Raw genomic sequence first — 57,671 nt, forward strand, 5'->3', positions numbered from 1 at the left:
GCGAAGCTGAACACCCCATTGAAGAAGTCGGTAAGGACTTACGGGCAATGTTTAGCTGGTTGAAGAAAGTCTGAACCCTGCCTTGGATAGAGCTGTTGCTAGTTCTGCTAGGACAATACGGCGAGCCATCTAGCTATGACTAAGCCCCCGAATGCTGTTTAGTGCATAAGCTCAGATGGCTAAAGCTATATTCCTTTTAGTCGCTAAGCGTGATCACAGCTGCTGAATTTCGATCACGCTAACAAAAGTTGTTGAAATCTATCGTAGGACGGTGGTTATGACTACCCTACAGCATCATATGGTGAGACGTTGACTTGAAAATCGACGCATTATGGCTTCTAAGACCGCCCACGTTTTTGTTGTGGATGATTCTGCTGATAACCGCTTTTTGTTAGAAGCGCTATTGGAAGACGAGGGTTACATCATCACCACGCTAGCTGGTGGGCAAGAGATGCTAGACATTGTTGCTGAGGTTTTGCCTGACCTGATTTTGCTGGACATCATGATGCCGGGCATGAGCGGTTATGAAGCGACTCGCAAGCTGCGCAGCATGAATACACTGCCCTTCATTCCGATCTTGCTGGTGACGGCCCACGAGCGGTCCAATGTTGTCGAGGGACTGGACACCGGAGCGGATGATTTCATTCGCAAACCGTTCAATGCTGATGAACTGTTAGCAAGAGTTCGAGCGCTACTGCGGCTGAAGCAGAGTGTTGATGCTGAGCGTGAAATCACGCAGCAACGAGATGACTTTGTCTCTCGTCTGACTCATGATTTGCGAACGCCGTTGGTGGCCGCCAACCGCATGCTGTCTTTGGTCACTGAGGACACATTTGGCACGATTCCAACAGATGCCAAGACTGCCATCAGTCAAACCATTTTGAACAATGACAATTTGTTGGCAATGGTGAATACCTTGCTAGAGGTCTATCGTCACGAAGCTGGACGTAAAGAAATGGTGATGGCACCTTTCAACCTCAAACGGCTGCTGGAGGAGGTTGTGGCTGAGCTTTTGCCCTTAGCCCAAGAAAAACAGCTGACGTTGAAGTTAGACGATTGGGTAGACTCTCAGTCGGACGATCGCCAATACACCCTTAAGGGCGATCGCTTGGAGTTTCGCCGAGTTTTGGTGAACCTGATTGGCAATGCGCTCAAGTTTACTGACGTAGGCGAGGTTCTAGTCCGCTTTGAGAAAGTGATGGCAGAGACACCTTATTGGCAGATCACAGTCAAAGATACCGGACCAGGAATTACTGTTGAGGATCAAGCCGAACTATTTGCTTGGTTTCGAACGGGGAAACATCGCCGTTCCGGTAGCGGGCTTGGACTGCATCTAGCACAGCGTATTGTCCATGCTCATGGAGGACGCCTGTCGGTTAGCTCGGAGGTCGGTAAAGGCAGCAGTTTTACTATTCAGATACCGCTTTAGACGTTTGGAGTACTGCCAATACCTCATTACTGTGTTCAGCTTTTTAGGCTGAACACAACGGGTTTAATGCTGCCTACAGAAAGAGTGAGAGTGCAATCGCGGGTGCAATAACCCAGAAAAAAATTGCTTGCAAAATCAGCCGTTCTCGATTCTGAAATGGACCCATTGGGATCTTTCTCCTACTTAAGAAAGAGCACTCAAACGAAACAGAGATCTCGTAAAGTTTTAATTTCACTTTGGCAATGCATCAGCATGAGAAAAGGTTGCCCATGCTGTGATTGCTTGTTGTCACTGTACTGACAAAAAATCGTAAAGACTTGTATAAGCCTTGAACCCTTAAATGACTTAATTGGATAAATGTCTCACAGTTTCGGAACTGTCGGAGACTAAAGACTGGAGCTTTATTGCCTTAATACAATCATTAGCACCTGATTAACCGTAAAAATCACCCTAGAAATACCCAAAGTAAGGTGTTCGGTTGTTAGTTCAGATTTAGCCTCTCAGAAACGTTCAACAGTCGAAAATTTCGAAACTGTTCGGTATTGTCATCCAGCAAATAACAATTCTGGAAAAATATTAGATTTCCTTTAGAATTGCGTCACACGAAACTGAACCATTGGCCTTTATGACAGAGAGACATTGATAATTATGAATTTGCTCAATTGATTTCTGCTGCATTGCGACCCTCCGTCGTGTTGCCAAAACGCCACAGCATGGCGGCGGCTTCGGCGCGAGTAACAGCTTTATCTGGACGGAAGAGGGTTGTGTAGCCAAAAGCGCGACGAAAATTGGAAAAGTCCCCCAGCTGAAAATCTGCCGCGATCGCCCTCAACGCCAGAGCGTCAATGCTGGCCGTGTCTTGGAAGCTCCAAGCAGCGGTAACAGCTTCAGGGGTTGTTGTAGGAAGAGCCGTTCGCGTATCTAGCGGAACTTTCCACAGGATGGCTGATTCCCGAACAAGGGGAGCATCGGGGCGAAAATTGACGGCAGTACTATTGCCGGTAAACGCGCTGGGAATGATCCCCGCCTCCGCTAATCCTTGAATAACGGCAAAATCGGGATCAGACGTGGGTACATCCTGAAATGCAGGTTCATCACTGGAACTACCCGACCGCAGGCGATCGCCCGGTTCATCTTCATAGAATCTGTTGTAGCTATTAAATAGCCAGCGGGCATACTCTCGACGTGAAATTGGTTGCGCAAAGGGAGACTGATCCGCAGAGGCGGGATTATCAGTGCTGTTGGCTGGTTCAGACAGTGCCAAGAGTTCAAGGGCCTGTAAATCTCGAATGTAGGCTTGTAAATCCGCAGGAACCCCAGTTAATGCTTGGGCTGTGTTCGAAGCATCGACTGCTTCCTGATCCGAGGACGTTAATTCAGCATCAGAATCACTCCAGACGGGGCCGATAAAGTCTTGGTCGCCCGGTTCAGGAGTACGCGCCACAGTGTCAGCTGGCTCATCCGTTCGATCAGCTGCAGCTGAGTTGTCCGCTTCAACGGCATCCCCCTCTGTTTGAGTCTCTGCCTCAGCGCTATCAGCTTGAGCGCTATTAGTCTGGTTGTCAGCGATCCCCGATGTCTCATCAGCTTGATCTGTAGCCTCTGTCCCCGCTTCAGAGGATGACGAATCCAGTGGCGACGTATCTTCCAATTGGGGATCAGCTTCTAGAGACTGTTGAACCTGATCGCCCAGAGGGCTGCCTGCACATCCCACTGACAGACCGAAAGTCAGTAGACTCATGATGACGTACATCTCACGTTTGTTCGTCACGGTTCCCAATAGTCTTTGTCTATCCAATAGTGCTCTCAATCTAAACTCCCCAAACGATCCCGCATCATCGCTTTATCATTACGCTAGCGCAGTATTCTACCGTTCTGAGGCTAAGGTTGTGTCTGCGAAAAAGATCATTATCGATTGCGATCCGGGTGTCGATGACGCGATCGCCCTAATGCTTGCATTGAAGTCTTCTGAACTTGCCGTACAGGCTATTACTGTCGTCGCTGGAAACGTTCCTCTGGAGCTCACTCAGCGCAATGCTCGCCAAATTTGTGAGCTTTTAGACCGAACAGATGTGCCGATTTATGCAGGCTGCCCTAGGCCGTTAGTGCGATCACTGATCACAGCGGAAGACATTCACGGCAAAAGTGGCTTGGAAGGCGTTACTTTACCTGAACCGGCTGTCCCGTTGCAGCCCATGCACGCGGTTCATTACTTGATTGAACTATTGCGAACTGCCGTTGAACCCCTAACCATCGCAGCGTTAGGTCCATTGACCAACATCGCGGTTGCGTTGATTCAGGCGCCTGACATTGTCGACAAAATTGAGCGCTTAGTCATCATGGGAGGTGGCATCACCCATGGCAATATCACGCCTGTTGCTGAATTCAATATGTATGTTGATCCCCATGCGGCTCAAGTGGTATTCGAAGCAGCTATCCCTACGACTCTAATCAGCTTAGATGTGACCCATCAGGTGCTGACAACACCTGCCCGTTTAGATGCTATTCAAGCTGTGGGTAATCCAGTCAGTGAGGTAGCAACGGCTGTTTTAAGTCACTACGGCAAGGCAGATAAGGAGAAGTTGGGTACTTTAGGAGCACCCCTCCATGATCCCTGTGTGATTGCTTATTTGCTGGAACCGCATTTGTTCACAACCTATCCCGGCAGTATTCAAGTGGAAACCAACAGTCCACTGACTTTGGGACAAACCGTCATCGGACTAGCCGAGTCCAGCAGTCCGATGATTGACATTGCTCAGGATGTGAATGCATCTGGAATCTATGACTTACTGATAGAGCGCTTGGAAAATCCATAATGTTCTCAAAGTCTAGTTATGGAGGGATTGATAAGATTGAGTTAATTATCTTTCCTCAGTGTCTATGAGCTATACCACTGAAGAACTTCTAGACTTTCTGGATCAAGAATTACGAGCAGCATGGCGGGGAGAGCGGGTTCTCTTGTCCTCAGACAAGCGCCTTAACCCTGTTGTTGCTAAGGCGATCGGCACTGAAAAATTAAGCAAAGTCTTTGCGGTTCAAGACTTTCGGGACCAAATCCACCAATATCAGCGGGAATACAGTGTTTCTGGCTTGGTCTGGCACACCTGTCGCTTTCAAGGGCGATCGCACCAGTTTCCTGAGCTTCACCAGCAACTCGTCCCCATTCCTGAAGACAAGCTGACGTTAACTGCGGCTAAAGCAGGCGTGATTGACTTCTGGCGCTCTTCGATTGCTGGATTGCGGCTATGGCGATCTGGTGCACCGCCCTTGCCGTTAGAGCTTTCGACTGTGAATCGATGGATTGAAGAGGCGGAATGGGCGGAAGTTGATGCTACCCGCTCTGAGCTCTATCTGCGCCTCTGCTGGGGCGATCCCAAGGTGTGTCACTACGATTGGGCGAGACCTGATTCAGGATGTGAACGAATCATTGCGGCGATCGCGGAACCCAGCTCAATCAAGGTATGATTTTTCTTTGGGGGAGTTTAGACGAGGCGACACTTCTGCTTGTCGTTTAGCTTTCCTAGCCACGTTTACCCACATTAGAAGCTATGCCGTTTGCTGTTGGGGTTATTGAAACTCAAGGATTTCCTGCTGTTTTGGCTGTTGCAGATGCCATGGTCAAAGCGGGTCGCGTAACCCTTGTGAAGTATGAGCGAGCTGAGAGTGGTAGGCAGTTTGTTGCGGTTCGTGGAGCTGTTTCGGAAGTGAAGCGAGCGGTTGAGGCCGGTCTGATTGCTGGCAATGACATGCCGAATGAGGGCACAGTAACAACTCACTACATTGTGCCGAACCCTCCTGAAAACCTGGAGGCGGTTCTGCCGATTTATTTCAGTGAAGAGTCTGAGGACTTTTGGCTAGAGGAAATGCGTGGTATTTTGCCAGGTCTATGATTCTGTAACTAAACATTGATTAACGTGAAGAATCTGTGGCTACGCAACAAAGCGTCCAAAGTAACCACTTCAGGGGTCTCTCGGCCTTACAATAAATTTGAATTCCTAATTCTATCTGAGGAGAACAGTAATGCCCCAGGCAGTTGGCTCACTTGAGACGAAAGGCTTTCCGCCTGTTTTAGCGGCAGCAGATGCAATGGTGAAGGCAGGTCGAGTGACTTTGGTCAACTATATTCGGGCTGGAAGTGCCCGTTTTGTCGTCAACATTCGCGGTGATGTGTCTGAGGTCAAGGCGGCGATGGAGGCAGGCGTTGCCGCAGCAGAAAATGCTCCGGGCGGTGTCTTGGAAACGTGGGTCATTATTCCTCGTCCCCACGAGAACGTAGTTTCAGTTCTACCTATCGAATATACTGACGATGTTTCTGCTTTCCGGCAGGCGGTTGAGCAGCCTGTTCTACCCGGATCTAACGGCGGTTCTAATCGATAGGTTACGACGGATCAATTGCTTCAAGCTTCCTGCCGCCGAGTGATGCCATCCACTCGGCGGTTATTCGATGGCGTTATATCCTAGAGTTTATTAGTTCTCATTTTCAATAGCAGCTTCACCGCTAGCCAGCTTACTCTATGAACTCATCGGCTATCCTCGAACTGATTTCGCTGACCAAGCAATTTGAAAATCAGCCTCTTCCTGCTGTGAATCAGGTCAGTCTGACGTTACGACAGGGTGAACTGCTAGGACTTTTAGGTCCTTCCGGCTGCGGCAAGACAACTTTGTTGCGGCTTATTGCCGGGTTTGAACGCCCCCAATCCGGAAGCATTGAGCTAGCGGGGAGAACTGTTTGCGGAACTGGGACGTGGATACCCCCTGAGCGGCGAGATGTGGGCGTTGTGTTTCAGGACTATGCGCTATTTCCCCATCTTTGCGTATTGGATAACGTTGCTTTTGGTCTGAAAAGTTTGGCTCGCCGTGGCAAGTTAGCCAATCCTCAAATTCGGGAAGAAGCTGAACGGGCGATCGCCCTTGTTGGCCTATCTGGCTTTGAAAAACGCTTTCCTCATCAGCTGTCGGGTGGGCAGCAGCAGCGGGTAGCCCTTGCCCGCGCGATCGCCCCTCGACCATCTCTGATTTTGCTGGATGAACCGTTCAGCAATCTGGATGTCCAGGTACGGCTCTACCTGCGTCAGGAGGTCCGTGACATTCTTAAAAGCGTTGGGGCCTCTGGAGTCTTTGTGACTCACGATCAGGAAGAGGCGCTCTCTATTTCAGATTGTCTGGCAGTGATGCGACAAGGAACGGTAGAGCAGTTTGGAACACCGGAAGCGATTTATCGCCAGCCAGCATCTCGCTTTGTGGCTGGGTTTGTCACTCAGGCCAATTTTCTGCAAGCCCAGCGGGAGGGTAGCGTTTGGAAAACCCTTCTCGGTGCTTTTCCTGCCAACAATCACGCTTCGAATAGCAACCTTGGGGAACTGATGATTCGGCAAGAGGAGCTCATGCTGCACCCTGATGCGGCGGGTGAGTTAGTCGTGCGCGATCGCCAGTTTTTGGGTCGGGAGTACCGCTATACTCTCACCACTGCAACCGGAGAACTCCTCCACGCCCGTACCAACACCTGCGATCGTCTAGACATTGGGCAAACCGTTCATGGCAAAGTCGCTACCCAACACCCTCCCATCTTTCTAAAGGATTCATAGAGCAAAATTCACTGTGGGCTGTCTAGGGAAACAGGGTATACAATTGTACTGTTAATGGGGATGAGCTGTCATGGTTTCGCAACTCCGAACGTCCGACCCGCAACCGGATAACCATTCCATTGTTTATCCGGATAGCGATGGTCAGCCAATGTCGGACAACACTAAACAGTTTCGCTGGATTGTGCTGATTCAGCAGAACTTGGAAGCTTGGTTTGCCGATGTAGCAGACGTGTTTGTCGCTGGAGATTTACTGTGGTATCCCGTTGAAGGCGAACCCAAAATTCGGCAGGCCCCTGATGCAATGGTTGTTTTTGGCAGATCCAAAGGCGATCGCGGCTCATACAAACAGTGGCTCGAAGACGATATTGCCCCGCAAGTGGTCTTTGAAGTGCGATCGCCCGGCAATACCCAAACTGAGCTAGACAAAAAACTTGTGTTTTATGATCGCTACGGCGTCGAAGAATACTATCTCTACGACCCTGATCGGAATGATTTGAGCGGATGGTTAAGGGAAGAGCGTCTAACCCCTATTGACTCGATGACTAACTGGGTAAGCCCCCGCCTTGAGATTCGATTTGATTGGCAGGATAATGACCTGACGCTCTATCTGCCGAACGGTGTGGCTTTCACCACCCTAGAACAGGAACGACAGCGGGCAGAAGCAGCCGAACTGCGAGCTGCTCAATTAGCTGAGCGACTGCGAGCAATGGGAATCGATCCCGATCAATTGCAATAACAGCCTATGCTTAAGTTGGGACACCGATAACCGACGATCGCTTTTCACTCAATACATTAGTTGCCGTTAATTTCCTCCTACTCACTATCATTGAGAACAGTTGTTTGCGTCTTGCCCTGGCCTAGCCCCTGATGAACGCCGTCGAGATCGAAGAAGCCGTTTCCCAGCTCGCCACAGCGCCCTTTGACCCAGAGGAGTTTCCCTTTGCTTTCCTCGAAGCTTTTGGCAATAAGAAAACGACCATTAAGCGGCTGAGGAGCAAGAAAAGTAGCTCCAATCAGTCAGACTTGGGCGGGGTGCTTCAGCGCAGCAACATTCATATCAAGGTATGTGCGGAGGGAGAGGTGGCGGACACGCTGACGGCATTACAGGAGAGTCCGGCGACCACGAAACAGAAGGCGAAATTCATTCTAGCGACGGACGGCCACGACCTCCAGGCGGAGAACCTGATCGATGGCGAAACTATTGCCTGCGACTACCCCGACTTCCATGACCACTTCGGCTTTTTCCTGCCGCTGGCGGGCATCACGACGGTTAAGCAGATTCGGGAAAATGCCTTTGACATCAAGGCGACAGGTCGCCTCAATCGCTTGTATGTGGAGCTGCTGAAGCAGAATCCCGACTGGGACACGGCAGAGCGCCGCCCGGAGATGAACCACTTCATGGCGCGGCTGATCTTCTGCTTTTTTGCGGAAGACACGAATATCTTCCACAGCGATGGTCTATTTACCCAGACCGTGCAGCAGATGAGTGCCAGCGATTCCTCGAATACCCATGAGGTGCTAGCGGAAATCTTTCGGGCGATGGCGACGCTGTTGGCAGAGCGAGAGGCGGCAGGCATTCGCAACTGGGCCAATCAGTTTCCCTATGCCAATGGGGGGCTGTTTTCCGCCAATGAGAGCGGACAGATAGAGGTACCGTGCTTTAGCCGCATTGCGCGATCGTACTTACTGCATGTGGGCAATCTGGACTGGACGAAGATCAACCCCGACATCTTCGGCTCGATGATTCAGGCGGTGGCGGATGACGAGGAGCGGGGAGCGCTGGGGATGCATTACACCAGCGTGCCGAACATCCTGAAGGTGCTGAATCCGCTGTTTTTGGATGACCTACGCGACCAGCTAGAGGCAGCAGGTGACAACCCCCGCAAGCTGCTGAACCTGCGGAAACGGATGGCGCGGATTCGGGTGTTTGACCCAGCCTGTGGGTCGGGAAATTTTTTGGTAATTGCCTATAAGGAGATGCGGGCGATCGAAGCGGAAATCAACCAGCGCCGGGGAGAACCGGATCTCAAGTCAGAGATACCGCTGACGAATTTTCGGGGCATCGAAATCCGACACTTTTCCTGTGAGGTGGCGCGGCTGGCGCTGATTATTGCGGAGTATCAGTGTGATGTGCTGTACCGGGGGCAACGGCTAGCGCTGGCGGAGTTTTTGCCGCTGAAGGATGATAACTGGATTACCTGTGGGAATGCGTTGCGGTTGGACTGGTTAAGTATTTGCCCGCCGACAGGGACGGGGGTGAAGGTTCAGGGCGAGGATTTGTTTAGCACCGTGAATGATCAAGCTGAAATTGAGTTTGAGAATGAAGAGGGAGAGACATTCATATGTGGAAATCCGCCATACTTGGGAGGTAAAGGTCAGTCAGCGGCTCAAAAGCAGGAATTATCAGATGCATTTAAATCCAAGAAGAAGATTGGAGAACTCGATTATGTGACTGGATGGTTACGAAAAGGAGCAGAATATGCGGTCATAGGCGGTGCTCGCGTTGCTTTTGTAGCAACAAATTCGGTAAACCAGAGAGCACAAGTACATCAGCTATGGCCTCGGATTTTCGAGCTGGGTGTCGAAATATGTTTTGCTCATCGAGACTTCAAATGGAGTAATAATGCCGCCAGGAATGCCGCTGTAATTTCCTCTATAATTGGACTTCAAAAAAGAGGGAGCCAAACCAAGCAACTCTTTGCCGAAAATCTTGTTCAAGAAGTTGGATGCATCGGCCCATATTTGATTCCAGGAACTGAAAGTATTGTAAATCAGTCACTTTCACCAATTTCAGCACTCAAACCAATGATCACTGGCAATAGTCCCTATGATGGAGGAAATTTAATACTTTCCAATCAAGAAAGATTAGACATAATACAACGATATCCCAATTCAAAAGACGTTGTGAAAAAGCTGTACGGCGCTAGAGATTATCTTAGTGGAGAGCAGCGATATTGTCTTTGGATTGATGATGAAAAATTACCTGTCGCAGAAGAAATACCAGAAATTCGCCAAAAAATAGAAAAGGTCTTGGAATTTAGGTCTTCCGGTGGAGAAGTTGCAAGAGGATTAACCAACTGCCCGTATAAATTTCGTTATACACATCAAGCTAAAAAGCATTTGATTATTGCTCCAAGAGTTTCATCAGAACGTAGAGCATATATTCCTTTTGGACTGCTTTCTGAAGAGTGTATTGTAAGCGACTCAGCCCAAGCCATATACGATGCTGAACTCTGGCATTTAGCACTTTTACTGAGTCTTATACACATGGCTTGGGTGCGTGTCGTGGCGGGTAAGTTAAAGACGGATTTACGATACTCATCGGCTCTTTGCTACAACACCTTCCCCGTCCCCAAACTCACCGATCGCAACAAAGCCGACCTCACCCGCTGCGCTGAGGAGATCCTGCTGGCGCGGGAACACTACTTCCCAGCGACCATTGCTGATATGTACGACCCGACCCGCATGGATACCGAGTTCCCCCGCGTCCGCGCCGCCCACGATCGCAACGACGAAGTGCTAGAGCGCATCTACATCGGTCGCCGCTTCAAAAACGACACGGAGCGGTTGGAGAAGCTGTTTGATTTGTATACCAAAATGACCAGTAAAGGAGATTAAGGTGAGGAGAATGTCGCGAATGTCGCATTAATCAGTAGGAGTCTGAGTTATGGCTGAAACAACCGTAGAACGGCAAAATCTGGTTGAGGCTATCAACGCCCTGCCAGACGATGCTCTCGTCGAACTCGCCAGTTTCCTCGATTACTTACATTACAAAACCATCCAGCGCCAGGTCACCGAACCAACTCAGCAAAACTTTCTTTTGACGGTTGCAGGCCTAGGCAACTCTGGACAAGCCAATGTATCAGACACTGATGAGGAGATTCTACGCAATGAAATAGATCCAATTTATGGCTGGGGCAGCCAATCAAAAGGTCAGCCATGACGGCAATCCTCGACACCAGCTTTTTGTTTGCGCTCACCGATCAGAGTGATCGTAACCATCAGCGTGTTCTCGCGATCGCCCAAAACACCGACGAACGGCTTGTGCTTCCCATCGTCGTCCTACCCGAAATTTGTTACCTCATCGCTTCCAGGCTGGGACATGCTGCCATGCGTCGCTTTGTAGCCAGCATGCCCCCCAACGCCTTGCAAATAGAATCGTTGCTGCCAGAAGATTGGAGCCGAATAGACCAAATTCTGGCAGCTTATGCGGATAATCAACTTGATTTTACCGACGCGGCGATCGTCACAATCGCAGAGCGATTGATGATCACCCGTGTTTACACCCTTGATCGTCGAGACTTTTCAGTGATCCGTCCTAAACACTGTGACTACTTCGATATATTCCCTTGAATGCGATCGCAACGACGAAGTGCTAGAGCGCATTGACAGCGATCGCCGGTTCAAAAACGACACGGAGCGGTTGGAAAAGCTGTTTGAGCTGTATACGAAGATGACTGCGTCATAATTTATCCAGTAATGTCCCCGCTCATCACAGAGATCCGCCAGAAAATAAATTGCCAATGATGAATTTGAGTTCTCCAAACATGCCCTCGATCAATCAATCTTGCGGCGCATCCGAGTTCAAGAGATTCGAGAAGTCATTGCCAATGGTCAAATCATTGAGGATTACCCAGACGATAAATATGGCCCCAGTTGCTTAATTCTGGGTCTTACAGCCGCACAGCGCCCGATCCATATCCAGTGCAGCTACCCAACCCGTCCGCTGATCAAAATCATCACCCTGTACGAACCGGATCCCCAGCGATGGAATGACCAATTTACTCAAAGGAAACCCTCTAACCATGACAACTGATTGGCAAGAACCCCTGATTGAAAAACAAGTCTCTTACACGCTCAACCTAAACGGTCAGTTAATTCTCATTGAGAATGTGCCAGCCCGTGTCAATGAAGAAACCGGTGAGCAGCTCTTCTCACCAGCAACGGTAGAGCGCTTGCAACAAACTATTTTGGACAGTCAAGAACCGGATCACTTTATTTAGGTACCGGTTTACAACTACTCAGAGAATGTCGCCTGACGGTAGCGTGAACAACCAGACTGGTCAAACGCCTCAAGTAGCGTAATAACCCATATCGTTATAGGAGCTAATCCCATGATTCAAATTCAACTCAACCTTCCCGAAAGTGCCTTCTCTGCCCTCCGCAGCGGCCCCGACGAATTTGCTCAAGAACTCCTGATTGCCGCCGTCGTCAAGTGGTACGAGGTCGGCATGATTTCCCAATCCAAAGCTGCCGAAATTGCAGGCATCAGCCGTCAAGCCTTTCTGCAAGCACTGAATCGCTTTGAAGTTTCCCCCTTCCAGACCACCCCCGAAGAACTGATAGAGGAAGTCAGCCGTGGTTAGACGTTGGGTGGTGAATGCCTCGCCCATCATTAGCCTCACCAAAATTGACCGCATTCATTTACTGAGTGAACTCTGTGATCAGGTGGTCATTCCTCAGGGTGTCGCGGATGAAATCAACCTAGGAGGATACGCCGATAGTGCCGTAACGTGGCTCCAGCAAGCCGGTCAAGAATTCATCAAAGCCATTCCAGAACTTGACTCCAGGGTTGCTAGTTGGGATCTGGGGTTGGGAGAAAGCCAGGTACTCTCTTGGGCCATCAGCCATACTGGCTATGAAGCGATTATTGATGATTTAGCTGCCCGGAAAGCCGCCAAGATTCTCCAGATCCCCGTCCGGGGGACTTTAGCGGTCATCATTCTGGCTAAGCAGATGGGGCGTATCGCATCGGCCAAGCAAGACTTAGAAAACCTCGTTCAGGTCGGTTTACGCATTAGCCCTGCTGTGCTGGCGCAGGCCATTGCCCTGGCTGGTGAGTAAACCCACCATACCGGCATAAACACAACTAATGTCCTCACCAGCGCCATGACCTCTACCTCGCTAAACCGATGACCGCCGCCGAAAGACTCTATCAACTCATCCAAACCCTGCCCGAAGAGCAGATCACCGAAGTCCTGCACTTCGCTGAATTTCTGCACCAGAAACAACTCACCACCGTCGCCCCTGCCCAAGCCATTCCCCCCGGCACCCTCACCGGACTGCGCGGCATTGCCAAACAGCCTGGTGACGCTCCCAGCGACGAAGAGTTGCAAGCCGACTACACCGACTATCTCACGCAGAAATATCAGTAAATCGCCCCGTGAACATCCTCATCGATACCTATATTGTCCTCGATTTACTCCTAGAGCGGAAACCCTATGTCGAGAGTGCAACTGCCATCTTTGATCACATTGAGCGCGGCACCTTGACCGGATACATCGCAGCAACCACCATCACCAATATCTTTTATATCCTCCGCAAAGCCAAAGGGCGTGATGTGGCCCTGGCGTCCATTCAGCGGTTACTCATCGGTCTGCAATTATGTGCCGTCGATCGCCAAACCGTTGAAACAGCCCTCAATCTGGGCCTCACAGGCTTTTATGTGCCGTCGATCGCCAAACCGTTGAAACAGCCCTCAATCTGGGCCTCACAGGCTTTGAAGACGGCATCCAACTTGCCTGTGCCAGCCTGGCGCAGCTCGATGCGATCGTGACCCGAGATCGCGCTGATTTTGCCGACAGTTCCCTCCCTGTTTACTCCCCTGCCGACTTGTTAGACCAACTCGCCTCCTTTGACCCATGAGTAAACCCACCGCTGTCCCCTCCGTCTCCGTCACCTACGCCCAAGACGGCACCTCCACCAAATCCAATGAGCTGGGGATGCGCCCCATGCAGGAACGCGCCTACCAAAAGCGCGGCGAGCAATATCTGCTGATCAAATCGCCCCCTGCTTCTGGTAAAAGCCGGGCACTCATGTTCATTGCTTTGGACAAACTAGAGAACCAGGGCCTCCAGCAGGCCATCATCGTCGTCCCCGAAAAATCCATCGGCTCCAGCTTTCACAACGAACCCCTGAGCCAGTTCGGGTTTTGGGCCGATTGGGAGGTGGAACCGCGCTGGAACCTGTGCGATGCCCCCGGCACCGATGGCGGCAAAGTCGATGCTGTGCAGAAGTTTCTAGAGAGTGAGGCTAAAGCTCTGGTCTGCACCCACGCCACCTTTCGCTTTGCCGTCGAGAAATTTGGCATCGCCGCCTTCGACCAGCGCCTGATTGCCGTGGATGAGTTTCACCACGTTTCTGCCAACCCCGACAACAAGCTAGGCGATCACATCCGCCAGCTCATGACCCGCGACAAAACCCATATCGTCGCCATGACCGGCTCTTACTTTCGCGGCGATGCTGAAGCCGTACTGCACCCCGAAGATGAGGCCAAGTTCGACACCGTTACCTATACCTATTACGAACAGCTCAACGGCTACCAATACCTGAAGCAGCTCGACATCGGCTACTACTTTTACTCCGGCAGCTACACCGATGAAATCATGGCGGTGCTCAATCCTTACGAAAAGACCATCCTGCACATTCCCAACGTCAATTCCCGCGAGAGCACCAAAGACAAGATCCGCGAGGTCGAACACATCATCGATGAACTGGGAGAATGGCAGGGCGCTGACCCCGACACCGGCTTCCAGCTCGTGCAAACTGCCGACGGCACCGTGCTCAAGATTGCCGACCTGGTGGACGACGATCCCAACAAGCGGGACAAAGTCGCCACCGCCCTCAAAGACCCCGCCCAGAAAAACAACCGCGACCACGTCGATATCATCATTGCCCTGGGCATGGCCAAAGAAGGCTTTGACTGGATCTGGTGCGAACACGCCCTCACCGTTGGCTACCGCTCCAGCCTGACGGAGATTGTGCAGATCATCGGTCGCGCCACCCGCGACGCCCCCGGAAAAACCCGCGCCCGGTTCACTAACCTCATCGCTGAACCCGATGCCGCCAGTGAAGTGGTGACCGAGGCCGTGAATGACACTCTGAAAGCGATCGCCGCCAGCCTGCTGATGGAGCAAGTGCTCGCGCCCCGCTTCGAGTTCCGCCCCAAGCGCCGGGAGAATGAAGCCACAGAAGGGTTCGACTACGGGGAGGAAGGTTACAAACCCGATGACTGCAACGTCGGCATCAATACCGAGACCGGGCAGATCCAGATCGAGATCAAGGGCCTGACGGAGCCTCAGAGTGCCGAAGCCCAGCGCATTTGTCGCGACGATTTGAATGAACTGGTGACGGCCTTTGTGCAAGATACCTCCACCCTGGAGCAGGGCCTCTTCAACGAAGAAGTGGTGCCAGAAGAACTGACCCAGGTACGGATGGGCAAGATCATTCAAGAGAAATTCCCAGAGTTAGAGCAGGAAGACCAGGAAGCGGTGCGGCAACATGCGATCGCCGCCCTTAATCTCGTACAGCAGGGCAAAAAGGCGGTAAGCGAAGACAGCGGAACGTATACCACCAAACCCAGCGATGGCGAACCTACAAAAAACACGGCTCTGATCGATGGCGTCAAACAATTCGCGCTCTCGGTGACGGAACTGGACATGGATTTGATCGATAGCATCAATCCCTTTGGCGAAGCGTACGCTATCCTCGCTAAGACCATGAGCGAAGAACGGCTGCGGCAAGTGGCCGAGGTGATCGCCGCCAAGCGCGTTAGCCTATCGGTGGACGAAGCGCGAGAACTGGCCAAACGAGCCATGCGGTTCAAGCAGGAGAAAGGCCGACTGCCGTCCCTGACGGCTGCCGACCCGTGGGAAAAGCGCATGGCGGAGGGTATCGCCTTTTTGCAACGTAAGGTAAAAGAAGAGAACGATGGCTAAGGCGAAGCACACCACCGACGAAGATTTAGACCTGCTGGCCAAATTGGGCGTCGATACAGAGCCCACTCCTGTGGTTAAGCGATCGCCCCGCGAGGAACGCATCATCGCTGGATTTGAAGAAATCGAGCGCTTTGTCGAAGAACAGGGCCACTTGCCCCAGCATGGCGAAGAATGCGACATCTTTGAGCGGCTCTATGCCGTGCGCCTTGATCGCCTGCGGGAATCAGCAGAATGCCGAGAACTTCTGACTCCGCTGGATTCCCAGGGCCTGCTAGAAGCCATTGCTGAAACTTCACTGCCTTTGGACAAAGAACTGGATGATGAAGCGCTGCTGGCAGAACTCGGCATCGACGCCACTGCCGAGAATGACGTTACTCAGCTCACCCATGTGCGATCGCGCCAGGAAATCAAAGCCGCCGAGGAAATCGCCCAGCGCACCCCCTGCAAAGACTTCAAACAGTTCAAGTCCATCTTCCAGCAGGTGCAACAGGACTTAGACACCGGCGTTCGCCAAACCGTGAAGTACCAGGACAACGCAGCCATCAATCAGGGTGACCTCTTCGTTCTCGATGGGCAAAAGGTGCTGGTGGCCGACATGGGCGAGGAGTTCATCGCTGACTATGGCCGTCCCAATGCTGAGCTGCGGGTGATCTATGACAACGGCACGGAGAGTGATCTGCTGTTGCGATCTCTCCAGCGAGCGTTGAATAAAGACAAGACTAGCCGCCGCATCACCCGCCCCGAGAGCGAATATGGCCCCCTATTCGGGAATACAGCGGCAGAAGACGACGTGCAGACTGGCACCATCTACGTGCTAAGGAGTCTGTCCGACAATCCCTTCATTGCGGAACATCGCGAGATCATTCATAAGATTGGCGTCACCGGCGGCGATGTCAAAAAGCGAGTCGCCAATGCGAAAAAAGACCCCACCTACCTACTGGCAGATGTGGAGGTCGTCGCCGAATTCAAGCTGATGAACATCGACCGGAGGAAGCTGGAAAACCTACTCCATAAGCTTTTTGACCTAGCTCGATTAGACGTGGAGTTGCAAGATCGCTTCGGCATCTCCGTGAAGCCGAAAGAATGGTTCTTTGTGCCACTAGGTGCGATCAACGAGGCGGTCAGCAAAATCCAGGACGGCACTCTTGACCGGTTTCACTATGACCCGGAGACGGCAAAGCTGGTGCGATCGCAGTAACCATTAAGCAGAAGAGATGCATCACCCCGCAACTAACCCGCTTCTCTCTGCCGCTGGATGTTGCCAGACCGGTTCAGAGAGGATTTGTCACTATCCAAGTGGAATATTCAACCTAAGAAAGGCTAGGATCGAATCCTATTGGGCAAGGTGGGTGACCTCATCGGTGAGTAGCAAACGTAATGGTGCAAGCAATCTCACAATTTATGAGCTTTCATGAATTTCTGGACTGGAAACCAGAAACTGGGCGATACGAGCTTCACGATGGGGTCATTGTTGAGATGCAGCCAACTGGTCCTCATGAACAAGTCGTTGGCTTATTGAATCGCAAACTCAATGTCCTAATCGATCAGGAAGATTTGAACATCTTTATTCCTAACACGGCTTTAGTGCGGCCGTTAGGTACTGACACCGGCTACAAGCCAGATGTTTTAATGATTGACAAAACGGCTTTGGCTCAAGAATCGCTTTGGGAACAGGAGTCTGTTATCACCCTCGGTAGCTCAATCAGGCTAGTTGTAGAAGTCACCTCCACTAATTGGCCTGATGATTATGCCCGCAAGTTTGAAGACTATGAGGCAATGGGCATCGCCGAGTATTGGATCGTAGACTATCGAGGCTTAGGTGGACGTCGTTACATTGGTACCCCCAAACAACCAACGATTACGATTTGTCAGTTAATGAATGGTGTCTACAAGACTCAACTTTTTCATCGGGAAGCAGCGTTGATTTCACCGTCATTTCCCAATCTAAATCTGACGGCAGCGCAGCTTTTTGATGCCGGGGCGTAGTTTAACCCTGACTCTTTGCCCCGCCAAGGCTCATGTTGTTCCGATTCGCTACGCTACCAGGCAACCATTCCACGCTAGCATCAGGAGTAAAGTCTCAGTTTTTTCCCAGAGGATGGGTTAGAAAGACATTGCCTAGTCCGGATTTAAAACATTGTCTAATCGGTCACTGTCAGGGTATGCAAAGGGAGCATGTCCACTGTGGTCTTGAAGAACACAGAGATATTACCCGCCGTAGTTCCAACCGGTGCTTTCTAGCAGTAACGGATCGCCTTCTCGGTGAACAGATGCACCGACGACTTCACCGACGAAAACGGTATGATCGCCATGTTCAACGCTACCGACAACGCGGCACTCAACATAGCCCAGTGTGTCCTTAATGACAGGACAACCTGTTTCGGGAGCTTCGTAAAACTCGATATCTTCAAACTTGTTGCCGACCCGTCGCTGGGGCTTAAAGAAGTTTTGGGCCATGTCTTTTTGGCCTGCTTCTAAGACGCTTAGGGCAAATACGCCGCTTTGTTTCACCATTTCGTGAGAGCCAGAGTCATTTTTAATGCAGTTCACCACTAGGGGAGGCTGAAAGGATGCCTGCATGACCCAGCTAGCTGTAAACCCATTCATCTCATCGCCGTTGCGTACACCACAGACATAGAGACCGTGAGGAATCTTCCGCAATAGAGTTTTCTTGGCCTGTTCGTCTAGCATGGGGCATCTCCAATCATCTGTTTCATATTATCGAGGATGGGTAAGAGGTGGGTGGTTATGGAAAAGAGAACGTTTTGAATGTTGAGTTTTGAGTTTGCTCGTAGGCATCTCATTCAAATTCAAAACTAAGAACTTAAAATTTAAACTTTCATTTTACCTGGGATAGCGCAATGTCTTCTCTCCGGGCGGCTGCTTGAACCGCGGTGGCGACAGCGATCGCAACTCGCTTGTCAAAGACGGATGGAATGATGTGCTCAGGGGTGAGGGTGTCGGGGGGAATGAGGGCCGCGATCGCTTGAGCGGCTTCCAACAGCATGGGGGTTGTGATAGCTTGGGCACGACAGTCAAGGGCGCCCCGAAAGACGCCAGGAAAAGCGAGGACGTTGTTAATTTGGTTGGGGTAGTCGCTGCGGCCTGTGGCCATAACGGCGACGATGTCTGAAACGAGTTCGGGTTGAATTTCAGGAATGGGGTTCGCCATCGCTAGTACAATGGGCTGATCTGCCATTGATTTCACCATATCGACAGAGACAACACCAGGAGCGCTGACGCCCAGAAAGACATCGGCGGTTTTCATGGCCTCTGCAAGCTGGCCCGATTCCTCTACGGCAAACTGCTGTTTTTGGGGATTGAGATCTGTGCGATCGCGGGAAATGATGCCTTTTGAGTCGCACATGAGAATGGTTTGGACGCCTGCTTTTTTGAGGAGAAGGGCGATCGCGACACCTGCTGCACCCGCTCCGTTGATGACGATGCGAATCTTGTCGAACGATTTATTAACCAGCTTTAGAGCATTGGTGAGAGCCGCCAGGACGACAATAGCCGTTCCGTGCTGGTCATCGTGAAAGACTGGAATGTCAAGTTCTTGCTTGAGCCGCGCTTCGATTTCGAAACAGCGAGGAGCGCTAATATCTTCTAGATTGACGCCGCCAAAAACGGGGGCAATGTGTTTCACCGTTTCAACAATCTCGTCGGTGTCCTGGGTCGTCAAGCAAATCGGGAAGGCGTCGATCCCCGCAAATTCTTTGAACAGCAGGGCTTTACCTTCCATGACGGGTAAAGCGCCTTCCGGTCCCAAGTTGCCTAGTCCCAGCACCGCGCTGCCATCGGTGACGATCGCCACGGTGTTTTTCTTAATGGTCAAGTCATAAACGCGCTCGGGATGGGCGGCGATCTCCTTGCAGACTCGTCCCACGCCGGGCGTGTAGGCCATTGACAGATCATCCTGATTCGTGACTGCAATTCGGCTCGTGATCTCAATTTTGCCACCTTCGTGGAGTTGAAATGTTCGATCCTCTGCTTGCAAGACTTGAATGCCTTCCACGGCCTTGACCGCTGAGACAATTTCTGCGGCATGGTCACTGCTGCTGGCGTCCACTTGAATGTCGCGAATAACGGATGTGCGGGTACGTTCTAGCAGCTTGACGTCTGCTAAATTGCCTCCTGCTGCGGCGATCGCTTGGGTCACTTGGGCAAGCCTTCCCGTTTGATTGGGCAATTTGAGACAAAGCGTGAGACCGTAGCTAGCGTTGGGTGTCAGTTGAACCATGAGAATTCCTGAGGTGGACTAAGTTGAGCAGCTAGAAAGCGATTGATGACTGCACAGATCGTAAGAGAATGGTATTCCTGTTTGATATGAGGAAACAAAACAAACTGATTAAAGTAGAAGAATGTCTCTACTCCCTCATTTTTCTACGTTTCTGCATATGCCTACCTTGCGTACTGAAATCGAGATCAACGCCCCGCGCTCTGTTGTCTGGGAGGCACTGATTCGTAAGGATGAATGGCGACGATGGAATACGTTTCTGTTTGATGGGGATCCGGCACTGAGAATTTGCCAGGGACAAGAAATTTTTTTGTCTGTGCGACGGCTCGAAGACGATGAATTTACCGATATCGAGCCATTGATAACTCTGGTTCAACCTCAAGTTTGTCTTCGCTGGGTTGCCAGAACGCCGGGTTTCCGAAGCGAGAGTTCTTTTGAGTTACAGGATCTGAGTCCGACTCGCACCCTTTACAGTCATCAGGAGCGGTTCAAGGGCATTCTCTCCAATGTGTTTTTGCCTTTTATTCGTCAAGATGAGAAGCAGGGGATTAAGCGCATGACGCGGCAGCTCAAGCGCTACGTTGAACGTCGGGAATATCGCCAGTATCGAAAAGAGAAGCGCGATCGCCAGTATCGTTCATCTTTGTAAGTTTCTGTCGTTCTTCTCAAGATGAGCAATAAGTCCTAGATCCCTGGACCAGCGTTCCAAAATCTACCCATATCCGGAAAACCATCTCAGTCTCTTGAATTGAGCACTAACAGGATTGGCAAGGGGCTACGCAGCTACACGGGTGTCAAACTAATCTGCTGAAACCTTCCAAAAACGGGCTGACAGATATTTAGGCCAAGTTCCTAAGCAATAGGTTCATAGTAGGTGCAACTGAGGTAGACCCATCCCTCCTAACAATTTTGAATGAGGTTTGACCGGATGATAGCTTGGCAGAAAGTGGGCATGGGGATTGCAGCTCTGATCGCTCCCCTAGGCATTGTTGCAGACACGGGGATTGCTCATGAATCAGTGTTGAGCAACGCGATCGCTCAAACAACAGCCCCAACCCTGCTGACGGAAGAGTTCGAGAACTTGAGTGAGGACGAATTTCGTTATTTTCAGACGATGGGACCGCTGGAGTATGCGACGCGGCTTAGCGGCACCCCAGAAACACCTGCCTGGCGTGTTCGCCTACGGCTCTATCCTCAAGATCTGGGAACCCTCGATGGCTTCACCTATGAAGTCAAGCTCGATCACTACAATCTCTCTCCTGCTTTGTATCAAGAGGTGGTCAGCAGTTACGGCATGGAGAACACTGACCCTAGTCTGAACGATCAAACTCACCACCAACACCTTGATATGGTCTTTATTCCGATCATGGGTGTTGCTGCTGATTTACTCCCTGAATTAACTCAGTTTTCAAAATCTTTGATTGTCAGCAATCCCCTGTGTGGAGAGGCGTTAGGTTGCGCTGACCTACGGCATGAAGACGATGCTGAATGGGCTGTTGAAAGTTCCATTCAGCTAGAAGTAGCCCCTTGGGAAACTGACATCGAACCGGTATTTGCCATGACTCGCGCTCTGGCAAAACAGGCAGGATGGCTGCAAGCGAATGACGGGTATGGTCAATGGGACCATGGTGAAATTCCTGAAGGCGTTAGTGCTGAACGTCCTTGGGTGGAGGTCTTTGTGGAAAACTACATTGGCAATGGTGGGGTTTACTTTGCGGAATGGACTGAACGCGCTGCGGATGACAGCATTTCGGCAATCGTGCATCGCATCTATTACTTTCCTAATGCTGAAGGAGAGGCGCAAGCACACACAGGGTACGTTTGTGCGCGAGGGCCGGAGGCTGGCACAATCCGCAGCATTTGCCCATAGTGCAGTCTTTGCCCGTAGTGTGGGTTAGCCTTTCAAATGCTGCAGGGCATTACCCCGCTGCAGGGCAGCTAGGTTGGCATTGTCGGTGCAGAACAGTACGGTCTTCAACTCTTCGGTGAGGCACTGAGCGAGAAGGGCAACGCTGTCTTCTGACTCATTTGCCGCCATCAAGAACGGATGGGCGAGTCCGACTAAATCAGCTCCCAGTGCTAGCGCTTTAGCTGCCTCTAAGCCGTTACGGATACCGCCGGAGGCAATCAGGGGAATGGTCGGCGCGATCGCTCGAATCTGCTCAATGCAGTCTGCTGTGGGCCAGCCCCAATCGCCAAAAGTTTGTCCCAAGCGACGCTGCCGAAGATCCGTAGCTCGTCCACCTTCGACCTTAGCCCAGGACGTTCCCCCTGCGCCTGCGACATCGATCGCCGCTACGCCCACATCGATCAGTCGCTGAGCTAGCGGCCCTGAAATGCCATTGCCGACTTCTTTGGCAATCACAGGAACAGGTAGGCGATCGCATAACTGCTCAATCTTGGGGAGCAATCCTTTGAAATTGCGATCGCCCCGTGTCTGGACGCTTTCTTGCAAGACATTTAAGTGCAAAATGAGCGCATCGGCTTCCAAAGCATCGACAACCTGCTGGCACTCAGAGAGACCGTAGCCATAATTGAGCTGCACCGCACCCAAGTTGGCAAACAATAAGCAATCTGGTGCGTATCGACGGACCGAGAAGGTCGGCATGACCTCCGGTGACTCCACTGCAACCCGTTGTGAGCCAACTCCCATGGCTAAGCCGTAAGTTTGGGCGGCGATCGCTAGCCGTGTATTGATTACTTGAGCCTGTTCTGTCCCACCGGTCATGGACGAGATCAACAGCGGTGCACGCAATGCCTTACCTAAAAACGTGCTGCCAATGTCTAAATCTGCCCAGTCCAGTTCTGGTAAGCAGCAGTGCTGAAAGCGATAATTTTCTAGCCCCGTTGTCGTGGTTTGGCACTGTACATCTTGTTCTAGACAAACGCGGATGTGGTCAGCTTTACGCTGCTGGGTTTCGACAAAGGGTGATTTAGAGTCGTTCGCAGGTGACGAAAGGGATTTAGCAATCATTGAGCAGTAGGCAGAAGGACTAGAAAAGGAGGTAGCTTGCTTCTGCGAAGCAGTAGGCAGAAGGCTGAATAGCAAACAGCAACAGAGAAACGATAAGCGACATCGTGCCTTAGTTTCCCACAGGACGCTGAAGAGCTTCTACGCTACGTTTAGAAGTCAAAATAAATGTAAGATAATGTTTCGCTCGGGGCCAGCTGCCAGGCTACAAATAAAAACAAGGGCACAAGCAAAAGTTTGACAGGCCAATTGAGCTGGAGTTTCAGCTCGCGCTGCACAAAATAAGCTAGCCCCATAATGCCAACCAGTGCCCACAAGAGGGTCCACAGCTGGCTGGCAGTGAGTCCTAAAGATTCTGCATAGACTTTTTGAGAGAACTGCAAGTCGCTATTAGCCCCCCAAAGCTTCTGCAGGGCTAAGGAAAATTGTCGCGGTTCCGGCAGCCTAAAGAACAGCCAGCTGAAGAACACAAAGACTTGAGTGAGTGCCCAGGCAATAACAATGCCCCACGGTTTAGTCCAGAAATTATGTAGCGGTTGCCAGCCTTGGGCAATGACATGATTGATGCGGTGAATGACTAGCGCCAGACCGTGAATTCCTCCCCAAATGACAAAGCCCCAGGTGTTGCCGTGCCAAACGCCTGCTATCAGCATCACGATCATCAAGTTGATGGCAGTCCTTGGCAGTCCTCGACGAGAGCCGCCTAGGGGGAAATACAGATAGTTCCGTAGCCAATCTCCCAAGGTGATATGCCAGCGTCGCCAAAAGTCGGCAATGCTGGTTGTGAAATAGGGAAAGTTGAAATTCTGCGGTAGGTGAATGCCCATCAGCAGGGCGCTGCCTCTAGCAACATCAACATACCCGCTGAAATCGAGATAGAGCTGAAGACCGTAGGCGAAAATAGCGAGCCAAAGATCCCAACTGCCGGCCCGTTCTAAGTTGTCCAAGCTGAGATTAACTAAAGTACCGATATGATCGGCAATGAGGATCTTTTTGATGGCGCCAATGCCAATTAGCCAAAGACCTTCAACCACCCAATTCCAGTTGAGGCTGGACTGATTGGTGAGCTGATTGGTAAAGCTATGAAACCGGGTGATAGGTCCCGAGATGAGTTTGGGAAAGTAGAGCTTGTAGGCGGCAAATTCAGTCAGACTATTGGTGGCTGGGGCACCGCGATACACATCAACTAGATAGGCAATGCACTCGAAGGTAAAGAAGCTCAGTCCCAGAGGAAAGGCGATCGCTAACCAACTATCGGGTGCTGGCGTTTGCTCCAGTCCATCAGGGATAACCCACAGCAGCCACGTTTCAACATACTTGAAGCCCAGCAGGAGAAAAACATTCAAGACAATCCCAAGGGTGAGCCAGTAGCGGCGGCGACGATACCACTGCTGTTCCGCCATCTGCCATTGCTCATCGGGAACACGCCAGTCCGCAGGCATCATCAGGACTTGCCCAAACCAAAAATTGAGGCCAACGAGGACCAGCATCAGCGGCACATAGTGGACCTGAAGTGAGGTGTAAAACACAATACTGGCGATCAGCAATAGCCAAATCCGCAGCGATCGCCGCTCCAGTGCCCAGTACAGCCCAACGACGCTCAGCAAAAATAAGCCATAGAGAATGGACGGTAAGGTCATGGCGTGCTCCCCGACTCAGCTGCAGATAGGTCTAGAGCACGAGGCCAGGGAATCATCGGATCTTGAGCCAGCTGTAAAGAGACTTGATAAGCGCCATAACGATTGAGATGGCTAGGATCGGAGAAATAGTCGTAGCGGTTGGTCCAGGTCTGCCCAAGATCGCGGAAAATAAAATCATCTTCCGTAGCCGAATACTCCAGCATGGCTTTCTGAAACTCCTCTTCTGCGTTGGAGCGATAGCCGTCTAGATATTCATCTGTCAAAGGCGTATTGACAAAAATGAGCGGGATACCTTGCTCTTGCGTATAGTCTAAAAGCTGGTTAAAGGCTCGGGTTTGCTCTCCCTCCAGGCCAAAATCTTCATAATCGCTATCGTAAGCCCCAGGGACACGAGCGTAAAGCTGATAGTAGGTTGCGGGATTAAACCTGACGTCCAGCGCTAAAAATCCGTCAAAGTCAATCCGGCTTCCTTCGGGGATCGGCATATCAGACGTATTTTGAACGGCTTCTTTTTCCTCAAGCGATAGCGAAATGGGGTCTACCAGTGGAGTCAGTAAGTAATCTCTGACGAGAGCTTTGAGCTGGTCGCGTTCTGCATACACTGCTGATCGCCGTCCCAACTGATTACTCAGCGTTTCATCCAGTGCCTGATAGCTCTGGCGTAAGTTTTCACCAATGGGTGTCAGAGTTGCCTCGGCATCATTTTCTCCACCGTCTGCTGCGTCTGTGTCAGTGGCTGTCTCTGGATTACGACGTCCTAGCTCTTGATAGCCAGCGGAGGTGGCGATCGCGTTATACGTCACATCTGTACGTCCGCTGTTAAAGGCCCGAGCGCCATCAGCCCAAATAATCAGTCGAGGGAGCTGATGCGGTTCTAAGGCTCGGCGAATGGTCAGGTCCACCACCTGAGCCGTCGCTCCGTTGATGCCAAAGTTGAAAATGCTGAGATCGCCGTAACCCAAAGCTGCGAGTTCTCGGCGCAGGGCTGCCGGATCAACGCCTCGTAATGCTCGTGAACTGCCGATAATCAAGACATCCGGTGGACCTGACTCTGCCAGCCGCTGGTGATAGAGCGCTAGCTTCTCATCCATTTGCTGGCTTCTGAAGGATGGATAAGGTGAGTAAGCCAGGAGTTCAGGCGTCGGTGCCAGCGATTGATTTGGACTGGCAATTAAGTCTGTCTCAAAGGGATCCCTGCCGGCTGGGGCAGCATCCGGCGTGAAGCCATCATTGGTGAAGAAATCCTCTTCATCGTCGGCGTCCCAGTCGTCTTGTATTAAGTCGTCTTGTATTAAGTCGTCAGTGGCGCGATCTCCGTCAAGCGGCTCCTGATCTGGTCGAGTTAGCGTCGTCTCATCGGTCTCCGCAGCAGTCGCCGCGTCCACAACGGCATTTCTCTGCGTTTCAGGACTCACAATCTGCCCGAAGATCCAATCAACCTGTAGGGCTAGTAAAAGGCCAACAGCACCCCAAACTAGGCCGATCTTGAACGCATCTCGCTCATTGTTGGTCGGGGCTGACTGTAGGTTGCGGGACAGTTCTCGTTGCGGCACGACCAGCTGAGTCCGAGTGAGTAGACGCCGCACCTGCTCTAGACTCAAGTGCCAAGCCTGCTGGAATAATCCTGCTGCGGTTTCGGGGTTGTCTTCGGTTGGAGCTTCCGTTCCAGAATGGGAAACCAAATCTCCTACATAGCTATCTGAGACCGCAAATATAGGCTCGGCTTTGGGAACCAACTGCGGTCTATCCTGAAAGTCTTTGCCATAGCTCCACGCAGGACGCTGCTGTCCAGCACGGCGTCCATACAGCCGCATGCCCTTAATTTCGGTCAGTTTCAGCGCATCAATAAAATCTAGAACCTGAGGAACGACTTGCCGACGAGTGGGACAGACAGGTGCATCAGCCATCACATGCAGCAGCTTGTCACGCCGTAGAACCTGAATGCGGATGCCGCCGGTTGCGAGCTGAGCATCCAAATCAGGATTTAGCAGCCGAGTAAGGAGATAGGCTAAAGCAGGTAAATCCCCTCGCTGAGCGAGAACCATCGGATCTTCTGCAAGGTCCAAATGCTCTGATGCGGGCAGCTTCAAACAGTAGACCCAATCGGCTGTTTCAATATCAGTGGCTTGTCCATAGATCACTGCCCTTTGAATGCCCTGGGGGGCCAATCCTTCGAGCAAAGGGGCGATCGCGGTCATCACGGGTTCTTCATCGGGCGTCGGTAGGGGTACCGCAGGCGATGCTGTAGAGTCAGGTCCAGTAATCGCTTGAATAATACAGTGCAGGCTGTCTTCCTTACGCTCGGTCAACACCTCAGCCTTGAAGTCAGCTAGTGCCCAATTGAGCAAACGGGTGATCGCGGCTTCATCCCCCCACCGTGCCCACTCGCGCAGCATCTCCTCAGCCGGCGTGAGATCGATCCGTAAGCTCCAGTCAGGTGTATCTTCTCCGTGAACCTGAATAACAATGACAGCATCTTTGAACTGAGTCAGTGAAAGCTGTCGCAGGCGCTCAGTCACCGGTTCAGCGATTAGCAGCGGATCTGGGCTGTAGGTCGCTTCGCACCAGACCCAAAGGCGATTGGCTTCATCGATATCTTCATCTTCACTCGCCTCAATTTCAGCACCGCGCCCCTCTTCAGCAGATACCGCTTCTCGCTGCAGGGCAATACGGCTAGAGGACGCTCGTACACTAACCCAAACCCCTACATCCAGAGTGCTGAGAACTTCACTAAGATACCAAGCGATCGCATCTGAATCGCCCTGGCGGGCCAAACTCAAATTGGATAGAACGAGTGCCGTTGTCGCATCATCTTGCGGCCAGGTTGGTGCAGCTGACCCAGCGTCACCCTCGCGACCTGTCATCCCGTGGGCATCAGCAATTTTCAAAGCATTGGCTGCCTGATGCTGCAACTGGGCCTGGTGTTTTTCCAAACGATTGAGATAAATCGGTGATGTCCAATCCGGTTTCGCACGCCCTAATTGTCGACTGTAAATGTAGAGCTGGTAGACCTGAGGATACGTGTCTGTAATGCGATCGACATTGGCATCGTCTCCCAGCAAAGCATCCACGAGGCGTGAAATGGCTCCAGATTGGTGAAGCGGGTGGAGGGTTTCGCAAAGGACATGCAGAATATTCCCCCTAAGCCGCATCTGAATGTGAGCATTGGGAGCAAGATACTGGGCAATCCAATCATTCAGTGGCTCAGGGGAGGCTGTTCTTTTGGGAGCAGAGGTAGACGGCTTAGCAGTCATAGAAGTGAACTATGGCTAGGTCTAGCGGTAGCACTGATCGCCGACCCTAAATATAGCTGTGAAGCATATCGCAGTCTGCAGATTCTCACCAGTCAATTACCAAAAATCTAGAAAAATCTTGGCAGATTGTACCGAAAAGCGCTACAGAAGCAAGCTTCTGATACTTAGAGCCAGTAATAACTGTTTATACTATCCGCCATTCTATGAACCCGCGCACTTTAGGTTTTCCTTACTTACACGTTAACGCCCTGGCTGATTAATCGGGTATTGATCGCCCTACAAAATTCTGATGCCAACCATAAAACTACTCGACAGCTTTTCAAGATGTTCTTGTTGCATACGGCCAAACTCCGCAATGCTGCCTACCCCTAATCTCCTCACTGTTCACTTCTCACACCACACTCCGCTTGTTACCTGACGTCTTGCCGCTATATCGTTTAGTCCTCTAGGCTTCTGCCTCTGATAACATCTAGGCCTTTAGACCATAGCCAGATGGCTTGCTGTCTTGTCCTAACGAAACTGGCGACGGCTATACCAAACCAGCCTGGCGATAGCAGTGACCTGCAAAGACGTCGTAGTCGAGTTGCTGACAGAGTCGACCTAGATGGCACCAGACGGCTGCTAATTGGGAAGTATGCCCTGCGCGTTGATGAGCGGCGAGAACATCTGCCTTGTAAGCCAGGGCCAAGTCAAAGTGACGGGTTTGCTCACACAGCAGTGCAATTTGTCCCATGAGAGCGATCGCCTCATCGCTTACATCTTGTTCAATGCCCATTTCGTTCAACACATCAATGGCGGCTTCAAAGCTGCCTAGTGCCAACCAGTAATCGTGATTTTGAGCGTAAACTCGTCCGAGATAGTCAAGCGTCACGGCCACACCCACCGTATCTTCTACGGCTTGCCAGCAATCCAATGCCTGCTGAAAGCACCGCAGAGCGCCCGTGAATTCCGCTTGCTGATAGTGAGCCAGACCCCAGTTGTGGAACGCGATCGCGCTTTCCATCGGCGCATTCAACTCCGCTAATGCCTCACTTGCGGCACAAAAGTAAGTCTCTGCCTGACTACACTGCTGCCAGTCGAGGCATATCAGTCCCATGCCGTTCAAGCACTGAGCAACGCTGTAGGTGTCTTCTTCCTGGACGGCACCTTGTAGTGCTTCTTGGTAAGTTGCCATGGCCCCATAATGGTCACCCTGGGCGTGACGCGATTGTGCTTGAGCTAGGAGGCGAGTCGCCATTGATTCCTTAGATCTCATTTCTGGAGCGAGTGGAGCGATCGCCTCTTCCACAGCTAGCTCAGCCACAATCAGCTGAATGGCTTTTTCAAGGGTGCTGATCCAGCCTTTATGCCCCAAGTGGCGACTGAGTGCCAGTCCCTCTTGAAAAATATTGAGGGCTGTTCGCAGTTGTCCACTCTCTCGATGACGCCATGCTTTCAAGTACAAATCTTTGCAACGTTCCATACCCGTTTTTCGCAGCCGAGAAACTGCGATCGCGGGATAGCCGTTTAACTCTAGAAAACGATAGGCGTAGGTCGATGTCTTGAGACCCGTTGCAAAACCAGTGTTGGGAGTAGAACGTCGCATGGGGGGGTATCTCCTTTCGTTTGATAGCAGTATCGGAGATTCCCACAGATATAAGGTTTCAGCTTATAGTCAATTGCTTTGCAGTTTTCGGCAAACAGGACAGAATCTCATGAAGAGTCGGCATAAAGATCGAGGCAGCAAAGGCAACGCTTATAGCGGCATGCACTAAATCAAGCAGACCCTATTCCCTGCTTCTCTAAAACACTGAGATGTCTGAACCAAGCTGCATAGGGCTATAGATCTTAGGAGTTTGAGGCTCGAATTCAAGCAGCTCCATCACAAATCGAACACCTAATACTCAAAACGCTTTTCAAGGGCTAGTATTCCTCAAAGACCTCCTTTAAATTGAAAGAGAATCGTCGAGATCCTTATCCTTCGCGCATTTCAAATGGCAACCACTTCTAAAGATTTTCAACGTTTATCCTCGGATGCTCGATCCGTGAACACTTCTGGAACGCCAAGTGTGGTAATAAGCCTGATGACAGGGCCGTTTTTGGTGGCTCTATTGGGTGCACGGGCACTATCTGATGTTCTGACTCAGCTGGGGCTTGCGAGCGAGGAACTTCTTCGGGGTGAGCGCTTACCCAACCTGCAGGGCATTCCTCATCAAACAATTGCACTTGATGAGACTGATGTCGAATAGCGATAACCCTCTAGGCCTCGGCACTATGGGACTATCAATTTAGATTCGGTTCTGCCCTTAACAACAGCGTTTGACTTATGACATCCATTCTGCCTACTTCCGACAATATGTCTATTGCTAGCGAAGCGACTGCCGAGTCAGTGCCCAGCGTGTCAATTACGCCGCCAGGGTCAGCGTATAGTCTTCGTGTGCAGCGCCGTATCAAAATGGTGGAGGATATTTGGGAGTCTGTCTTACGGCACGAGTGTGGTCAAGAATTATTGACGCTCTTACATCAGCTGCGGCGTCTCTGTTCTGAAGAGGGGCAGGCTCCCGCGGCCAGGGCGGCCAGTGTTCAAAAAGTTGTCCAGGTGGTCGAAGATCTGGAACTGCAAGATGCCGTTCGAGCAGCCCGAGCCTTTGCGCTCTACTTTCAACTCATCAATAGCGTAGAGCAGCACTATGAACAGCAGGGGCAGCAAGAGCAATATCGGGCGGCGTATGGTGAAGTTGCGCCGTCTTCTGCGATCGCCGGTCTAGCCACCATCCGCCCCCACCAAAACAACCACGACTATAAAGCCGACAATCATCAGCAGCAGACTGTTCAAAAGGTTAAATCGACCTTTGACTATCAGATGCTGCCAACCAACTATCGGGATGCCGGAACGTTCCACTGGCTTTTCCCCGCGCTCAAACAGCTGAATGTACCCCCGCAGCTCATTCAGCGACTGGTTGACAACTTAGATATTCGTTTAGTCTTTACGGCCCACCCGACGGAGATTGTGCGTCACACCATTCGAGACAAACAGCGGCGAATTGCTTCCCTGCTGCGTCGCCTTGATCAAGCTGAAGATTCTGTGCAGACGTTTGGTGTTGCGTCTAATTGGGAGATTGACTCTTTGAAGGAGCAACTCACGGAGGAGATCCGTCTTTGGTGGCGTACCGATGAGCTGCATCAGTTCAAGCCATCTGTTTTAGACGAAGTGGACTACACACTCCACTACTTTGATGTCGTTTTGTTCAATGCTCTGCCACAGCTCTTTCAGCGCATCCAGCGATCGCTCAAAAGCACCTTTCCCTCTCTGCGTCCTCCCCGCCATAATTTCTGCCGGTTTGGGTCTTGGGTTGGGTCTGATCGCGATGGTAACCCGTCGGTCACCCCAGAAGTGACCTGGAAAACGGCTTGCTATCAGCGCAATTTGGTCTTAGAAAAATACATTGAGTCTTTGGATCATCTCACCAAGCTGTTGAGTCTATCGCTGCATTGGAGTGAGGTCCAGCCAGAACTGCTGGATTCCCTTGATCAAGATCAACAAATTATGCCCGATGTCTACGAACGATGGGCTATCCGCTATCGCCAAGAGCCTTATCGTCTCAAGCTAGCCTACATGCAGCAGCGGCTTGAAAACACCTTACATCGCAGTCAACGGCTCTATCAGGGAGATATTCTGCAAGAGGATCAGGATATCGGAACTGAGTTGCCGCTGTATTTGGCAGGCGAAACCTTTCTAGAAGACTTGCGGCTGATTCAACGAGACCTCGAAGCAACTGGGATGACCTGTGGTGAATTAGAACAGATCATCTGCCAGGTTGAGCTGTATGGTTTCGTTTTAGCGCAACTTGACTTAAGGCAAGAAAGCTCTCGTCACTCCGACACCATTGATGAAATTACGGCTTACTTACAGGTTCTACCTAAGTCCTACAACGAGATGTCAGAGGCCGAGAAAACCGAGTGGCTAGTTCAGGAGCTGAAAACTCGGCGGCCCCTGATCCCAGCTGAGTTGCCGTTCTCTCAGGTGACTCGTGAAACGGTGGAGACGTTTCGCATGGTGCGTCGTTTGCACCGAGAATTTGGTCCCCAAATTTGCCGTAGCTACATCATCAGCATGAGCCATACGGTCAGCGATTTACTAGAGGTGCTCTTGCTGGCAAAAGAGTCTGGCCTGTTTGATCCAGCGACTTGGGAGGCGAGTATTCAGCCTGTGCCCCTCTTCGAAACGGTAGAAGACTTGAAGCGGGCCCCCTCTGTCATGCGATCGCTCTTCGAACTACCGCTATACCGTGCTGTGACTCAGGGAGGACGAGCAACGGGTGAAGAGTTACCAGAGACCTCTGCGAAACCTATTCAGGAAGTTATGCTGGGCTACTCTGACAGCAATAAGGATTCTGGATTTCTCAGCAGCAATTGGGAGATCCATAAAGCACAGCAAGCGCTTCAGGCAACCGCCGACGATTTTGGGATTGCCCTGCGGATCTTCCACGGTCGGGGCGGCTCAGTAGGACGTGGCGGCGGTCCTGCCTATGAGGCCATCCTGGCCCAGCCTGGTGCCAGCCTCAATGGACGCATCAAGATCACGGAGCAAGGGGAAGTGCTGGCCTCTAAGTACAATTTGCCTGATCTGGCCCTCTACAATTTGGAGACTGTGGCTACCGCTGTCATTCAAGGCAGTCTGCTCCATAGCAGCGTCGATGAGATCGACCCTTGGAACGAGATTATGGAGGAATTAGCTGCAAGTTCTCGTCGCCACTATCGATCGCTCATCTACGAGCAAGCTGATTTTGTCGACTTTTTCCATCAAGTCACTCCCATTGAAGAGATTAGTCAACTGCAAATTAGCTCTCGCCCCGCTCGTCGCAAGGGTAAAAAGACCCTCGACAGCCTGCGGGCTATTCCGTGGGTCTTTAGCTGGACCCAAGCTCGCTTTCTGCTGCCAGCCTGGTACGGTGTGGGCACGGCTTTGAATGAATTCCTGGAGGAAGATCCTGAGGAACGCCTCAAGCTATTGCGCTACTTTTATCAAAAGTGGCCTTTCTTCAAGATGGTCGTCTCGAAGGTTGAAATGACGCTCGCCAAAGTTGATTTACAAATTGCGGAACATTATGTCCACGAACTGACCCAACCTGAGGATATCGAGCGCTTTCAGGCTCTGTTCGAACAAATTTCCTGTGAATTCCGAGCCACATCAGACATTATTCTGACCATCACCGGACACCGACGCCTACTAGACGGAGATCCTGATTTGCAGCGTTCTGTTCATCTCCGCAACGGCACCATCGTACCTCTAGGCTTTATTCAGGTCGCTCTTCTGAAACGACTGCGCTACTATCGCAATGCTATTCCTGGCGTCATCAAGTCGAGATATAGCCGCGAAGAACTGCTACGGGGCGCTCTCTTAACGATCAATGGAATCGCCGCTGGCATGAGGAACACGGGCTGATCAAAGCGTTTCGTTAAGATATGTAACACTTGTCTTGCGGGTCAGGTTTTATTTGCTTGAATTAAGCCGTGATAGCTCTATTCATGGTGCAATGCCTTGTATTAACTGGCATTGCGCAGGCGTGAGTATTGAGTCGTCTCGATTGTTGGCGTGCAAGCTAGCAGTTATGGAGTGCTAAATGACCTGTCATGGGTTTATTTGAAGCTTGCCTGAGGAGTGAAGCGGAATGAAACAGATAAAGCGTCAGTTAACACGGGCGGCGATCGCCTCTGCTTTTGGAGGAACTGTGGCGATTGCGTCTGGCTTGGCGACAATGCAGCCCGCTAATGCTCAGGCCGCTTATGGTAGCTATGTTGGGGTTGGTGCCGCGATCGGCCTAACCGAAGAAGCCGATACAGGAGATGGCGGCGGTTTTTCTGGCGTCATTGCAGGCCGCTATCGCTTCTTGAGAATGCCCGTTTCAATCCGAGCGACCGCGTTTATTTTTGGCAGCAGCATGGCGCTGGTGCCAACCGTGTCCTACGACTATCCCCTCACCTGGAACACAGACATCTACTTGGGTGCCGGTATTTCTTTCCCCACTGGAGATGACGATCCCTCACCTGTGGGCAACGAGACCTCATTCGTCCTCCAGCCCGGTATTGATTACATGTTTCCCAACAGTCGTCTAGCCCTATTTGGGAATGCCATCATCGCCTTCGGCGGCTATCGAGAAGGCGGCAACACAGCCATTTCACTCCAAGGCGGCGTCGGCTATCAGTTTTAGCCTATCGTCTTCAAAGCAAAGCACCTCTTCAATACAAATGCATTTAAGACAAATGTATTAAAAACGCTTAAACGGGCTAATATGGCTGTCAAAGCTTTATGGAGAGGTCCCTATGGAGTTTGGCAAGCCGTTGGGTTCCGTCATTGAAGGATCACTGACTCGTGGGTTAGAGGTTCGCCTGCATCCCGATGTATCCGTTGAGGATATGCGAGTCGGGAAATTTTTGGTGGTGCAGGGACGGCGATCGCGCTTCTTCTGCATGTTGACGGATGTTGCCCTGGGCACTGCTAGTGCTCGTATCCTCGCCAATCCCCCCGAACCCTCCAATCTATTCTTGCAAGAAGTCCTTTCTGGTACAGGCACCTACGGCACCGCCAGCCTCAGCCCCATGCTGATGTTCACCCCCACTAATGATGGCGGCTCACCCAACAATTCAAAATCCAAGGGCCAAAATTCAAAATCCAGCCTCGCCTCCTACCAAGCTCAAAGCAGTGCTCCAGTAGAGCTGCTGCCCGTCAAAACGATTCCTAGCCACTTCAGCCAGGTATTTGATGCAGCGGAGCGTGATTTTCGCATTGTTTTTGGTTGGGAGGACGATCCCCATCGCCGCAATTTTATGATTGGTCGCCCTATTGATATGGACGTGCCAATTTGTCTGGATCTAGACCGATTCGTGGAACGCAGTAACGGTATTTTCGGTAAGTCGGGAACTGGCAAGTCATTTCTGACTCGGGTGCTGCTATCTGGCACTATTCAGCGTCAGGCTGCTGTCAATCTCATCTTCGACATGCACTCGGAATATGGCTGGGAAGCCGTGAGTGAGGGCAAGCATTTCAGTACAGTTAAAGGACTGCGCCAGCTTTTTCCAGGCCAAGTACAAATTTTTACCCTCGATCCGGAGGCCACAAAACGACGGGGTGTCCGCGATGCTCAGGAGCTGTATATTAGTTTCGATCAAATTGATGTAGAAGACTTGATGCTGGTGCGGGGGGAACTGAATCTATCCGAGGCCAGTTTGGAGAACGCCATCATTCTTCGTAACGAGTTTGGCAAAGGCTGGATCAACCGTCTGCTGACTTTGACCAACGAGGAAATTCAGGACTTCTGCGAAACCAAGATGGGCAATAAGTCCTCCATCATGGCCCTACAGCGAAAACTTAATCGTCTGGCGGACTTGAAGTATATTCGAGCGGCCTGTCCCCATAACTATGTAGGGCAAATTTTATCCGCGATCGATATGGGTAAGCATGTCGTCGTCGAATTTGGATCCCAGTCCAATCTGCTCTCCTACATGCTGGCGACTAACGTGATTGCCCGACGCATTCACGCTAATTATGTGCAGAAAGCTGAGCGTTTTTTGCAAACCAAGAATCCCAGCGATCGCCCTCAACAGCTGATGATCACTATCGAAGAAGCCCATCGGTTTCTCGACCCCGCTACGGCTCGCCAAACCATCTTCGGCACGATCGCGAGGGAGATGCGGAAGTACTTTGTCACGCTGCTCGTGGTCGATCAGCGCCCATCAGGCATCGACAATGAGGTGATGTCGCAAATTGGGACCCGCATCACTGCCTTATTGAATGACGAGAAAGACATCGATGCCATTTTCACAGGTGTCTCCGGTGCTCAAAGTTTGAGATCGGTCCTAGCCAAGCTGGATTCTAAGCAACAGGCTCTTATTCTGGGGCATGCTACGCCCATGCCTGTGGTTGTCCGCACTCGTGCCTACGACGCTCAGTTTTACTCCGACATCGGCGCAGTTGCTTGGGACGACATGCCTGATGAACCGCTGTTCAGGGCCGCTGAAGCAGCGAGAGCCGATCTTGGCCTCTAGTCAAAACAGATCGTAGATTTCCAAGTAATCTGTCTAATTCAGCTTGAATTCTGGCAGGGCTAATATTAAACCAAGATTGAGTTCAAGCAATTCTGAAGAGAGAACGTATGAAAGAGTCAGTAATCTATCCAGATTATCTGGAACGAAGCAACTCAAAAAGCAATCCAGCAGGGAATGCAACAAGAGAGCAGAGCACTTGCTTTTAGTTTGCTGAATAAGCGATTGGGTGAACTACCTGCTGATTTGAGAGCACGCATAGAAGCACTCTCTTTGTAGCGGACAGACGATTTGGTGGAAGCGCTCTTGGATTTTGAGACGCAATCTGACTTGTTGCAATGGTTAGAGGAACAGCGCCCCTAACATCTTGGACTAATAGAAAAGATGAGGAACACGTTTAACCAATGCCTTCTCCCTTTCCTGGTATGGATCCTTTTTTGGAGCAGCCGGCTTTCTGGTCTTCTTTTCACAGTCGTTTGGTCGTCGCGATCGCGGATGCCCTTGCTCCGAATTTACGCCCTCGCTACTACGTTGAAGTGGAAACGCGGACCTATTGGGATACGCCAGATGGGGAACTCTTCGTCGGCATTCCAGATGATGTCGTCCTAACTCGTACTCAAAGCCTCCAGGTTGAAGCGTCGCAATCACAATCTGCTGTTATTGCCTATCCCCGTCCTCAAGAAGTTACGCTCCCTGTGCCGGTAGAAACCAGAGAGCGCTATCTAGAAATTCGTGAAGTAGGAACGGATGCGGTTATCACCGTTATCGAAGTCCTTTCTCCAAAAAACAAGCGCCGTGGTAACGGGCGGACAACTTACGAAACTAAGCGAAACACTGTTCTATCGAGCGCGACTCATTTGGTTGAACTCGATCTGTTGAGGGCGGATAGTCCTTTGCCGATGCAGGGCGCAAACAGTTCTGATTATCACGTTTTAGTGAGTCGTAGCGATCGCCGACCCCAAGCCGATCTTTATGCCTTAACGGTAAGAGACCCACTACCCCTGTTTCCGTTACCGCTGAAAACTTCTGAGGAAAATCTTCCGGTTGACCTTCCTGACATTTTTCGAGGGGTCTATGACCGTGCTGGCTACGATCTTCGCATTGATTATCATCAGCCCATACCACCACCCCAACTGAGTGAGACTAACCGCATTTGGATCAATCAACTCCTCGCTGACTACGACACATTCCAAAATGGTTAGGGCACTGCCAATTTGGCACATCTAAACTGAGCGTTGGTGTGATGCAACTACAGCCTTACCCCTGCTGAAGTGCGGCCTAAAGGAAACGGGGAGTTGGTGATAGGGAACAGAGTGTACTCAGATCTTGCAGTTGTCCCGACATTGCCTGGTCTGGCCCCCTGCCCCCCAAATTTGGGAGGTTCTGAGGTCGAAGTCCCCCAAATTTGGGGGATTTGGGGGCAAATGCAGGATGCCGGTGTACTAGCGCAAAATCTCAGATGTACTGGTTTCACTTGCACACCAATGTAGGCATCGCCTCCTCATTCACCCTCTTTGTTCTTCCTCTGCTCTGTTTATTCCTCTGATGAGATTTCTAAAGTAAAAATACTCGGCTGTGGTGCATTACGCTGCACTAATGGCACCCTAACAGCGGTCAATTCTTTCCTGGAGATTCCCTGACTCCTTCTGCCTCACCCATCTTCCCGGCTGTGTAACCATAGTCAAGGTTGGTCCTTCATCTTAGCTCCATGAATCAATCGCGCTCAACTCTGCCGTTGCCGCCTGGCGAGTTCGGTCTGCCTGTGCTGGGTGAGACTCTAAACTTCTTCCGCGACCCCAACTATGCGGTCAAAAAGCATCAAAAGTACGGCCCTGTCTTCAAGACACGGCTTTTGGGTCGTCCGACTATTTTTGTGAAAGACAGCGCTGCCAACCAGTTTGTTCTAAGCAATGAGAATAAATACTTTGTCGTGAGTTGGCCGCCCAGTACAAAAGCGCTGCTGGGGAAACTATCACTGGCGCTGCAAACGGGAGGCGAGCATCAGAATCGGCGTAAGCTTCTGGCCCAAGCTTTTATGCCACGGGCGCTCTCTGGCTATATCAACACGGTTCAGAGCACTACTCAACAGTACGCAACTCGTTGGGCAGGGCAGGGCGAACTCATTTGGTATCCCGAACTGCGAAACTACACGCTGGATGTCGCCTGCAAGTTACTCGTCGGTCTGGACAACGGCTCTCAGACCAAACTGGGCCATCTGTTTGAAACCTGGTGCGAGGGCCTCTTTTCCATTCCTCTAGCGCTCCCTTGGACCCGATTTGGTAAAGCAAAGCGCTGCCGCCAACTGCTGCTGGAAGAAATTAAGCAGACTATTGTTCAGCGTCAGCAAGCGACGGATCTGGGAAATGACGCGCTCAGTTTATTGATTCAGGCACGGGATGATGACGGTAACGGGCTGAGTCTGGCGGAACTGCAAGACCAGATTTTGTTGCTGCTGTTTGCCGGGCATGAGACATTAACGTCCGCGATCGCCTCTTACTGTCTTTGGGTGGCTCAAAATCCATCTATCTTGGACAAACTCCGGGCAGAACAAGCCACATTTGATCCCAATATGCCCCTGACGTTGGATCTGCTTAGGCAAATGTCCTACTTGGAGCAAGTCCTTCAAGAAGTCTTGCGAATTGTTCCTCCTGTTGCTGGTGGTTTTCGTCAGGTCTTAGAAACCTGTGAGATGGATGGGTACCAAATTCCTGCGGGATGGAATGTCCTCTATGAGATCACGCAGACTCATATGAATTCGGATATTTATACAGAGCCAGCAGCCTTTCAACCTGAGCGTTTTGACGCAGAAGAGAACAAGTTGCGCAGCAAATATAGCTACGTTCCTTTTGGCGGTGGCATTCGTGAGTGCTTAGGCAAGGAATTTGCTCGCTTAGAAATGAAGATCTTCGCGGTTCATTTACTGCGGCACTACACCTGGGAACTCAGTCCCGATCAGGACTTCAGTCTAGTAGCGATACCAACTCCCCATCCCCGAGATGGGCTAAAGGTGCGTTTCTCTAAACGATCCTGAATTGATCGACCTGTCTGTGCTCTTATCTTGTCTGGTCGACAGGATCTGATTGGCAGGACTCACGCAAATGCACTATTCGAATGCTAGGGCTAGCGTCAGGTGGGCATTACCTTGCCCTATCTATGGATATTCTGCGTAAGTCAGGCTGAGTCTACATGTAGCGTTTGTGATCTTGAAAATTGCTAGCTAAACGCTTTCTTTAGAGTGAAATATTTTTCTAATCTTATCCGGATTTACCGGCATCTGGGGGTGAAGATCGAGTACGCTATAACTCCAAGTTGATTGCTCTTTCGTGCGATTCAGTGTGAATAAGCGGATGAGCGATCGCGGTGTGCTCAATTTCAAACTTTTTATGAAATCCAGATTTATCAATTCCACTGTTTGCAGCCCTTCCTCTGGGTAAAGAAAACAAGCCAGTATGTTCTGTTGTTTGTATTCATGCCAGTAAACGACTTAATTTCGAAGGACAGCCATGCCGCTGTTCTGTTTTTCAGTTTCAACGTAATGGCGTCAGCTAACACTTAAGTTTCCACGCAGATGAAGGTTAGACAAATCCTGTGGCAATTGTTGGAGGTACGGTGTGGATCCAGCACTTAATGGACTGTGGCAGCAAATCTTGGATGAGCTGCAAAACCAGTTAAGTAGACCAACCTTTGAGACTTGGATCAAACCGGCCTGTGCTCAGGAATTGTCTGAGCAAACGTTGGTGATTTCGACCCCGAATCCTTTTGCTCGAAACTGGTTGCAAAAGCACTATCTCGGCACGATCGCGGGCGTTGCGAACAACATTCTGGGTCGCGACGTCAGCGTCAAATTTGTTGTCGATATCCGGGAAGATATTGACGTCAGTCCTGAAGAGGGTATTGCCGCAGCTGATATTAGCTGGCCGGCTTTGGCTCCTAGTGCTCCCCTTGAGGAAGTCCCCCTTACCAATGGACGAGCAGCTGGTCTCAATTCAAAATCGGTATTTTCCCGTTTTGTTGTGGGTGCCAATAACCGCATGGCTCATGCGGCTGCTTTGGCTGTGGCAGAGTCACCTGGACGTGAATTCAATCCTTTGTTTTTGTGTGGCGGTGTGGGGTTAGGAAAAACTCACTTGATGCAGTCCATCGGACACTATCGTTTGGAAATTGCTTCAGCGGCGCGCGTGTCTTACGTCTCAACCGAGCAATTTACTAATGATTTGATTGGGGCCATTCGTAAGGACAAAATGCAGACCTTTCGTGAAAACTATCGTCAAGCTGATGTCTTGCTGGTGGATGATATTCAGTTCATTGAAGGCAAGGAGTATACCCAAGAGGAGTTTTTCCACACGTTCAATACACTCCACGAGGCGGGTAAGCAGATTGTACTGGCGTCTGATCGCCCTCCCAGCTTGATACCCCGTTTACAGGAACGGCTTGTCTCTCGCTTCTCGATGGGACTGATCGCGGATATTCAGCCACCCGATTTTGAGACTCGTATGGCAATTCTGCAGAAAAAGGCGGAATACGAAAATGTGCGATTGCCGCGTCCGGTGATTGAGTACATCGCGTCTGCCTATACATCTAACATTCGAGAATTAGAAGGGGCTTTGATTCGCGCGATCGCCTACACCTCTATCTCTGGCCTGCCGATGACGGTCGACAATCTCATGCCAGTGCTCAGTGCCACGTCTAGCGAAAAAGCTGAGGTGTCTCCAGAGGGACTGCTCAGAGCCGTTTCGGACGTGTTTGGCATCTCTGAAGACGATTTAAAGAGTAACTCGCGCAAACGAGAAATTAGCTTGGCTCGCCAAGTTGGTATGTATCTCATGCGTCAGCACACGGACCTGAGCCTGCCCAAGATTGGTGATGTCTTCGGTGGCAAGGACCACACTACGGTGATTTACAGCTGTGACAAAATTACCAAGCTCATGAAGAAAGACCCTAGCCTTGCTCAGGTGGTTCGCAAGGTCGGCGATCGCTTGAATACCGCAGAATAAAGTCATTCTCGTATGACGTATTGCTAGGGCTCGCTCGTACGGTATTGATCCAGCAGTGATGCTTGCAAACCCCAATGACTGTATTGTCATCCCCACTCCGCAAAATAGGTGATCGCCTGTTGGCCTGCATTAGTATCTGCCTGCTGGTATTTCTGCTGGTTTTGGAACAGCCAGCCCTAGCGGATTCCGCTGCGGTTGAGACTGAGTCAACGCCTGCACTCACAATTCAAGAGCGGAAAGAACTAGAGGAATTACGGACCGAAAAGCGACTTAAACAGCTGATCGATGCCCGCATCGGCAATAGTCCTCGCATTCAGGACCGGATTGAATTCGAAGTCGACCGAGCTTTTGAACGAACAACCACTTTACTCAATATTGTTTTAGCGATCCTCACGATTATTCCCCTGTTGGCGGCGCTGGGCGTTTGGCTGCTGCGGCGCAGCGTGGTGAGTGAGTTGGTCGGCGAAGTCCGCACCCAACTGGAGCGAGAGATTTTTGCCCAGCTCAAGCAGCAGAAGCTAGACGCGATCGCCGAAATTGAAGCACTCAAGCAGGATTCCCTGAAGCAAGGTGCCGAATTGGTTGCACAAGCTCAGGCGGTCTTGGATGAGCTGAAGCAGCAAACAGCGATCGCCCATCAGGAAATCGAATTGCTCAAATCTCAGACGGCATCTCAGCTAGAAAGCATTGTTACCGATGCTCAGCAGATGAAAGATCAGGCAATGCAAGAGTTAACTAACTTGCTGCCCCTGTCCGTCACTGAACAGTTGCCCCCTGAGGCCCGGCCTCGCCTCGGCAATCTCACCTCCCTGCTAGAAGGCTTGAAGAAGGCAATGCCCCAAATCAGCTTTAGTGCCACGGATTACCTTAAGGAAGGCAACGCATTTTTCTTTGAAAGCCGCTATGACGATGCCTTGGCAGCGTACGATCGCGCCATTCAGCTCAACCCCGAACTGTACGAAGCCTGGTTTACAAAGGCTTCGACGCTGATGCTGCTCCAGCGCTACGAAGAAGCGACTAACACGTATCAGTTTGCAACTCAGCTCAAGCCGGAGTCCTATGATGCCTGGGTTGGGCAAGGGACAGCGCTCACCAAAGCCCACAACTACGAGGGGGCGATCGCGGCCTTCAACGAGGCGATCGCGCTTAAAGCGACGGATCATCTAGCCCTATTCAATCGTGGCGACGCCTATGCGGGTCTGGAACGCTTCGATGCGGCACTGGCTGACTACGATGCTGCCCTGGCCCTAAAACCTGACTTTGCGAAAGGGCATTGGCGGAAAGGGCAGCTGCTTCAGGAGCGGGGAAATTGGGAGTCAGCGATCGCGGCCTATGATGCAGTCCTCAATCTCAACATCAAGGATGAGTCCGACATTTGGTACAACAAAGCCATTTGCCATGCTGCTAAGGGCGATCGGGATGCAGCACTGACGGCCCTAGAAAAGGCAGTATCGGCGTCTCCTGCGCTGAAACAGCAGGCCCAGGAGCATCCCCGCTTTGAGTCCCTTCAAGAAACCCTCCGCTTTCAGGCGCTGGTGAACAGCGACGATGATGAAAGCCCCTAAGTTTCAACTGCGTCAGGAACTCTCCAGAAAAGAATTTGCCGTTGGTCGGGTGTCATTAGCGCCGCATAACACCACAGCCGACTAATTGTATTGTCATATCGCGTGAACGGAAAAACCCGTTACTTTCCCCTCCGGGGAGGGGCTAATGGGGTGGGTTGCCCTCGAAAAGACCCACCCACAAATTTTGTCCAGGCTAACCCATTGCACTTTTATGCCGCCGCTGTCTCCTCTCCACGCCAGGGAGGTCTCAGAAAACCTGCGTGAAGTCAGATTAGCCTCCCCCTATTCTTCAGGATATAAGCCTTGGCTGTTGCCAGCTTGATGGTTCGAGACACACAGCCCCCTCCTGAAAGAACACCGCCATGAAATTCAGAACCTTTGCTCGATGGACCTGTGCTGCTGCTTTGGGTGGAACCGTATTAGCCGGAAACGTATCGATGCCGAGGCCACTGGTTGCCATTACGCAGAGCACCAGTCAAAGCAGCGTGACGACGCTTTGAAGATCTGTTTTGAGATAGAGCTGTACGACCCCATCTTCCTCTAACCCCATCTCCTCTGTATCTTGTGCAACAAAGCCAACCCATTGTCTGCTTTACCGTGCCATAGCAAGGCTTTGTTCGTGTGAAGGAGATAGGTTGATGATAGGTCGAGGATTGGGTGCGATCGCCGCGATCGCAATGACGACTGCGCTAGTGGCACCTGCAAAGGCGGAAACCTTTGAATTAGAAGAAGCGACGATCGCGGATATTCAGATGGCGATGGATGCAGGGGCACTGACATCAGCAGACTTAGTTGAACTCTATCTGAATCGCATCGAGGCGTATGACGACCAAGGGCCCGCGATCAACGCGCTGATTACCGTGAATCCCAATGCGATGGAGGAGGCGATCGCCCTGGACGAGGCCCGGGCGAATGGCAACATCATGGGACCGCTCCACGGCATTCCCATCATCCTGAAAGACAACTACGATACGGCGGACATGCCAACCACTCTACACTGTCGAAGCCGATTCGACTTACGTCTGTGAGGCAGGCGATCCCTACAGTGCGGGCTATTTGGCGAACATTACAGGCTTCCCCGATATCACTGTGCCTATGGGTTTTACTGAAGCGGGGCTACCGATCGGCCTGTCCTTTATGGCGGAAGCCTACAGCGAATCGAAGCTCATTGGGTTTGCCTATGCCTATGAGCAGGCGAGCCAGATGCGGCAGCCTCCTGCAACAACACCCCCGCTTCCGGGTGAAAGCTTCGAGTATTAAGCAGTGGCAGGTTGCTGAGCCTGTTGATATAGCTTGGGGCGTTAAGCCATTGGGCTGCTGGTCAAGGCGAGAACTGAAGCACGATCGCGTATCAATGATGACTTGCCTTTAGGCAACCAATGAACTATTATCAGCAACCATAGCTGTATCCGTGCAGCTTGCTTTCCCCGAATATTGAGTCGGCGGTACTGGCAGGTGGTCGCAACACCGTACCAGCACCTGACCCGCAGACAGTCCAGAGCTGTCGTACAGGCTGTGCCTATTTTAGGTCGCCCTACGCTAGCGCTTTGTCCCAGGGCGACTGAATCTTCGGGGATTCACCCAAACTGATTCTTTGGAGGAATCCTCGTGATCCAAATTCAATACGTCTTGCCGTCCTCTCATGTAGGTGCGGCACTGCCTTCGCTGCCTGGACATTCAGCACATCCGCAAAGGCGGCACAAGCGCCTGCGCCTTTATCTTGTCGGTACTGATGCCGATACTCAGAGTGCCATTGATCTATTTCACCTGCGCGGCTGCATTGAGCGCATTGAATGGAGTCCTAAAATCGACGTGCCTGAAAACGGCGTGCTGATTCGGCAAGACCCCGGCGATGTGTTGCGGTACTTGCAGCGCGACAGAGTGTTTGAGTAGACCGTAGGGAAGATGCGATGCCCAGTGTAGCTGGGTCAAGTCCATCTCAGTGTCTTAAGGGAGCAGAGATAGGGAACAGGGCATGGGGTGTGCTTGACTCAAATGCATGCCGCTATATGTGCTATGAAAATCCTCGGTATTAGCGGGTTATAAACAGCACGAATAGGGTGAGGCGTGATTGTTTCAGAAACTGCAACTGTGCGCCTAACTGAAATCTCAAAGGCCATCCTACAGGAGTAATCAACTAGGTTTGGGGCGATCTCGGACACCGGCGATCGCCCCAAAGCTGAACACTCTTGCTAAGGAGAACGTCATGCAACTGTGGAAGTTTCCGGTCAGTGGTATCCGCATTCCGTCATCGCTTTTAATGGCAGCAATAGTCGCAGTTCTTGCGGTGAGTTGTGAGGGCGGGCAGGCACCCACAGCTAGCGCTCCTTCAGCCGCTGAGAGTGATGAATTGCAGTCAACGGAGCGCGTGCTTGATCCGGAGGCATCCCCAGAAGAGATTGATCCAACGGACGACAGTACCCAACCGCCTGATTTCAACACCGAAGAATACGATCGCATTTATGAAAACCCCTTTCTGGCAGTCCTCCAAGAACCGCTGTCTACCTTTTCGATTGATGTAGACACGGCTGCTTACGCTAACACTCGTCGCTTCCTCAGTGAAAATCGCCTACCACCCCCCGATGCGGTTCGTTTAGAAGAGTTGATCAACTACTTTGATTACGAGTATCCCCAACCGACTGGCGACGATCCCTTCTCCATCACCACAGAACTCACCACAGCGCCCTGGAATCCTGATCACGAGCTGCTTTTAGTTGGATTGCAGGGCAGAAGTTTAGAAGCAGAAGCGCTGCCGCCCAACAATTTGGTGTTTTTGCTGGATGTTTCTGGGTCGATGAACGAGCCGAACAAGCTGCCGCTGTTGAAGGCGGCCATGAAGCTGCTGGCGGAGCAAATGGCAGCTGACGATCGCGTCTCTATTGTGGTTTATGCCGGTGCAGCCGGCCTGGTGCTGGAGCCGACGCCCGGTAACAAGACGAGTGAAATTTTGGCGGCGATCGATGCGCTGGAAGCGGGGGGATCTACCGCCGGTGGTGCAGGCATTGACCTGGCCTATCAAATTGCCAAGGAGAACTTTCTGCCAGAAGGCAACAACCGCGTCATTCTTGCCACCGATGGTGACTTTAATGTCGGTGCCAGCAGCGATGGTGCTCTTGTCCGCCTGATTGAAGATAAGCGAGACGATGGCATTTTTCTCACCGTACTAGGATTGGGGACAGGCAACTTCAAGGATGCCAAAATGGAGCAGCTCGCTAACAAAGGCAACGGCAACTACGCCTATTTAGACAGTCTGCTGGAGGCGAAAAAGGCGCTGGTGACTGAGATGGGGGGAACGCTGGTGGCGATCGCGAAGGATGTGAAGCTGCAAATCGAGTTCAATCCTGCGGAAGTCAAAGCCTATCGTCTCTTGGGTTATGAGAATCGAGTGCTGGCAGCTGAAGATTTTAACGATGATCAAAAAGATGCCGGAGAACTCGGAGCAGGACACTCCGTTACGGCTCTCTATGAGCTAATTCCAACCGATGCTGCGACATCAGTGCCGGGTGTTGATCCGCTGCAATATCAGGAGTCCACGACTCTTCCTAGCGAAGATTTGCTCACCCTCAAACTGCGCTATAAGCAGCCTGAAGGGGACACCAGCCAGCTCCTTCAGCAAGCCTTGCAGCGAGATGTCATTTGGCAAAGTGAACCTTCGCGAAACATGCAGTTCGCCAGCGCTGTGGCAGAGTTTGGCTTGCTGCTGCGAGATTCTGAATACAAAGCCGATGCCAGTTATGAGGCTGTTCTTGTCAGAGCCACCCAGTCTCAAGGGGACGACCAACATGGTTATCGGTCAGAGTTTCTGGAGCTGGTTGAGCAAGCAGATCTGCTGAGCCGATAGAGAAAGGCAGCAGGATAATGGATGAAATGGGTCCCGATGGAACCTCGCAACGGCTATACCTTCCCCGCCTTTAGCTATAGTTGTCTGAGGATTAGTTTTTCTACTCTTCTGACACCTGCACAAAGTCTTATGTCTGAAGCGACAACGCCTAAAAATCAGATTGCTGAATTTCATTGGGAAAAGCTGGACTGTAAGAACCAACCTGCCGGAGGGTTGGGCGCATGGCGGGCTAAGGTGCCTGGCGGCTGGTTAGTCGCTATTCGCTGTGGCGGCGGTGAGGGCGGAGGAGTCACGTTCTATCCTGATCCTTACCATCAGTGGGATGGCGGGACCATGGACTAATGGACAGCGATCGCGCTACATCTCGTCAGGATTAACGCCGAGCGATCGCAATTTTTCGGCTAGTTTTTCAGCGCGTTGGCGTTCAGCGATCGCCTGTTCGTGTCCCCACAGCAGCAGGCGATCGTCAGCGCTCCACCAGCGCAGCCAGACTCCTTCACGGGTTCCTCTTGTGCCCGACCAGGGGCCTAACGCGAGGTCCATCTCCGGAATCCAATAGCGGCCCGCTTCATTCGGAGCAACGATGTCATAGCGCTTGTTCTCACCTAGTTTGTAAAACTCTAGTGCACTGCTCTCCAGATTGAATAAAACGTAATAAGGAACCTGCAACACTTGCTCATAAAAGAACCACTTGCCAGGGGGATAGGTTGGTTTGATGGAGTATTCATGGCCATCTTCATCAGAGAGAAACTCCATGACGATCAGGGGAAAATCGCCCTGTAGCTGAGGCGTATAGCTGCGATGTACCTCCCCCTGTGAGACGGAAATACGCGGAATGTAAGCCCAATCAGGAGCCTTAACAACAACCTTGCCGTTGACAGTGGCACAGATACCGTAATTTGTCGTTGTCAGAGCATTCGGATGCAGGCGTCCGTTATCCCCCAGAGCCTCCGTGAGAGAGGCTGCCAGAGCGGGTTGAGCAATATTGTCCACAGGGTCATCAGGAAGTACAAAGTCATCGGGAAGTTTTTCCCAACGAATATCGAGGGTGGTCGTAGTGGCAACCATGAAAACCTCTCGTCAGCCGATTGTCTAATGCTAGCGGTTTTATGCTGTTCATCTCTCTGCACTCAGTAGATAGTTCCCCGTAAGCGTCAACCCTGATGGACAGAACTTGTGCAGTTATAGCGGCATGCATTTGAGTTAAGCACACCCCATGCTCTGTTCTCTATTCCCTGCTCCCTTAAGACACTGAGATGGACTTGACCAAGCTGCACAGGGCCATAATTTCAGCCTTGACCCCGTAACGCCAAAATATCGGGGAAGCCGGGTTCAACACACCTTTAAAGTGGGGACGCAAGAGGCCGTGCGTCAGTTCTAGAAGATTACAGTTTATTGAGGACCCCTACGTACGGGGTCGGGTGCTGCTTACGTGACGCTATATCTACGAACAGTAGGGCAACTCTACGCAGCTCTTAGGCAGCAGGTAGTCTGAGAAAGGACTGGCTTTGTACAAAAAAAATTCGACTTTTCCGTGTTTATGCGGCCTGAAATTCAACTAAAACAGTCTGCTGTTGTATCTCAACAAATTTAATTGTTGGTTGGTTTTACTGAAAAAGTCTTTTCCACGGGCGGGAAGGATATATCCATCAGTAAACACACAAGCTTTACATCATCAGGATTTACATAGCTGAATCCGGCCTTTCTCCCTGCCCCCCCACGCTGAGAGACCGGATTACTGTCCTTGCTTGCCAGCAGGGATTAGAAGCTCAGTGGCCTAAATCCTGGTGCAACAAACTGCACTGCTTTATTGACCGTTATTCGATTGTCAAACGCTAACGGATTCCTGCCACTCACTTCGGGAGCATTTCATCCAAAGAATTGATTAGCTGGCAATTCCCAGGAATGCAGGGATCTAAGCGAAATGCATCAGTCCTGCCTCAGTCAGACTTCATCAAGGCCAAACACATGCGTCATCTTGTTTCTAAAACTACTTCTGGTAAGCATCTACCTCAATCGATCGCCATCCTTGTCTTGGGTACTCTTTTGGTTGACGCTGCCCCCTCTCTAGCGGCTCAACCCTGGTTTACGGACGCGGCTTCTCCCGCTGCTAAGCCAGCTGCGTCAAGCCAGTTTCCCTCAAAGCCAACGCTGGCTCAGACTCTCTCTGTCAGTACCCTCAGACCGGAAACACCAGCACCTTCAGCTAGCTTCAGCGATACTGCTCAGAGCCGAACGTCTGACTCGATATCTGCTTCAGAAGAGGACGCCGCTGCGACTGCTGTTGTTCCCTCAGCAATCTCATCCCGTGATGCTGCTCCGGCGATCGCTCAGGTCATGGATTCAGAGGTTGATAACAGTGACGGCGTCGGCGATCGCGGTGTAGAAGAACTTCCAGCAGAAGGTGCGATTGAGGTTAATGGTGACGCTACAGGCCTTCATGAGACTGAAGCAGTCCATCGCGCTGAAGCCGCTAATGACGCTGATGAAGTGACCGAGGAGGCTGATGCCATGACTGCACCCGCCGCTCCCCCGTCAGAATCAGAGATGGAGTCTGATGCCGCAGCTGATGAAACGTCGTCTGTGATTTCTCAAGCGGAGGAACCTCAGCCAGCGCCGGATACTGTCAGCGTCAGTGCAGCGGACCTAACGATTCCCAGTCGCTTTGGTGTCATTGCAGATACGGGGCCTAATGGATTTGACGACGCTGTGGGTCTGCATGCCTTTGTTCCTCTCAACCAAGATCCTGGAGAAAACGTCACTTTTCTTGAGGGGGATATTGAACTGCGAGGGGGCGATCCCAGCTTCAGTCTCAACTTGGGTCATCGGGGCTATGACGCAGAACACGATCGCATTCGGGGCGGCTATATCGGCGTTGACGGTCGCAGCACGGATGAGAATATGTTCTTTCAGCTGGCAGCAGGCTATGAGCGTATTCAGGACGATTGGGAATTTCGCATTAATGGTTACTTGCCCGTTGGCGATCGCACCCAGACTATTCGCGATGTCACTGTCGATTCAGGCTTTCAAACCGCCCAAGGTTTTCAAAGCAATCAGCTCGTTTTGTCCTCTGCCAGAGAGCGCCAGCGCATCCTAGAGCAAGAAAACGCACTAGGCGGGTTCGATGCTGAAGTTGGCACCCAACTGACGGCGTGGAATGGTGGCGAACTGATGGGGTATGTCGGCGGCTATCTGCTGTCTGGTGAAGAAAGCAGCCTGGGTGGACAACTGCGGATTGCCGCTAACTTTGAATCCAACTTTAATGCCGGTCTGGCTTTGCAACACGACGGTCTATTCGGGACCAGCCTAACGTTGTCGGTCAGCGCCGCTTGGCCGAACATTCGCTTCCAAGGCGAGGACGAAGCGGAGTTTCAGGAAGAAAACGAAGTGCCGATTCGCCTACGGGATCCCATTGCTCGTCGTCAAAATGTGGCAGTCAATATTATCGACGATGTGGAGACTTTCTCGGAATCCACTGTTGCTCCTCTCCGCAACCCCGAGGAAGAGCAAGACTATCGGTTTATTCACGTGGCTTTGTCTAGAGGCGCAGGTGCCGGAGATGGCACTTACGAAAATCCTTTTGGCACTGTTGAGGATGCGATCGCGCTTGTGAATAGCGACCCCACAACCTTCAGCGATGGCAACACCGTCATTTATGTCGACGGCGAAAATGCTCCTGGGGTAACGATTCCTAGCTTCATCATTCCGGAGCGAGTGCGAGTCCTTTCGCAAGGGCCCAATCAAATTATCGCAGGAATGCCTTTCCCGGGCTTCCCCTCGACACCAACTCGCTTACCGTTCTCTCCTGAGCAAAACTTTAATGTGGCTGCTGAGCCAGTTAACGCGAACGGCATTACCGTTGCTCTTCCTGATGCGAATGACGGCGTCTTTCCCACCATTACAGGAGGAACGAGTCCCGATTTAGTCACGCTGGGCAACCGAACTATTCTGGCCGGTTTTCAAATTAACGGCGCACCTCAACATGGTGTTGCGGGGAGCCAAGTGGACGATGTTGAACTGCGGAATAACTTAATTGTCAGTTCAGGCGGCAGTGGTATTTTCTTCGACAATGTTGGCGGCAGTGCAATTCTCTTCGACAACGTGGTTGATAGCGCGGCTGACCGAGGAATTCTCGTGCAGAACAGTTTGACAGCCCACCCCATTGAAGTTGATATTGCTGGCTTCGATGTCAGTAATAGCCGGGTGGGGATGGAATTTGTGGCCACAGCGACGGCAGGGGCAGAGTTTCCCTCACAGATTGTTTCAATTGGACCGAGCACTAGTGCCAACACTAGCGTCGGTACGCCGAACGGTACGGCACCCACTAGCAGCATCCTTAACAGCACGGGTGAAGGGTTAGTGGTTCAGTCCTCGGGCAATGACCTCTTTGCCACCGCCAATCAGGAGGTGACAGTCACAGCAACAACTATCAATGGCAGTGGTGCGGATAGCGTACGACTGATTGCTGAAAACGGAGCCCATCAGCAAATCTTCGACTTCATTGGCGGTGTCATCACCAACAGTACGGGGGGCAACGGCATCACGATTCGCAATGGTGAATTTCCCTCAGGTACGACTCGCTCTGCAACTGCTCAAGAAATTACCATTCTCGACAGTGAGATCTCCAGCAACGCAGGCAATGGTATTGATATTGTCCTAGCTGATGCGGGTGCTCAAGAGTTAGTGATCCAAGGCAACCAAATCGTTAACAACGCAGGTGATGGTATTCACTCGGTTTCTCAAACGGTGGCCCTACAGGAGTGGCGAACGAATAACGAGACGGGTGAGTTGGGCGTTAGCAACAACGTCATCAGCGGTAACGGCGGACAGGCGATCGTGATTAGTCTGGAAAATCTAGGTCTCTTGCCCATTGTCGGCATCGGTAATAATGACCTCTCTGGTAACGGTATCGGTCCTGATATCGAAATTACGTCCACCTCATCAGCGGCTCCGGGTGCCTGTGTGATCCTGACCACGAATGTAACACCCAACGGCATTCGACTGACTGGCCCTGATCCTACTTTGACTAGCAACATTCCGGGCTTCTTAGTTCAAGATTTGCCGTCACTGCTCGCAAATCCCAATGTGACTTTACAAGCCGTTGACTTCTTCGGCACCATCACGGCTAGCAACGCTCCGTTCATCAACGAAACGAATCGGTGCATTTTGTAGCGATCAGTTCGTGACCGGGCCAAGCAAGTTTGGATGGCCGATCGCGGATTCGAGGTGGGTTGGGTGGGCATTGCTCGCCCAGCCTTAAGCCAAATCTAGCGTTGACTCACACATCTTGTATCCGGTTTGTTTACTTGTCTCAGCTAGGAATATCTATTTCAGCCTACTCCACCGACGAGTAGGCAACATCACTGCCATCCACCATCCACGTACAACAGCCGATCGCGCGCCCCTCAACCAATAACCGCGATCGTGACCAACCCAAAGGACGACTGTCCTCACACCCTTCAGTCCCCCTGTCAGCTGTGTGGTCTGATACCCGATTGCCAACGTGCGATCGCTCAACCTGCGTTGACGTCACTATCTTCATTCACTCATCATCTACTCCCACGGATTTATGCAAATCAGCGAAATTCTCTCTACCCGCTCTTTTCTCTTCATTGATGCCGCTGTCGAATCACCCCAGCATCTCTTATCCGGTCTACAGCCAGATGTACAGGCGCATATTCTCAAGGTCGATGAGGACGGTATCCAGCAGATCACTGAAATCATTCAAGCCTCGTCCCTCACCCCTCACCCCTCACCCCTCACGCTCCACATCGTCTCCCACGGCACACCTGGCTGCCTCTACCTTGGCAATGCTCAACTCAGCCTAGAGACCCTTGATCGCTATAGTTGGGAACTCCAAACCTGGTTTCCCCAAGCTCCAGCTCACAATCCCCAACCTAAACTCTCCTTCTATGCCTGTAATCTTGCCGCTGGCGATGCGGGAGAAGAATTCATTACTAAGCTGCAACACCTCACCGGAGCTGAGATCCACGCATCTACTCAAAAAGTGGGTCACGCAACTCTCGGCGGTTCTTGGGAGTTAGATACCGTTGACTCAAAGCAGAACCGCTCCATCTTTAGCTCTCGGGTGCAAGAACAATGGGTGCATACGCTAAACCCGGTGAATGACAGCTCTTCTGGTGATGAAGACACCGTTCAGAATGTTGATGTTCGAGCGAACGATTCATCCCCTTCAGCTTCCATTTCAATTGCGGCACAGCCGACTAACGGTACAGCCGTCGTCAAATCTGACGGGACGGTTGATTACACGCCAGACGCCAACTTTAGCGGTGCTGATTCGTTTGAGTATCAGGTTCATCCCGACTACACCACGGCGAATCCTGACCGGGCGATCGCCACTCCGGGTGTGACCAAAAACATCAATGTTCTGTTCAATGATGTTGATGCCCAAGCTGATCCTTTAACAGTCACCCTACCTAACGGCTTAACCTCCGAGAATGGCGCGACGCTTGCCGTTCAACCGGATGGCACAATCGACTACACACCGTCTGCAAGCTTTCTCGGTCTCGATAGCTTCACTTACCAAATCGACGATGGCAACGGTAACACCGATACGGCCACGGTAGCGATCGACGTTCGCTTCAATGAACCGCGTTCCGAGCACTATCTCCCGCCTCGTCCCGGCGGTTCTACCCATGCAGACAACCCCATGAAGCTGTTGATTACAACAGAGCAGCCTACAGCGACAGGGGTGATTTCTTTCCCTGGGACTTCTACAGCCCCGATCAATTTCAGCATTACTGAAGGAACGTCAGAATATAGCCTCACGCTGGGTACCACAGACACGGGAGGAACGACAGCCTTTAATACGGTTGGCAATAGCGGCATCAAAATTCTTACGGACAGTCGTGAGCCAGTCAACGTTCAGCTTGTCCAAGAAGACAGCAATGGACAGTCTTTCCTGAGTTCTAAGGGTTTAGATGCTCTGGGAACAGAGTTTTATGCCGGAGAAATGGCGGATGAAAACGCTGCAGAGACTAACGCTCCTGCCAGTATCATCTCGGTCATGGCGACAGAAAACAATACGCAGGTCACGTTTCAAGCGCCCAACGCCGCCACGTGGAACTGGGCCGGAACCTCGTCTCAAACGCAGACCGTAACTCTCCAGGCAGGCGAAACCTACATCATTCAGCCTGAAAACAACACCACATCAAACATTACCGGGGCTTACATCACTTCTACAAAGCCCATTGCAGTGTCCAACGGTAACTTTGGCGTTAGGCTCTCAGGTAATGCGGTTGATAATGGTTGGGATCAGCTGGTTCCAGTTCAGCGGACCGGCAGCGATTATGTGGTGGTCCGGGGACCTTCTGGTAACGAAGAGGTCGAGATTATTGCCACTAAGCCGAATACTCAAGTTTTCATCGATGGCACTTTAGCGACAACTCTAGCTAATGCAGGCGATGTCTACACTACGCAACTGACGAGCTTGGCAGGGAGTAACGGAACGCCTTATTCCATCACGACTTCAGAAAACGTTTATCTCTTTCAATCTACCGGAGCTGTAGCGAATAAGGGTGAAAACGGCGTTTCTCTGATTCCGTCCATATCACCCAGTGGCCGTAGTCGAGTTCGCTTCCGGACGCCAGCCGATCCCGCCACTATCAATATCATTCTTGGTGCCGATGCAGTCGACAGTCTTCAATGGGTTGAGGTTAACGGTACATCATCAACTCCAATTGACATCAAGACTCAATCTGGGTATACCGTGAAAGATGTCCCTGGGCGGACAGATGTGAAGGTTGTCTCTTTCAAGACAAGTTCTGCTCAGGTAGGAAAGGAATATTACTTCGATTCACAGTCTTTTATTCAAGTTGGCATCCTGGCTGCCAATAGTAGTGGTGGTGGTTTTGCCTATGTTTCAGGATTTAGTTTTGGCCCCGTTCAGGCTAGCAATGATGTTGTCTACACCGCTTCTCAGTCAATTATCAATGTGCTGGGCAATGATTACGACGCCAACAGCAATCCCTTAACTATCGATGTGGTGGGCACGCCTACTAACGGCACCACGACCCTAAATTCTGACAACACAATTACCTACACGCCTAATCCGGGATACATCGGCCCTGATAGTTTTACCTACTCAATCAGTGACAATGAATTCCACTCTGCTCAGGCGATTGTTTATATCAATCCAGGCTCTCCCTTTCCTCAAGCCACGGTTGATATTGAAGTTAAACCGGTTGCTGATCCCATCACTGTGTCTGTTGCTGATGTCTCAGAGGACTTCAGACACCCCATTCCACTCGCCATCGGGTTCACACCCTCTGTCGATACTGACGGCTCTGAAACCCCAACATTTCAGCTGAACGGTGTGCCCTCAGGGTCCTCGTTTGTCGATAGCAATGGTACTCCTGTCGGCACCTTAAGTGGCAGCGACTGGGTCTTCACCGCAGCAGAAGTAGCCGATCTAAACATTCAGCTGCCGGCTAACTTTCCAGCTAATAGTATCTCGCTTGACCTGATTGCGACTAACACTGACGCTGTCGACCTCAACCAAGATGGCGATACTGCTGATGCTGATGAGTCGGTTGCGATCGCCACCAACGATTCCTTCAACATCATTGCTCCCCCCGATAACGATGGTGATGGCGTCCCTGATGAGGTTGATCTCGACTCCGACAACGACGGCATCACGGATGCCAATGAGGGCGTCGTTGTCACACTAGATCAGGTGTCATCCATCCCAGCTGGAGCAATTCCTGGCAATCCAGATGGCTTACGCCTGTCAGATGCTACTGGTCAATACGTCGTCGATATCTACAACGGTCTCAACACATCTACTGGAGCAGCCTACAGTTACGATACGAACGATGGACGCATTGGTAATTTCGGTGGTAGCAACACTGGTGATAGCGTAGAAAATAATGAAGTTGTGGAGATGATCTACACAACGATCAATTCTCCGACACCGTTTCAGTTGTCCGAAATAACGATTCTTGACATCAACAGTCTAAGCACCAGTCAAGTCAGAGATGCTTATGCCTGGAGCGAATCAGGAACTTGGACGCCTTTAGGTACGGGGGGGAACAGTAGTCCGGCTGGTTCAGTTGTCAGTGTTGATACGAGTACTGCAAACGATATTGGAGATTTTGTCCTCACTGACCCTGATGGCAGCAATGACCTGAATAATCTAGTCCAGTTTACTCAGGTCACGGCTGTTGATGATACGTTGTCAGACGTCCTCGTCAACATGGAGGGGGAAAACAATGGTCATAATGTCCTCTTCAACTTCGATACGCCCCAAACAACCGCATCACTGTTTGCCTTCAACTCAGGCAGTGGTGGTATGGGCTGGAACTTTTTTCCTCAATTCACCGTTAAGCTCGCTGCCCATGAAGCTCCCGATACTGACAGTGATGGCGTTGCGGATTTCCTTGACCTCGACTCCGATAACGATGGCATCAGCGACCTAATTGAAAGTGGACAAGATGCAGCTGTAGACCTGAACGAAGACGGCATTCGCGACGATATTGCCACTGACCCAGCTAATAATGACACCGATGGCGACGGTTTAGCGGATGCCGTTGACGGTGTTGATAGCGAGAGCGGTGCTGGTGAAGTCACTTCGGGAACGACCGTTGTACCTACCAGCACAGATACTGACGGTACTGCCGACTTCCTCGATTTAGATTCCGATGATGACGGCATTCCCGACGCCGTAGAAGCCCAGTCCACCACCGGCTATGTCAGTCCCGAGTTAACTAATAACGCGACTAACAGTGGCGTCAACGACACGGGTCTCTTTATCCCTGTTGATACTGACAATGACGGCATTGCTGACTACATCGACACGGATAGCGATGATGGCTTAGGTGATAACAGCGGTGATGACGCCGCTGAAGCAGGTAATCTGACTGCTGGTGAAACGTATACCGATCCTGATGGCAGTCTCGATGACCCATCTACCTTGCCCAATAATGACGCTAGATCCGGTGACGTTGATTACCGCAGTCCTAACAGCGCTCCTACCGCAGTAGATAATGGACCTGTTGTGGTTATCGCAGGTGCGGCCAACATTCTTAATGTGGTTGCCGACGACACGGATCCTGATGGGGACAGCCTGGCCGTTACGGAGATTATCGACCCTAGCACAGGAACTCCAACGCCCATCAGCGTTGGTAATCCCGTTACCCTAGCGTCGGGCACAGTGATTGATCTGCTCAGTGACGGGACGTTGAGCGTGACGCCGCCCGCTGGCGTGACGACCTCCGAAACCTTTGACTACACCGTTAGTGATGGCGCTTTAACAGATACGGCAACAGTCAGTCTCGATCCCAACACGGCACCGGATGCTGTTGATGATGGACCTGTTGTCGTTACAGCAGGAATTGCTAACAACATCGATGTCGTTGGTGCCAATGACATTGATATCGATAACGACACGCTCACTATTACGGAAATCATCGACCCTACTACGGGAACACCTACAGCGATCGCTGTAGGCAGTCCAGTGACTCTGGCGTCAGGAACAGTTGTTGATCTGTTGAGCAACGGTACATTGAACGTGACGCCCCCTGCTGGGGCTTCGATCCCTGAAACGTTCAACTACACGCTCAGCGACGGACATTTGAGTGATACCGCCACGGTGACTCTCTATCCTGATACTGACGGGGATGGCGTAGGTGACTTCGATGACCTTGACTCTGACAACGACGGCATTCTTGATACCGAAGAGGGGACAGGTGACTTAGACGGTGATGGTATCCCCAACTACCTCGACCTGGACACCGATGGTGATGGTTTAAGCGACCTACAAGAGTCAGGTCTCAGCCCGGCGGACATTGCTGCTCTAGATACCGATAACGATGGCGTCATTGACCCCAGCAATACTTTCGGTCTCAACGGTCTGGCAGACGATGTTGAAACTGCTCCTGAGTCTGGTACGCCGGACTACGACAATGATGGCGTTGCCGATGAGCCAGCTGATACGGATGGCGACGGGGTTGACGACTACAAAGACCTCGACTCCGATAACGACGGCATCAATGATGTCCTGGAAGTCGGTGGCACGGATGCTAACGGTGATGGCCTTGACGACAATACTCGGGGCCCCGATGCTGACTTGGATGGCATTCCCGATGCGCTAGATCCCAACAATGGCGGGACTCCTGTCACCAATCCTGATACGGATGGCGATACCATTGCTGACTTCCGTGACCTGGACTCGGACAATGACGGCATCAACGACGTGTTGGAAGGTGGCAACGTTGACAGTGATGGCGATGGTCTCGTCGATGGCGTTGATACAGATGGCGACGGCATCCTAGATGCGGTTGACCCCAATGCGGGCTTTGGTGACAGCGGCGACACTCTACCCCCTGACACTGATAGTGATGGCGTCGCTGACAACTTGGACTTAGACTCTGATGACGATGGCATCAACGATGTGCTG

Annotated in this window: 49 protein-coding genes (2 of these 49 cut by a window edge); 40 read left to right on the top strand and 9 right to left on the bottom strand. The window is 51.5% G+C overall.

Annotation, left to right across the window (positions count from 1 at the left end):
- On the top strand, positions 1-74 hold the final stretch of the coding sequence (gene ilvC / locus PN498_RS25865; protein ID WP_272066345.1) for a ketol-acid reductoisomerase. The gene continues 922 nt to the left of window position 1, outside the view; only the last 74 of its 996 coding nucleotides appear in the window; its start codon lies off the left edge, out of view; it ends in the stop codon at positions 72-74.
- A gap of 257 nt (positions 75-331) precedes the next feature.
- The gene (locus tag PN498_RS25870; RefSeq protein ID WP_272066346.1) at positions 332-1,429 is read left to right on the top strand and encodes a hybrid sensor histidine kinase/response regulator; all 1,098 of its coding nucleotides are present in this window, start codon (positions 332-334) and stop codon (positions 1,427-1,429) included.
- A gap of 658 nt (positions 1,430-2,087) precedes the next feature.
- On the opposite strand, the gene PN498_RS25875 is transcribed toward PN498_RS25870, so the two are convergent.
- Positions 2,088-3,200, bottom strand: a complete 1,113-nt coding sequence (locus tag PN498_RS25875; RefSeq protein WP_272066347.1) for an S-layer homology domain-containing protein — start codon at positions 3,198-3,200, stop codon at positions 2,088-2,090.
- Positions 3,201-3,318: 118 nt separating this feature from the next.
- On the opposite strand from PN498_RS25875, the gene PN498_RS25880 reads away from it, so the two are divergent.
- The 19 genes from PN498_RS25880 (at position 3,319) to PN498_RS25970 (ending at position 17,717) form a co-directional block, all read left to right on the top strand.
- Positions 3,319-4,245 (top strand): nucleoside hydrolase, encoded by a 927-nt coding sequence (locus tag PN498_RS25880; RefSeq protein ID WP_272066348.1) that lies wholly within the window; start codon positions 3,319-3,321, stop codon positions 4,243-4,245.
- Between the two features lie 64 nt (positions 4,246-4,309).
- Positions 4,310-4,894 (top strand): hypothetical protein, encoded by a 585-nt coding sequence (locus tag PN498_RS25885; RefSeq protein ID WP_272066349.1) that lies wholly within the window; start codon positions 4,310-4,312, stop codon positions 4,892-4,894.
- An 83-nt stretch (positions 4,895-4,977) separates the two neighbouring features.
- Positions 4,978-5,319, top strand: a complete 342-nt coding sequence (locus PN498_RS25890) for a carbon dioxide-concentrating mechanism protein CcmK (protein WP_272066350.1) — start codon at positions 4,978-4,980, stop codon at positions 5,317-5,319.
- Positions 5,320-5,449: 130 nt separating this feature from the next.
- Positions 5,450-5,806 (top strand): carbon dioxide-concentrating mechanism protein CcmK, encoded by a 357-nt coding sequence (locus PN498_RS25895; RefSeq protein ID WP_272066351.1) that lies wholly within the window; start codon positions 5,450-5,452, stop codon positions 5,804-5,806.
- Positions 5,807-5,943: 137 nt separating this feature from the next.
- On the top strand, positions 5,944-7,014 hold the full coding sequence (locus PN498_RS25900; RefSeq protein ID WP_272066352.1) for an ABC transporter ATP-binding protein: 1,071 nt from the start codon (positions 5,944-5,946) through the stop codon (positions 7,012-7,014).
- 70 nt (positions 7,015-7,084) lie between these two features.
- On the top strand, positions 7,085-7,750 hold the full coding sequence (locus PN498_RS25905) for a Uma2 family endonuclease (protein ID WP_272066353.1): 666 nt from the start codon (positions 7,085-7,087) through the stop codon (positions 7,748-7,750).
- A 131-nt stretch (positions 7,751-7,881) separates the two neighbouring features.
- Positions 7,882-10,632, top strand: a complete 2,751-nt coding sequence (locus tag PN498_RS25910; protein WP_272066354.1) for a class I SAM-dependent DNA methyltransferase — start codon at positions 7,882-7,884, stop codon at positions 10,630-10,632.
- A gap of 49 nt (positions 10,633-10,681) precedes the next feature.
- Positions 10,682-10,957: a hypothetical protein gene (locus PN498_RS25915; RefSeq protein ID WP_272066355.1), complete on the top strand. Its 276-nt coding sequence runs from the start codon at positions 10,682-10,684 to the stop codon at positions 10,955-10,957.
- On the top strand, positions 10,954-11,367 hold the full coding sequence (locus tag PN498_RS25920) for a type II toxin-antitoxin system VapC family toxin (RefSeq protein WP_272066356.1): 414 nt from the start codon (positions 10,954-10,956) through the stop codon (positions 11,365-11,367). Before PN498_RS25915 ends, PN498_RS25920 begins: the two co-directional genes overlap by 4 nt.
- Positions 11,342-11,482, top strand: coding sequence for a hypothetical protein (locus PN498_RS25925; protein WP_272066357.1), 141 nt, complete (start codon positions 11,342-11,344; stop codon positions 11,480-11,482). Before PN498_RS25920 ends, PN498_RS25925 begins: the two co-directional genes overlap by 26 nt.
- A 48-nt stretch (positions 11,483-11,530) precedes the next feature.
- Positions 11,531-11,830 (top strand): DUF4258 domain-containing protein, encoded by a 300-nt coding sequence (locus PN498_RS25930; protein WP_272066392.1) that lies wholly within the window; start codon positions 11,531-11,533, stop codon positions 11,828-11,830.
- Positions 11,820-12,017 (top strand): YgiT-type zinc finger protein, encoded by a 198-nt coding sequence (locus PN498_RS25935; RefSeq protein ID WP_272066358.1) that lies wholly within the window; start codon positions 11,820-11,822, stop codon positions 12,015-12,017. Before PN498_RS25930 ends, PN498_RS25935 begins: the two co-directional genes overlap by 11 nt.
- A 111-nt stretch (positions 12,018-12,128) precedes the next feature.
- Positions 12,129-12,380: a UPF0175 family protein gene (locus tag PN498_RS25940; RefSeq protein ID WP_272066359.1), complete on the top strand. Its 252-nt coding sequence runs from the start codon at positions 12,129-12,131 to the stop codon at positions 12,378-12,380.
- On the top strand, positions 12,373-12,858 hold the full coding sequence (locus PN498_RS25945) for a DUF3368 domain-containing protein (protein WP_272066360.1): 486 nt from the start codon (positions 12,373-12,375) through the stop codon (positions 12,856-12,858). Before PN498_RS25940 ends, PN498_RS25945 begins: the two co-directional genes overlap by 8 nt.
- A gap of 68 nt (positions 12,859-12,926) precedes the next feature.
- Positions 12,927-13,169 (top strand): DUF2281 domain-containing protein, encoded by a 243-nt coding sequence (locus PN498_RS25950; protein WP_272066361.1) that lies wholly within the window; start codon positions 12,927-12,929, stop codon positions 13,167-13,169.
- 8 nt (positions 13,170-13,177) lie between these two features.
- Complete coding sequence (locus PN498_RS25955) at positions 13,178-13,570, top strand: type II toxin-antitoxin system VapC family toxin (protein ID WP_272066362.1); 393 nt, start codon at positions 13,178-13,180, stop codon at positions 13,568-13,570.
- An 85-nt stretch (positions 13,571-13,655) separates the two neighbouring features.
- Positions 13,656-15,731 (top strand): DEAD/DEAH box helicase, encoded by a 2,076-nt coding sequence (locus PN498_RS25960; RefSeq protein WP_272066363.1) that lies wholly within the window; start codon positions 13,656-13,658, stop codon positions 15,729-15,731.
- The gene (locus tag PN498_RS25965) at positions 15,724-16,929 is read left to right on the top strand and encodes a GIY-YIG nuclease family protein (RefSeq protein ID WP_272066364.1); all 1,206 of its coding nucleotides are present in this window, start codon (positions 15,724-15,726) and stop codon (positions 16,927-16,929) included. Before PN498_RS25960 ends, PN498_RS25965 begins: the two co-directional genes overlap by 8 nt.
- Before the next feature lie 179 nt (positions 16,930-17,108).
- A complete protein-coding gene (locus PN498_RS25970; protein ID WP_272066365.1) occupies positions 17,109-17,717 on the top strand; it encodes a Uma2 family endonuclease in 609 nt (202 codons plus the stop codon).
- 222 nt (positions 17,718-17,939) lie between these two features.
- Here PN498_RS25970 and PN498_RS25975 read toward each other — a convergent pair whose 3' ends face one another.
- Complete coding sequence (locus PN498_RS25975) at positions 17,940-18,422, bottom strand: flavin reductase family protein (RefSeq protein ID WP_272066366.1); 483 nt, start codon at positions 18,420-18,422, stop codon at positions 17,940-17,942.
- Positions 18,423-18,570: 148 nt separating this feature from the next.
- Positions 18,571-19,971: an NAD-dependent malic enzyme gene (locus tag PN498_RS25980; protein ID WP_272066367.1), complete on the bottom strand. Its 1,401-nt coding sequence runs from the start codon at positions 19,969-19,971 to the stop codon at positions 18,571-18,573.
- Between the two features lie 157 nt (positions 19,972-20,128).
- Between PN498_RS25980 and PN498_RS25985 the strand changes: the two genes are divergently transcribed.
- Positions 20,129-20,617, top strand: coding sequence for an SRPBCC domain-containing protein (locus PN498_RS25985; RefSeq protein WP_272066368.1), 489 nt, complete (start codon positions 20,129-20,131; stop codon positions 20,615-20,617).
- A gap of 279 nt (positions 20,618-20,896) precedes the next feature.
- A complete protein-coding gene (locus PN498_RS25990; RefSeq protein WP_272066369.1) occupies positions 20,897-21,838 on the top strand; it encodes a hypothetical protein in 942 nt (313 codons plus the stop codon).
- A gap of 24 nt (positions 21,839-21,862) precedes the next feature.
- Here the strand turns inward: PN498_RS25990 and fni are convergent, their stop codons facing one another.
- From fni to PN498_RS26010, 4 genes are all read right to left on the bottom strand, one after another.
- On the bottom strand, positions 21,863-22,942 hold the full coding sequence (fni, locus tag PN498_RS25995; RefSeq protein WP_272066370.1) for a type 2 isopentenyl-diphosphate Delta-isomerase: 1,080 nt from the start codon (positions 22,940-22,942) through the stop codon (positions 21,863-21,865).
- Between the two features lie 149 nt (positions 22,943-23,091).
- Positions 23,092-24,579 carry an MBOAT family O-acyltransferase gene (locus tag PN498_RS26000; protein ID WP_272066371.1) on the bottom strand — a complete coding sequence of 496 codons (1,488 nt, stop codon included), beginning with the start codon at positions 24,577-24,579 and terminating at the stop codon, positions 23,092-23,094.
- Positions 24,576-27,833 carry a DUF1574 domain-containing protein gene (locus PN498_RS26005; RefSeq protein ID WP_272066372.1) on the bottom strand — a complete coding sequence of 1,086 codons (3,258 nt, stop codon included), beginning with the start codon at positions 27,831-27,833 and terminating at the stop codon, positions 24,576-24,578. The genes PN498_RS26000 and PN498_RS26005 overlap by 4 nt, the downstream gene beginning before the upstream one ends.
- A 529-nt stretch (positions 27,834-28,362) precedes the next feature.
- Entirely contained in the window at positions 28,363-29,418 is a 1,056-nt protein-coding gene (locus PN498_RS26010) for a tetratricopeptide repeat protein (protein WP_272066373.1), read from the bottom strand.
- A gap of 478 nt (positions 29,419-29,896) precedes the next feature.
- On the opposite strand from PN498_RS26010, the gene PN498_RS26015 reads away from it, so the two are divergent.
- The 15 genes from PN498_RS26015 to PN498_RS26080 all read left to right on the top strand — a co-directional run bounded on the left by PN498_RS26015 (position 29,897) and on the right by PN498_RS26080 (position 46,597).
- Complete coding sequence (locus PN498_RS26015) at positions 29,897-30,061, top strand: hypothetical protein (protein ID WP_272066374.1); 165 nt, start codon at positions 29,897-29,899, stop codon at positions 30,059-30,061.
- Between the two features lie 77 nt (positions 30,062-30,138).
- Positions 30,139-33,258: a phosphoenolpyruvate carboxylase gene (ppc, locus tag PN498_RS26020; RefSeq protein WP_272066375.1), complete on the top strand. Its 3,120-nt coding sequence runs from the start codon at positions 30,139-30,141 to the stop codon at positions 33,256-33,258.
- A 226-nt stretch (positions 33,259-33,484) separates the two neighbouring features.
- On the top strand, positions 33,485-34,024 hold the full coding sequence (locus tag PN498_RS26025) for a hypothetical protein (protein ID WP_272066376.1): 540 nt from the start codon (positions 33,485-33,487) through the stop codon (positions 34,022-34,024).
- Positions 34,025-34,136: 112 nt separating this feature from the next.
- Positions 34,137-35,858 (top strand): helicase HerA domain-containing protein, encoded by a 1,722-nt coding sequence (locus PN498_RS26030; protein ID WP_272066377.1) that lies wholly within the window; start codon positions 34,137-34,139, stop codon positions 35,856-35,858.
- A gap of 174 nt (positions 35,859-36,032) precedes the next feature.
- On the top strand, positions 36,033-36,134 hold the full coding sequence (locus PN498_RS28685) for a DUF4351 domain-containing protein (RefSeq protein WP_442951449.1): 102 nt from the start codon (positions 36,033-36,035) through the stop codon (positions 36,132-36,134).
- A gap of 125 nt (positions 36,135-36,259) precedes the next feature.
- Positions 36,260-37,057: a DUF4058 family protein gene (locus PN498_RS26035; protein ID WP_272066378.1), complete on the top strand. Its 798-nt coding sequence runs from the start codon at positions 36,260-36,262 to the stop codon at positions 37,055-37,057.
- A gap of 506 nt (positions 37,058-37,563) precedes the next feature.
- Positions 37,564-38,886, top strand: a complete 1,323-nt coding sequence (locus tag PN498_RS26040) for a cytochrome P450 (protein ID WP_272066379.1) — start codon at positions 37,564-37,566, stop codon at positions 38,884-38,886.
- 580 nt (positions 38,887-39,466) lie between these two features.
- A complete protein-coding gene (dnaA, locus tag PN498_RS26045; protein WP_272066380.1) occupies positions 39,467-40,849 on the top strand; it encodes a chromosomal replication initiator protein DnaA in 1,383 nt (460 codons plus the stop codon).
- 74 nt (positions 40,850-40,923) lie between these two features.
- Entirely contained in the window at positions 40,924-42,414 is a 1,491-nt protein-coding gene (locus PN498_RS26050; protein WP_272066381.1) for a tetratricopeptide repeat protein, read from the top strand.
- A 362-nt stretch (positions 42,415-42,776) separates the two neighbouring features.
- Positions 42,777-42,914 (top strand): hypothetical protein, encoded by a 138-nt coding sequence (locus PN498_RS26055; RefSeq protein ID WP_272066382.1) that lies wholly within the window; start codon positions 42,777-42,779, stop codon positions 42,912-42,914.
- Positions 42,915-43,052: 138 nt separating this feature from the next.
- The gene (locus tag PN498_RS26060; protein WP_272066383.1) at positions 43,053-43,442 is read left to right on the top strand and encodes an amidase family protein; all 390 of its coding nucleotides are present in this window, start codon (positions 43,053-43,055) and stop codon (positions 43,440-43,442) included.
- Positions 43,443-43,470: 28 nt separating this feature from the next.
- Entirely contained in the window at positions 43,471-43,674 is a 204-nt protein-coding gene (locus tag PN498_RS26065; protein ID WP_272066384.1) for an amidase family protein, read from the top strand.
- A 348-nt stretch (positions 43,675-44,022) separates the two neighbouring features.
- Positions 44,023-44,307 (top strand): hypothetical protein, encoded by a 285-nt coding sequence (locus PN498_RS26070; protein WP_272066385.1) that lies wholly within the window; start codon positions 44,023-44,025, stop codon positions 44,305-44,307.
- A 313-nt stretch (positions 44,308-44,620) separates the two neighbouring features.
- A complete protein-coding gene (locus tag PN498_RS26075) occupies positions 44,621-46,255 on the top strand; it encodes a vWA domain-containing protein (protein ID WP_272066386.1) in 1,635 nt (544 codons plus the stop codon).
- Positions 46,256-46,384: 129 nt separating this feature from the next.
- On the top strand, positions 46,385-46,597 hold the full coding sequence (locus PN498_RS26080) for a hypothetical protein (protein WP_272066387.1): 213 nt from the start codon (positions 46,385-46,387) through the stop codon (positions 46,595-46,597).
- A gap of 15 nt (positions 46,598-46,612) precedes the next feature.
- Here the strand turns inward: PN498_RS26080 and PN498_RS26085 are convergent, their stop codons facing one another.
- Positions 46,613-47,323 carry a Uma2 family endonuclease gene (locus PN498_RS26085; protein WP_272066388.1) on the bottom strand — a complete coding sequence of 237 codons (711 nt, stop codon included), beginning with the start codon at positions 47,321-47,323 and terminating at the stop codon, positions 46,613-46,615.
- Positions 47,324-48,223: 900 nt separating this feature from the next.
- Here PN498_RS26085 and PN498_RS26090 point away from each other — a divergent pair.
- Entirely contained in the window at positions 48,224-51,427 is a 3,204-nt protein-coding gene (locus PN498_RS26090; protein ID WP_272066389.1) for a hypothetical protein, read from the top strand.
- A gap of 163 nt (positions 51,428-51,590) precedes the next feature.
- Here the strand turns inward: PN498_RS26090 and PN498_RS26095 are convergent, their stop codons facing one another.
- Entirely contained in the window at positions 51,591-51,797 is a 207-nt protein-coding gene (locus PN498_RS26095) for a hypothetical protein (RefSeq protein ID WP_272066390.1), read from the bottom strand.
- 27 nt (positions 51,798-51,824) lie between these two features.
- Between PN498_RS26095 and PN498_RS26100 the strand changes: the two genes are divergently transcribed.
- Positions 51,825-57,671: part of an Ig-like domain-containing protein coding region (locus tag PN498_RS26100; protein WP_272066391.1), annotated on the top strand (this coding region is incomplete at its 3' end). 1,368 nt of the annotated region lie beyond the right edge of the window; the window shows 5,847 of its 7,215 annotated nt.

The organism is Oscillatoria sp. CS-180 (assembly GCF_028330965.1).
Classification (GTDB): domain Bacteria; phylum Cyanobacteriota; class Cyanobacteriia; order Phormidesmidales; family Phormidesmidaceae; genus Halomicronema.

Coding starts and splice junctions, on each gene's coding strand:
- PN498_RS26030 (WP_272066377.1), top strand. CDS start 34,137: ATGGAGTTTGGCAAGCCGTTGGGTTCCGTCATTGAAGGATCACTGACT.
- PN498_RS26075 (WP_272066386.1), top strand. CDS start 44,621: ATGCAACTGTGGAAGTTTCCGGTCAGTGGTATCCGCATTCCGTCATCG.
- PN498_RS25890 (WP_272066350.1), top strand. CDS start 4,978: ATGCCGTTTGCTGTTGGGGTTATTGAAACTCAAGGATTTCCTGCTGTT.
- PN498_RS25980 (WP_272066367.1), bottom strand. CDS start 19,971: ATGGTTCAACTGACACCCAACGCTAGCTACGGTCTCACGCTTTGTCTC.
- PN498_RS25960 (WP_272066363.1), top strand. CDS start 13,656: ATGAGTAAACCCACCGCTGTCCCCTCCGTCTCCGTCACCTACGCCCAA.
- PN498_RS26040 (WP_272066379.1), top strand. CDS start 37,564: ATGAATCAATCGCGCTCAACTCTGCCGTTGCCGCCTGGCGAGTTCGGT.
- PN498_RS26060 (WP_272066383.1), top strand. CDS start 43,053: ATGATAGGTCGAGGATTGGGTGCGATCGCCGCGATCGCAATGACGACT.
- PN498_RS25915 (WP_272066355.1), top strand. CDS start 10,682: ATGGCTGAAACAACCGTAGAACGGCAAAATCTGGTTGAGGCTATCAAC.
- PN498_RS25870 (WP_272066346.1), top strand. CDS start 332: ATGGCTTCTAAGACCGCCCACGTTTTTGTTGTGGATGATTCTGCTGAT.
- PN498_RS26085 (WP_272066388.1), bottom strand. CDS start 47,323: ATGGTTGCCACTACGACCACCCTCGATATTCGTTGGGAAAAACTTCCC.
- PN498_RS25990 (WP_272066369.1), top strand. CDS start 20,897: ATGATAGCTTGGCAGAAAGTGGGCATGGGGATTGCAGCTCTGATCGCT.
- PN498_RS26050 (WP_272066381.1), top strand. CDS start 40,924: ATGACTGTATTGTCATCCCCACTCCGCAAAATAGGTGATCGCCTGTTG.
- PN498_RS26010 (WP_272066373.1), bottom strand. CDS start 29,418: ATGCGACGTTCTACTCCCAACACTGGTTTTGCAACGGGTCTCAAGACA.
- ppc (WP_272066375.1), top strand. CDS start 30,139: ATGACATCCATTCTGCCTACTTCCGACAATATGTCTATTGCTAGCGAA.
- PN498_RS25935 (WP_272066358.1), top strand. CDS start 11,820: ATGACAACTGATTGGCAAGAACCCCTGATTGAAAAACAAGTCTCTTAC.
- PN498_RS26035 (WP_272066378.1), top strand. CDS start 36,260: ATGCCTTCTCCCTTTCCTGGTATGGATCCTTTTTTGGAGCAGCCGGCT.
- PN498_RS25970 (WP_272066365.1), top strand. CDS start 17,109: ATGGTGCAAGCAATCTCACAATTTATGAGCTTTCATGAATTTCTGGAC.
- PN498_RS25910 (WP_272066354.1), top strand. CDS start 7,882: ATGAACGCCGTCGAGATCGAAGAAGCCGTTTCCCAGCTCGCCACAGCG.
- PN498_RS26025 (WP_272066376.1), top strand. CDS start 33,485: ATGAAACAGATAAAGCGTCAGTTAACACGGGCGGCGATCGCCTCTGCT.
- PN498_RS25895 (WP_272066351.1), top strand. CDS start 5,450: ATGCCCCAGGCAGTTGGCTCACTTGAGACGAAAGGCTTTCCGCCTGTT.
- fni (WP_272066370.1), bottom strand. CDS start 22,942: ATGATTGCTAAATCCCTTTCGTCACCTGCGAACGACTCTAAATCACCC.
- PN498_RS26095 (WP_272066390.1), bottom strand. CDS start 51,797: ATGAAGATAGTGACGTCAACGCAGGTTGAGCGATCGCACGTTGGCAAT.
- PN498_RS25950 (WP_272066361.1), top strand. CDS start 12,927: ATGACCGCCGCCGAAAGACTCTATCAACTCATCCAAACCCTGCCCGAA.
- PN498_RS25985 (WP_272066368.1), top strand. CDS start 20,129: ATGCCTACCTTGCGTACTGAAATCGAGATCAACGCCCCGCGCTCTGTT.
- PN498_RS26005 (WP_272066372.1), bottom strand. CDS start 27,833: ATGACTGCTAAGCCGTCTACCTCTGCTCCCAAAAGAACAGCCTCCCCT.
- PN498_RS26090 (WP_272066389.1), top strand. CDS start 48,224: ATGCGTCATCTTGTTTCTAAAACTACTTCTGGTAAGCATCTACCTCAA.
- PN498_RS25905 (WP_272066353.1), top strand. CDS start 7,085: ATGGTTTCGCAACTCCGAACGTCCGACCCGCAACCGGATAACCATTCC.
- PN498_RS25920 (WP_272066356.1), top strand. CDS start 10,954: ATGACGGCAATCCTCGACACCAGCTTTTTGTTTGCGCTCACCGATCAG.
- PN498_RS26080 (WP_272066387.1), top strand. CDS start 46,385: ATGTCTGAAGCGACAACGCCTAAAAATCAGATTGCTGAATTTCATTGG.
- PN498_RS25940 (WP_272066359.1), top strand. CDS start 12,129: ATGATTCAAATTCAACTCAACCTTCCCGAAAGTGCCTTCTCTGCCCTC.
- PN498_RS28685 (WP_442951449.1), top strand. CDS start 36,033: ATGCAACAAGAGAGCAGAGCACTTGCTTTTAGTTTGCTGAATAAGCGA.
- PN498_RS25900 (WP_272066352.1), top strand. CDS start 5,944: ATGAACTCATCGGCTATCCTCGAACTGATTTCGCTGACCAAGCAATTT.
- PN498_RS25975 (WP_272066366.1), bottom strand. CDS start 18,422: ATGCTAGACGAACAGGCCAAGAAAACTCTATTGCGGAAGATTCCTCAC.
- PN498_RS26000 (WP_272066371.1), bottom strand. CDS start 24,579: ATGACCTTACCGTCCATTCTCTATGGCTTATTTTTGCTGAGCGTCGTT.
- PN498_RS26055 (WP_272066382.1), top strand. CDS start 42,777: ATGAAATTCAGAACCTTTGCTCGATGGACCTGTGCTGCTGCTTTGGGT.
- PN498_RS25885 (WP_272066349.1), top strand. CDS start 4,310: ATGAGCTATACCACTGAAGAACTTCTAGACTTTCTGGATCAAGAATTA.
- PN498_RS26015 (WP_272066374.1), top strand. CDS start 29,897: ATGACAGGGCCGTTTTTGGTGGCTCTATTGGGTGCACGGGCACTATCT.
- PN498_RS25965 (WP_272066364.1), top strand. CDS start 15,724: ATGGCTAAGGCGAAGCACACCACCGACGAAGATTTAGACCTGCTGGCC.